The organism is Haloarcula litorea (assembly GCF_029338195.1).
GTDB lineage: Archaea > Halobacteriota > Halobacteria > Halobacteriales > Haloarculaceae > Haloarcula > Haloarcula litorea.
Genome location: NZ_CP119780.1, coordinates 172,083 through 229,753 on the forward strand (window position 1 = coordinate 172,083; position 57,671 = coordinate 229,753).

Sequence of the window (57,671 nt, forward strand, 5' to 3'; positions counted from 1 at the left end):
ATCTCGCTCGACCCAGTCTCGTCACGTCGAGAACCGACCGTCTGTTCGGTGACGTGCCCGGCGTGGCCGAGATCCGCTGTAGCGAAGTCTTCCGGGTCTTTCACCAGGGACGCGCCGGTGGCCGCACAGACCTGTCTGAGGTCAAGCCGAGAGACGTTCCGGATTCCGACGATTCCGAGGTCGGCAAGCATCGCCTGATATTCGGGTGTGATTCCGAGTCTGGTCACGACGACGTCGGCACCGGTCGACCGAATCTCGGAGATGATCTCCGCACGGTTGTCGCCGAACAGGTCCCGGAAGGCGTCGACGTCGGCGGCCGATTCCGGGGTGGCGACGTACCGGTCTCCGATCTCCGGGTCCCGAAGACCGCCCCGCTCGTACCCACCGATCGCGAGAACGGTTGCCTCCTCGACCGATCGTGGCATCCGGAAGTCTACCACCGAGTTCGCATCGAGGACCGCGCCCTTCACGAGTCGCGAGTCGTCGATAGCGCCGTCGCTCGTCTGTCGCACTGCTAATGTTCGCTCGTCGGGTGCACCGACCGTCCGAACGGCATCTACGGCGAATCGAGCCCACGTGTCCGCTTTGCCACCGATGTCGTTACCGGTGATACTGGTACGAGCACAGGCGTGTAGTCCGTCCCCAGAATATTCGGAGACCGATCGACGCAGGTCGTCGACAGCCTCGCGTGCACAGGTGCGTGCCTTGTCGTATCCACGCGTGACCGTTCGCGGATGGAGTCCCTTGTCCAGGAGCGCCTGTGCTTCCCTCAGGAGCGCGTTCGCAAAGACGAGCGTCGTCGTCACCCCGTCGGGGATGTCCTCTCCGTCGATGTCCGTCTCTCCCGGGCGACGGGGTCCCGCGATGTCGCGGGCTATCTCGGCGATGGGATGCTCCAGCGGCAGCAGCTCGAGGATCGTGGCACCGTCGCTGGTCACCTCGTAATCAGGGGCGTCGGACACCACGGACGTATCGTCCCCGGTACTGACTAGGAGTTTGTCCCTCGGCGTCGGTCCGAGCGTCGACTGGACCGTTCCTGTGATGTGCCGGATCCCCGCGATATTCGCTTCGGGGAACGATATCTCGTCTCGTTCGTCTTCGGGCTCCTGCAGATCTCCGACTGTCATATACACGACAACCGATCGCTCTCGGTAAAGAAACTTTCCCCCTCGAGGGTGGGTTTTATGTTCTCCGGCCCGGTGAAACCCAGTATGGCCACGAGTTCGGCGAACCGTACCAACGGGTCACTCCTCGAGAGTATGAAACAGGTGACCAGTGCGCGTCGAGTCCTGCTGTTGTACTTCGTGTGTATCACGATCTACGTCTACACGCCGATCATCTCGCTGATCGTCTTCTCGTTCAACAGTGGGGGACTCACGTTCCCCTTCACCGACATCACGACCGACTGGTACACACAACTGTTCTCGAACACCGCCATCATCGAGTCGATCATCCGGTCGCTGATGCTCGCATCCGTCGTAACCGTCATCACCACCGTCCTCGGAACTGCTGCGGCACTCGCCTATCGGTACGACTTCCGTGGGAGGCAGTTGGTCCTGTATCTGCTCATTCTGGGCATTATCACACCCGGCATCACCTACGGGGTCGGTGCGATGCTCCTCCAGGTGGAACTACTCGGGTTCGAGAAGGGGCTCTGGCTCGCAGTGCCCGTTCACGTCGTCTGGACGCTCCCGTTTGCGGTCATCGTTCTGCTTGCTGGCTTTCCCCCGACGTTAGCGGAGAACGAACAGGCTGCCTCTGTCCTCGGTGCCGGACGGTGGACGACTATCCGCGAGGTGATTCTTCCACAGATCGCGCCGACCATTCTCGGGGCCGCCGTGTTCGCCTTCACACTGTCGTACAACGAGGGGACCCGGAGTATCCTCCTACTGGGCTCCGACACGACGATGCCGCTTCAGGTGTTCTCCATCGCTGGCTCGCAACGTCCGACGCCGATGCTGTTCGCCCTCGGGAGCGTGACGACACTCGTCTCGACGCTGCTGTTGGCCGTCGGGGGATATCTGGTCCTGAAGGGCTCACAGACGAACTGAACGAGAGGAAAAGAATTAAACGTCGCTTCGTCAAGGATTACCATAATGGGCGCACGAAACGTTCGAATCGATAGCGTACAGAAGTCGTTCGGTAACGAAACAGTCCTGCGTGACATCACGCTCGAGGTCGAGAGCGGGGCCTTCTGCGTGGTGATGGGGCCGAGTGGTTGTGGGAAGACGACGCTCCTGAACTGCGTCGCCGGGCTCGTCGACGTCGAGAGAGGTCAGATTCAGTTCGACGGCCGAGACGTCACCGACCAACCGGTCGCTGAGCGTGACCTCGGCTACGTGTTCCAGGAGTTCGAGGACACGTTGTTCCCGCACAAGACGGTCGCCGAGAACATCGCGTTCGGACTGCGACAGCAGCAGTCGGAGGTCTCCGAGCCCGAAATCGAGGATCGTGTCGACGAGATGCTCGCACTGTTCAACATCGAAGCGACGAGGGGGAACACTCCCGGAGAACTGAGTGGTGGCCAACAACAGCGCGTCGAACTCGCCCGACAACTCGTCTGCGAGCGCGACCTTCTCCTGCTCGACGACCCGCTCGCTGACCTCGACTATAAGCTCCAGAAGCGAATGGAGATCGAGATTCGTCGCCTCCACGAGGACCTCGGTAGCACCTTCCTCTACGTCACACACAACCAGGATCAGGCTCTAAAGCTCGCAGACCGTCTCATCGTGATGAACGAGGGGCAGATCGAACAGATCGGCTCACCCGCGGAGGTGTACAACTCGCCGGAATCGGCATTCGTCGCCCGATTCGTCGGCGACTCGAACGCGCTGGCGGCCTCGGTCCGAAACGCCGACGACAGGTCGGTTACGGTCGATACCGAACTGGGCGAGATCACGGCCGAACCACGGGGACCGGTCACCGAGGAGACAGGGGTAGTCTTGATCCGGCCGAAGCGGATCACGATCGGAGATGAAGCGTATGATCGCGAGAACACGATCGAGATGACCTATCAGGGTTCGACCTACACCGGTGAAGTAGTCGAGCACGCCGTACTTCCCGACAGTCTCACGCGCGAGTTCCTGATCGACGAAACGGATCGGGACTACGGCTCTGATCCGGGCGAACGCGTCCCCGTCGGGTGGGACGCAGCGGACGCACAGTACTTCGAGACGCTCAGTGCGGCGGACTCTGTCACCGTCGAAGACATCATCCAAACGTAATATGCAGTCGAACTCGATCACCGAGACGACGGAGCGTAACGAACGACAACAGGACGACGAGACGATCCTCGAGATCTCCGGGCTCACGAAGGTGTACCCCGACGGGACGCTGGCGGTCGACGACATCGACTTCTCGGTCGCTCGCGGCGACTTCTGTGTCATCATCGGCCCGTCGGGATGCGGGAAGTCCACGACACTCCACTCGATTGTCGGTACCGTCGACCCCACAGAGGGGTCGATCCGGCTGGACGGCGAGGATATCACCGATCTCCCCACCTACCAACGGGATATTAGCCTGGTGTTCCAAGATTTCCAGCTCTTCCCGCACCTCTCCGTTCGGGGAAATATCCGGTACGGACTGGAGCGAACGGACGTGTCCGGATCACAGATGGCGAACCGTGTCGAACAGGTCGCCGACGTCCTGAATCTCACCCCGTTTCTGGATGGAAACCCGGAAGAATTGTCTGCGGGCCAGCAACAGCAGGTCGCTCTCGCGAGGAGCCTCGTGCTAGAACCGAAGCTCCTCTTGCTCGACGAACCGCTCGGCGACCTTGACTACAAGCTCCAGAAGCATATGGAGCGAGAGTTACTCCGGATCCACCACGAGTTCGACACGACGTTCGTCTACGTGACACACGATCAGAACCAGGCGATGCGGCTGGGTGACCAGCTGGTCGTTATGAACGACGGTGTCGTTGAGCACTCGGGAACGACCGAAGATGTCTACGACCGGCCCGCAAACGCCTTCGTGTCGACGTTCGTCGGCGACTCGAACACGTTCTCGGGCGAGATCGTCTCGCTGTCGGACGACGAATCGGTCGCCACTGTCGAGACGGCCTTCGGCACGATCGAATCGACGACCGCGAACCTGAACTCTCCACCGACAGAACTGCTCGGCGAGGAAGTCACTCTCTCGGTCCGTCCACATCACGTGTCACTCGGACAGGATGATGGCAATACGCTCGACTGTCGGGTGAGTGACGTCATCCATCACCCTGCATCCGGAACACAGATCGTAGCTGATGTCCACGGAGAGCAGGGGGAGAAGACGGTGATGGTCAAACTGCTCGACGATATCGCCGATCCGACCGGCGAGATCACGATCTCTTGGGGCAGATCGGACACAGTGCTCCTCGAAGAGATCAGCAATGTCCCTGGAACCGATCTCGAAACGGATATTCTCGGAGAATGAAATTGATACACTACTCCACTACGGTAAAGCAGTGTACCGACCACCGACTGCCCAAGACTGGCCACAAAGGAGGAACGTATGTCAGCCACAACTGAGGACCAGTCCGCAGAGAGTGAGTCCCCAGACTGGTTCCCGTTTGCGGTCTCCGAGGCACACCTGCTGACGGGACCGACGGTCCTCTGGTTCGCGGTGTTTCTCGGCGTTCCGCTCGTCGTCGTGTTCGTCTACAGCTTCCTGACGTACGAATCCTACTCCGTCGTGATGGAGTTCACGCTCAGCAACTGGTTGGGGAGTGCGTTCTCCGGCACCGTCGCGAGCGTCTTCATCCGGACACTCACAATCGGGATCGTCGTCACGGTCACGTGCTTGCTGGCGGGCTATCCGGTCGCGTACTTCCTGCGCTTCTACACGTCAGAGAACGGCGGCATTCTGCTGTTGCTCTTCCTTGTCATTCCGTTTTGGACGTCAGCACTCATCCGCACGCTCGCGTGGTTCCCCATCCTCGGGCGGACCGGGTTCGTCAACTTCCTGTTGGTGGCATCCGGAATCACGAGCGAGCCAGTGTCGTGGCTGCTGTTCTCCCCCTTCTCGCAGCTCGTCGCGTACCTGCAGAACTACGTCGTCTTTATGACGGCTCCGATCTATATATCTCTCTCACAGATCGACGAAGACCTACTTGGTGCGTCCGAGACACTCCGCGGTGGACCGCTCGCGACCTTTCGGAACGTCGTCTGGCCGCTGAGCAAGCCCGGCGTGGCGATCGGATCTATCTTCGTCTTCGTGCTCTCGATCGGGAACTTCCTCATTCCACAGTTCCTCTCCGGTGGACAGGCCACTGTCACGACACTCATCTACTTACGTATCAACAACGGACTCAACTATCCGGTGGCGTCCGCACTCTCGATCCTGCTGCTCGTCGTTATCTTCATTCCGGTGATGGTCCTCCTCAAGCGAGTCGACATCGCCGACATCGCCCGTTAGACCGACAACGATTGCCCCGTTCTGTCTCTCCGGCTCTCGTGATTCCCTATCTGTGACCCCAATATTGAATACCCGACCGCGGCAAACGGTAGACGTGTATGAAGTTTCCACGAAGTGAGTCGCTAGAACGGTTACGCTCGACTGTCGACAGCGGGGAACCGATTATTGGTGCCGGAGCGGGAACCGGTATCTCGGCGAAGTTCGCAGAGCGTGGTGGCGTCGACTTGTTGATCATCTACAACTCCGGACGGTACCGGATGAACGGTCGCGGATCCCTCGCCGGAATCCTCCCGTACGGTGACGCGAACGAGATCGTCGTCGAGATGGGCAACGAGGTAATTCCGGTCGTCGAGGACACCCCTGTACTGGCTGGCGTCAACGGAACTGATCCCTTCCGTGAGATGGAGGTGTTTATCGAGGACCTCCGTCGGCGAGGGTTCTCCGGCGTCCAGAACTTCCCGACGGTCGGGCTGATCGATGAAGACAGTAGCTTCCGACAGAACCTCGAAGAGACCGGGATGGGCTACGATAAGGAGATCGAGATGATCCGTGAGGCCAGCGATCAAGGGATGCTGACGTGTCCGTACGTGTTCGATGAGGACCAGGCCCGTGCGATGGCCGAGGCCGGCGCGGACGTCGTCGTCTCGCATATGGGGCTGACAACTTCGGGTGACATCGGCGCCGAGACGGCGCTAGATCTGGACACCGCCGCCGAACGGGTCCAGGCGCACCACGACGCCGCCAAGGCGGTCAACGACGACGTGATGGTGATCTGCCACGGGGGGCCGATCGCGTGGCCGGACGACGCCGAGTACGTGCTCAACAACACAGAGGGGATCGTCGGCTTCTTCGGTGCTTCGAGTATCGAACGCCTGCCGACGGAGGAGGCCATCGAGGGGCAGGCCCGCGAGTTCAAGGAGATAGATTTCCGATGAGCGCGACTCCGATCGGATGTGATCACTGATGAGCGTCGTCATCGTCGGCACTCTCGACACCAAGGGTGAGGAGATCGGTTTCGCGAGGGACGTGATCGAGGCCCAGGGAATCGATGTCCACTTGATCGATACCGGCGTGATGGACGACCCGGAAATCACGCCCGATACCACCGCTGCCGCTGTCGCCAGGGCTGCAGGCAGAGATCTCGGATCGCTGCGAGACGCGGGCGACAGGGGCGAGGCCATCGAGGCTATGGGTGAGGGCGCGGCCGAGATCGCGACACGTCTCCACGAGGAGGACGAACTGGATGGAATCCTCGGTCTCGGCGGGTCTGGGAACACGTCGATCGCGACTGCGGCGATGCGTGCTCTCCCTGTCGGTGTGCCGAAGTTTATGGTTTCGACCGTCGCCTCCGGTGACACCGAACCGTACGTCGAGTCGAGCGACATCGCGATGATGTACTCCGTGGCCGATATCGAGGGACTCAATCAACTGTCGCGGACGGTCATCTCGAACGCGGCGCTCGCGGTGGTTGGGATGGTCTCTAACGACCCCGACATCGAGGTCGAAGACAGGCCCACTATCGCCATCACGATGTTCGGTGTCACGACTCCGTGTGTACAGACCGCCCGTGAGTGGCTCGAAGACCGCGGCTACGAGACCATCGTCTTCCACGCCACCGGAACGGGCGGGCGTGCGATGGAGAACCTGATCGAGGAGGGCGTCATCGACGGCGTCCTCGACGTGACGACGACGGAGTGGGCCGATGAACTCGTCGGCGGGGCCCTCTCCGCGGGCCCACACAGGCTTGAGGCCGCCGCAGAACGAGGGATTCCTCAGGTGGTTTCGACCGGCGCCCTCGATATGGTCAATTTCGGTCCCAGGGAGACGGTCCCGACAGAGTTCGACGGACGGACGTTCCACATCCACAACCCGCAAGTGACGTTGATGCGGACCACGCCCGAAGAGAACGCCGAGCTCGGACGGATCATCGCGGAGAAGCTCAACGCATCGACCGGATCAACTGCGCTCGCACTACCACTCAACGGAGTCTCGATGCTCGACACCGAGGGTGAGGAATTCCACGACCCCGACACCGACGCCGCTCTGTTCGAGGCGCTCCGTGAGCATCTCGACGAAGACATCGAACTACTCGAAATCGAGGCGAACATCAACGATGAGACGTTCGCACTCACACTCGCCGAGAAGATAGACGCCTATATGCAAGCTGAACAGTCTGCTTGACCGTGTCGGTGGTGGAATGACGAAGACGAGGTCGGCGTTGTCACGCACTCTTGTCATTCGCCCGCTCTCGCCCGTCGCTCGAGATAATCACGTTCGTACAGCACATCTCGGTTACGATTTTGACTTGGTCAGATCATCGTCACGGTCTAGTTCAGCGAGTCTGAGAAGCGAGGAAGTCGCAGCAAGAACGGTCTCTGCAGTACGAGTAACATTCTCATCCCGACCGAACTCTCGGGCAAGGGCTCGCCAACCATCGAGGGTCTGGAACAAAATCGGCCCCGAACACGAGCTGGGTATCAACGTCGGCGTGCTGGGAATCGTTTCGGTGCCTACGACGACCGACAGGGCAGAAACAGCACCTCGCGACGCTGGAAGAACCGCGTTCCCGGGTCTTCTGAAAACGAGGAGTACAGCATCGATTAGATATAGCGATATGTGGTTTATGACTATTCGTCTTTCACGATGGGTCTGAACCGTTGAGTACACAGACTCGTGCAGTCAGAGTGTCCACAAGACCTATACGTTTTCGTATTGTTCCGCCCAGTATGCCGAAATCCGGCGGCTCAGATCCACATCGCGAACGAGAGACGCCCTCCTGGACGCTGCTGGACCGCTCGGAGCTCGAAGACGCCTACTGGGAGACTGTCGCGCCGGCGATGCGGGCCCACGGGATGGATCCGGGGTCGGATCGACCGTCCCACGAGTGGCTCTCGAACAACGGCTTCCGTGGCCTCGTCTACGCGTTACGCGAGTATCACGACCGGACGTTCGCGGAGTTCTGGAGCGACGACCTCGGCCTCGAACCAGCGGGATACGACTGGGAGATCGACCACCAGCCGACCGTCGATGCACTCGAACGCTATCTCGACCGACAGCGACAGCGCCTCTCCTGGAGTGACCGGACGGTCCGTACCCACCGGTACCGACTCGCCCGGTACGTTCGAGCGTACGCGGACGTGAACGATACCAGCGACGTACTGACCCCGGTCGGGCGGGCCTCTGACGTCCCGCCTGCCGAAGCAGTGGACGCTTGTTGGGACACCTTCGACGCGCTCGATCACAGCGTGGACCGACGGACACTCCGCCGGATCTACAAGTCGACCTCGGCGTGGTACGACACGCTCGTCAGCCGGCGCGAGGCCGCGCTCAATCCGACGGACGGGCTCGATTACGACTGGTCCGGCGGAGGCTCGCGCACCGAGAACCCACCGCTGGACCCCGAACACGTCCGTGCGCTGTACGACGCTGCGACTGGAACGCGAGAGCGACTCCTCGTCGTTGCCCTGTGTGCCTGGGGTCTCCGATCCGGCGAGGTAGCCGCGCTCCATCGGTCACAGCTCCGCCTCGACGCAGCACAACCTCGAATCGAGTTCGACGAGCGAAAGAACGGGCCGGGGTCCGTAGCTGTCGTCTACGGTGCGGAGGCGGCCCAGGACAGGATCACGGAGCTCGCCGACACCGGCGACTGGAACGGCTATCTGTTCCCCTCGGCCCGCGCCGAGAGCGGCCATCGGACTCGGGGGACGATCCTCGACTGGTTCGACGACCTCGCCGATCGTGCCGCGCTCCCGAACGAGATCGGCGGTCAGTCTCCCGTTCCACAGATGGGCCGTCGGTTCTGGTACGACCGCTATTCGAGTACGGTCGAGCAGTTGGTCGACCACCAGGTACGGGAAGTGGCTGAAGAGCAAGGGAGCGCGTCGGCGGACGTCGTCTGGAACGACTACCTCTCCGAGGAGCGTCGGCGCGAGCTCCGGCGACAGTTTATGCGGGAAAAACTCGCCGACGCGTTCGCCGTCGAACGAGGACAGCCCCCGTCGTGAGCGGATCGTATCGCGTCGTTCGACCGTGTCGACGGTCAGTGCCACTCTCTGACGCAGCTGGACGCTCCCGCCTCGCGGAACAACTGTACCGTGTGGGTGGACTGATCTCCTCTGGTGGCCAGCCGGATCTAACAGCCACAACGTATCGGTGGCTTGTGTAGTTGGGGTGTATAGTCAAGAAGTATAGCTGAAAAGTATAGTTGAGTAAAATAGCTATTTTGTATAGTTGTGCGAGCCAGCTGCATCATCTAGCCGGATCGTCTGACTGAGCTTTATATCGAAGCGTCACATCGCAGCAGATATGTTGGCCTACACGACGTACTCGGAGGCGGGCGGCGTCGGCAAGTCGACGCTCGCGGCGAACCTCGCGGTCGCGGACGCGCGAGCGGGACGCGACGTCCTGGTTATCGATCTGGACCCACAGGAGGCGTCACTGTCGTACCTGCTCGACGTCGACGACGACAGGGACGACAGCTCCGCCGATTCGCTGGTTCGACACCTCGTCGAACGGCCGCGTGGTGAGTTCGAAGACCTGATCGAGACCAGCGAGGGCGTCGACGTCATCCCGGCACACAACAGCCTGGAGATGCTCGCGAAACACCTCCAGCGGCGCGAGGAGGAAGCCAACGACTTCGGGGAGAACTGGAACCGGAACGTCCAGCTCCTCCGGGTCCTTCGGGAGAACGACGTCCAAGAGGAGTACGACACGCTGATCATCGATCCGCCGGCCACGGCCGACGTTAAACTGTATAACGCGATACATTCGACGCGCTCGTTGGTGGTGCCGTTCGAGCCCAGCGGGAAGGGGTTCAAGAGCGTCCAGGGACTGGAGGACCTCGTTCCGGGACTCGAGGAGAACCTGGCCATCAACGTCGGCGTGCTGGCGATCGTCCCGAACAACTTCTCCCGGACGAACGACCAGCAAGATATGCTGGACGAGATCCGACGCAAGGGGTACGACGTCCCGGTCGTGCTCCACGAGCGCGGGTCACTGTTCGAGGGGTGTTGGCGACAGCAGTGTTCGGCGTTCGAGTACGTCGAGACACACCGTCAGCGGGAGCGCGACTACGAGCTGGAGACGCTCGAGAAACTCGAACGGCTCGCGGCCGACCTGCGCGCGACGGCGGAGGCTCCAGCATGAAGTCGGGTGCCGGGGACGACCCCTTCGCGGACGAGCCACCGGAGGCCGAGGACACGTCGGGAGACGCTGCGAGCGACACCGACGTGGCAGACGAGGCGTCGGCCGGTATCGAGGGAGGAGCGGCGGCGAACGTCTCCGAACTCCCCTACAAGTACCGCCGGGAGAGCGTCAAGGAGGGCCGGAGCCAACAGCCGATGTTCATCCAGTCCGAGACCGAGGACCGGATCGACGAGGCCGTCGCCGACGTCGAGTCGCAGTTCGAGGAGCGGGTGTACAAGACCGACGTCGTCGAGGCGCTCATCGTCGCGGGCGCGGAGGGGATCGAGCCGGAGGCCGTGCTTCGTCGGTGGGGGTACGGGATGAAGAACAGTTGAGCGACGACCCGGACGTGTCGGGGGCGGAGTCACTCGTCCGTCTCAGGCGACGACCCTGGTCGGCCGGGTGATCGGTGCAGCCGTCCTGCTGTACGGGGTGTCGATTGCACTGGGTGGACTCGGCTTGTTGGCGGCCTCCGCTGGCGCTCGGTGAGGGGGTGTCCGTCGACCGACGGGAGTCGCCGGATGGAGAACTCACCGGACGATGGACTCGAACACTGCCGCCTCGATTTTCCGGAGATGATCGCCGACGGTGGACGGGGACAGACCGACCGCCTCGGCGACGTCTGCGTGTGTCGCCTCGCGCGGTGCTCGGTAGTACCCGACTTCGACGGCCGCGGCCAGCACCTCCCGCTGGCGGTTCGTCAGTGACCGCGTGAAGCGTCGTGCCTCCGGGTCGTACTCCCCGGTCTCGACGATCTCGACCGAGAGGGCGTCTATGCCCGCTGCCTCGTCGAATATCTCCCCGAGCGCCGACTCCTCGCCCAGAACGGTGACGCGTTGGGCTCCGTCGGCACCGAAGGGGATCGGCGTCTCCACGACGATGTCGGCCTGGCGCTGCCACTCCAGCAGCCGTCTGACCTCGTCGGTCGGCTCGAACTGACTCACTGCCATCCATCGCTCGTCGCCCGAGACCACGTACCCGTCGACGGCGGGCGACGAAGACATTATGCCCTCGTAGCGCTCCCGATCGCCGCGCCCCTCGGCGAGTGTCAGAACCGTCTCGTCGTCGAGAAACTCCACGTGGTGGATCGCCTCTCGCTGTATCGACGGCTCCTCGGCGAGTCGCTCTCCCAACGGGTGAAACCCGTTTCCCCCAGTTGGGGACAGACGCATCGTCACGTACCGCATACCGAACCCACTCGGTCACCGAAGTTAAAAGATCGCGGATAACCCCCACCAGATCGTTCCCTCCTGCGGGCGATTGTTCGCATATGGAACGACGACGATCGCCGGAGGCGATGCCGTCGGAGCAGACGCGAGTGACCCGGCCTGCCGACGACGGATCGGACCGGGAGATCGCTATCGTCGGCGGCGGCATCTGCGGGCTCACCACGGCACTCGCGCTCGAACAGCGCGGTCTCTCGCCGACGGTGTACGAGGCCGCTTCCGAGTACCGACCGGTCGGTGCCGGCATCCTGCTCCAGACCAACGCGATGCTCGTCTTCGACCGTCTCGGGATCGCCGACGCCGTCTGTGACGCCGGGAGGCAACTGGAAGGCGGTGGACTCCGATCGCCGGACGGCCCGTATCTGACCCGGTTCGACCTGAACGAGGTGGAGCGTCCGGAGTTCGGGTACGGGTTCGTCGCCGTTCACCGTGCCGACCTCCAACGGATTCTCCTCGACGAGTTGGACACCACCGTTCGAACCGGGATGGACTGCACGGCCGTCGTCGGGACCGACCCGCCAGTGGTCCGCTTCGACGACGGGACCGAAATTAGGCCCGACCTGCTCCTCGGGGCCGACGGCATCCACTCGACGGTCCGCGACGCCGTCGCTCCCGGCGTCGACCCCCGCCCGCTCGGCGGTGTCGCCTACCGCGCACTCGTCACGCTGGACGTGCCCCAACCGTACCGGACGCAGGGGTTCGAGATCTGGGGTGACGGCACCTACACCGGCGGCGCACCCGTCGACGAGCGCCGGTTCTATTGGTTCGCGACCGCACCCGGACCGCTCACTGGCGACCACGCCGGCCCCGAAGCGGTCGAGTCGGCGCTCCGGGAGCGCCTCACCGGCTACCCCGAACCGATCCCGGCAGTTCTGGACGGGCTCGACCCAACCGACCTCGTTCTGACAGCGCTCGAGGATCTGCCCTCGCTCGATACGTGGTCACGAGGCCGTGTCGTCCTCGCCGGCGACGCCGCTCACGCTATGCTGCCCTTCGCGGGCCAGGGCGCTGCACAGGCGATCGAGGACGGAGCGTTGCTCGCCGACGCCCTGGCCACGTCCGACGGTTACGAGCGTGCTTTCGACGCCTACGAGTCCGAGCGCAAGCCTCGCGCGGACCGCGTACGCGCCGAATCTCGTGGCCTCGGTCGGTTCGGCACGATACAGTCCACGCTCGGCTGTCGGCTCCGGAACCTCGCAATCGGCGCGATTCCAGATGCGGTAGTCCGCCGGGTTCGACGCCGGCAGGCGGCCGGCACTTCGCTCCCCGAGTGAGTAGCGGCCCTCGATCCGATACACCGTCGGCTCACCACCGGAACCGCGCTCGTCACGGGCGCGATGCCACTCCCTACGTTCCTCGCCGTCGGGGGCGGCACACCGCTGCGCCGCCGAGAGGAGACCGTGGCCGCTCTCGGTGATGGGGTCCAACCCGCGATGACGACACGTCTCACAGATCAGGTCAACGCGTACAGCTGTTCCACTATGGGACTGACCCCAGTTCACGCCACCAGTCAGAGCGGTAGAGAACGACAGTACCGACTGCCGCTACGACGACCGTCAGGACAGTCGCGAGCGGCCCCGTCGGGTCAGGCACAAATAGAGGGCCCAGGACGCGCCCCGCGAAGATCCCGAGTAGTAGACAGAGGCCGGTACGGACTGCGGAACGGACCATACCGGACGACGATACCACTTCCATATATGCCTTCTGTCGGACCAGCCGAACGGTTTATTGGGACACGCTTCTGTCGGTAGGTGTGGTGGCGATCCGACGGATGTTGTTTCGTGAGCCAGACGGACGGCGGAAGGGTCTCGTCTTCTCACTCTTCTCGCTCGGTTGCCTCCTCGGGTGGGTGTATTTCGGTATTGTACTCGACGGCCCCCACGTTATGCTGTTTTTGGGTATCGCGTTCGCGTTTTCCGGGATCGCGGAATCCCTCCCCCCGAACCGGCAGCGGTCAGCAGGAGTCCTGCGACTACTCGGCTTCGGTATCCTCGCCGTCTTGATCGTTCTCCTCATATTGGTTCCAGAACTAGTATTGGGGTGAGCGACCGGAGTCGGATTCGACGGATACCCACACCTCTCGACTGGCGTATTCACCCAGCCCCCGCTGGAAAGCCGTTCTCTCGTGACGACCTGGTGGCTATCGACACCGACAGCGAGCACCGCTAGATCGGCCGAAACCGGAGCTCGGACTCCGACGGTCGCTGACGGAATCGTGTACGTGGCTACTGTGCCGGGGGTCGCGAGGGGCGATTGCTCGCGCTCGATGCCGAGGACGGAGAAACGTAGTGGCACGTCGAGACGTGGTCTCTGAAGCGCGGGACGCGGCCGTGTCATTACCTCTCTGTCAAGTAGTGTCGACACTACCGCCTGCGTCGGCTACACCCCCGTGACCGCGCTGTTCGGCTAGCCAGCCGCCCACGCGCCCAGCAAGCGCGCCGCAGACAGCTACGACGAGTAGAATAACGCCCCCGACAGTAAGTGTCACCACGACACCAACTGCTTGGAACCACGGTGGATTCGGGATGGTCGGGAGTGCCCAAACTAACCCTTTTAACGCCCAGACTGCCGGAAATCCGCCAATAAGCGCGGCTCGCAGTCCAGTTGCAGTGCCGTTCCCGCCGCGTCGCTTGATCAGGGAGTCAGCGATTGCACTCCCGACGACGACCGTTCCGAGTGAGATACTCTCCGGTGATCGCCACGCTGCGAGTGCGGTACCTGGGAGCGCGAGTAGCCCGCCGACGAGGGCGTCCTTCCACTGTGTCTTTCCGGACTGAGAGAGGGGACCAGTTTCGGACATCGTCTCCACGCGACGGTTCGGGACAGACGGGTGTAAAACGGATGCCGTTATTTGGCCGATAGAAACGACGAGAGTTTGAAACGGATTCTGGGCGCTGTGGTTCGGTTTCGACCACGAGAGACTCACCAGGGTCAATTACTTACATCAACAGCGGTATGTTCACGTATGGCCTCGGAGGAAGATGACGAATCGGAGGACGACAGAATCAATAAACCACTGGACCGGGTAGTGGACTTCCTCGCGACATACCTTCCGTAACTCTCTGTTTTCGGCCCCATACCCGCAGCAATCATCAGCGTGTTCACCCGAGAGAATTTCGGGATATGTCGCTCACTTTCTCATATCGGATGATCTCGCTCTATGCGTACCTCGATTACGCTCTGTTCCGCTAGCCGGATGTGAGCTGACTCGACACCACCTCTTGAACAGTACTCGTGAATTCATTCCGCGATTCCGATATATGACCCAACTCAGGTCGACCGATAGCGGCCTCTCTGGTAGGAGGACGACTCCGTTGTCGGTCGAGACAGGCGTGTATCGGTCAGGACAGCGAAGCCGTTTGTCAGATCAGGACTTGACTGTCGGTGAGGAACTGCTGCTTAGCTCTGTCGGCCTCCGGGCCCTCCGGAACGAGGCCAGGTGTCGATGGCTGCTCGTCGAATCGGTCTGGGTTCGGAGCGACGGAATCCAGGACCTCCCCGAACGTCGATCCTCGTCTCCCCGTGATATGTACGAATCCTCCGTACTGCCGCTGTTCGAACGGGGTCGTATCCGGGTCGGGGACGGCTCCTCGAATACAATCGACGTGCTCGCGGAGGTATTCCGCGGCTTTGTGTTGTGAGTACTGGCAGTCGGCGTGGAGCTGTTCTCGACTGTGCTCGGTGAGGTCGGCGTCGACGTGCTTGGAGGATTCGTATCTCACCGCGTCGGAGCTGAACTCACCGGTGAGAAAGCTGAGGTTCACAGTGAAACACTTCGGGTATCGCAGGATCAACAAAAAGAAGATTTGCTCGTCGACCGTGTAGCGTTCCTGTAAGCGATAGTAACACTCTAGGTAGTACGCCGCGAGTGCCCCAATCCAGTCGTCACGCTCGCCATCGAGATACGCGGTTGCAACATCGTAGTAGTTCTCGCCGGCGACCTGTTGCAGGCGGTGCTCGAAACTCTGTCTCATCTCGTCCAGTTCGTCCTGGTAGACTTCCGTCAACGGCACGTCTGGATCGTCGAGCAACTCGCTCTTTCGGTCGCCGGCGGCTGCAATTCGCATCATATTTTGATGGAAGGACCGTTCTGCCTCTACGTCCGGGAGCGGAATTCGAACTGCCTGTCGGCGCAGAACCTCCGAGCCGGATTCTAACCGATCGCTCCGATCATTCACGAGACGACGATAGATGCTCTACACAATTAACCGTTCGAAGTCAAACGTCGGGGCGGCTCTGGAGAGGGGAGCCGTCCTCGCGAAGGTTGAAACACCCTTTTGTTCCTCGTACAGACCGACTGAGCAGCAGGTACACAGAGAGAGCAGGCAAGCGGAGGCAGCGTCTGACCGTAGCCTTGGACTCCAGCAGCGCACTCGCATCGACTGCCGAGCACGTCTCCGTAATCGGGGGGAACGGTCACACTCTCGTAGCCGTTAGTTCACCCGCGGAAGTCCCCCGACGAGTCCCAGTGGACGTGACCGGGCGAGTGCCGATCGCCTCGGTCAGTCTCCCGACGTTATACAATCGTCGGACGGGCTATCACGCGGTCCGGGTGCTCCGTCGCTCTCTCCGGTTATCCGGGCTCGAGCCGGACGTTCGATATCCACGTTTTATTAGTCACTCTGGCGGAATCGGGAACTATGCCGAGTGACCGCGTCACGGTATCACTTGACGAGGAGTCCAGGGAAGCGCTGGAGAGTCTGAGCGAACAGACCGACGGCAGTCGGAGCGAGGTGATCCGGGAGGCGATCGCGTTCTACGCGGCGAACTTCGAGTCGGCACGAGCGAGCGACAGCGATCACCTGCAGACCTACTACGAGATGCTCTCGACGGGCGAACACGTCCTCCTGGACGTCGACCTGTTGCACGCGTTCCTGGACCAGGTCGCGGAGCCGGAGGATCGGGACGACGAGTTCCTCGAGACGATCGACCGGGTCGCGGAGTATCACGCACAGGAGTACGCCGAGCGGTTCGATTCGCTCGAAGACGTCCTGGACTGGCTCTCGGTGTGTGGGTTCCTGACCGTCCGTGGAGCCGACGAGGGCAGCTATCACGTCGTCTTCCCCTCGGAGTCGTTGCGGTGGTTCATGACCCGGTTCATCCGGGGAAGCGTCGCGGACCTGGACTTCGACGTCGAGATCGAGGAGAGCGTCTCGAAGGTCCTCTTTACCGAGACGGAGCGGTGACCGTTCGTATCTCTGTGCATCCGCTCGGCCGATTCGTGCACGCGATCACACTGATTGTGAACTGTCTGCACACGGTTCTCAACAACCCTTTTTACCGGTTCTCTGCACCCTGTCACTGGGTGTCAACGACATCATTAATGACTCTCGTTCAACGACTCAAAGCCGTCGGGCCGGGCGCGATGGTTGCAGCCGCCTTCATCGGCCCCGGGACGGTCACGACCGCGAGCGTAACGGGCGCGGAGTTCGGCTACGCGCTCCTCTGGACGATCGCCTTCTCGATCGTCGCGACGATCGTCCTGCAGGAGATGAGCGCACGACTCGGCCTCGTCTCCGGCGAGGGGCTCGGCGAGGCGCTCCGTGAGCGGTTCGACAACCGAGCGGTCGAGTACGTGAGCACCTTCCTGGTCGTCGGCGCGATCGGGATCGGGACCGCCGCCTACGAGGCCGGGAACATCCTCGGCGGGGCCGCCGGGCTCGCGACCATCACCGGCGTGAGTTCGACGATCTGGGGCGTCGTGATGGGGCTCGTCGCGGGCGTCCTGCTGTACACCGGCCGGTACAAGCTGATCGAGCGGGCACTCGTCGGCCTCGTCGCCGTGATGGCCCTCTCGTTCGTCGCGTCGGCGGCGCTCATCGGGCCGGACTTCGGCGCGATCGCGCTGGGGTTCGTCCCGGGCGTCCCCTCGGGTTCGCTGTATCTCATCACGGGGCTGATCGGGACGACCATCGTCGGATACAATCTGTTCCTGCACGCGAGCAACGTCCAGGAGCGGTGGGGCGGCCCCGAGGACATCGGCCGCTCTCGGACCGACACCGTCATCTCGATCGCCGTCGGTGGGATCATCACGATCACGATCATGGTCACCGCGGCAGCCGCCTTCGAACCCGGGACGCAGATCAGCGACGTCGGTCGGATGGCCGAACAGCTCCGGCCGATCGCGGGGCCCTACGCGGAGCTGTTCTTCAGCATCGGGCTGTTCGCCGCCGGCTTCACGAGCGCGACCACGGCCCCGCTGGCGGGCGCGTGGGCCACGACGGGCGCGCTGGGCTGGGACTCCGACCTGCAGAGCACCCGCTTTCGCGCCGTCTGGGGCACGATCCTGAGCGTCGGCGTCCTCTCCGTGCTCCTGGGGGGTAGCCCCGTCGAGATCATCGTCTTCGCCCAGGTCGTCAACGGCATCCTGCTCCCGATCGTGGCGATCTTCCTGATCTACGCGATGAACCAGGACGCGCTCCTCGGCGAGTACACGAACGGGCGGGTCGCGAACGCACTCGGCGCGATCGTGACGATCGTCGTCGTGTGGCTCGGCGTCCGGACGCTGCTCAGCGTGGCCGGGGTGTTGTAGATGGCAGGCCGGAGAATCGGCGTCGACGTCGGCGGGACCTTCACCGACGTGACGTTGGCGCTCGACGGCGACCTCGTGACCGCGAAGGTCCCGACCACCGAGGAACAGAGCGAGGGCGTGATGGCCGGCATCGAGAAGGCCTGCGAGGAGGCGGGCGTCGACCCCGAGACGCTGACCGAGTTCGCCCACGCGATGACGGTCTCGGTCAACGCGCTCCTCGAGGAGGACGGTGCGAAGACCGCACTGGTCACGACCGAGGGGTTCCGGGACGTCCTGGAGATCGGTCGGCAGGACCGGCCGTCGCTGTACGACCTCGACGCCGAGAAGCCGACGCCGCTGATCCCCAGACGCCGCCGGTTCGAGGTCGCCGAGCGGACGACCCCCGACGGGGTCGAGCGGTCCGTCAACGAGGACGAGGTCAGGGCGGTCGCAGAACGAATCCGCGAGCGCGACGTGGAGGCCGTCGCCGTCTCGCTGTTGCACGCCTACGCGCACACCGACAACGAGGAACGGGTCGCGTCGGTGCTGCGGGAGGAGCTCGCGGTCCCGGTCTCGGCCTCCCACGAGGTGCTCGCCGAGTTCCGCGAGTACGAGCGGACGTCGACGACCGCCGTCGACGCGTACGTCCGCCCGGCGATCGACCGGTACGTGAGCCGGCTGACGGAGCGCGCGCGGGACCGCGGCGTCCCACAGCCGCGGATCATGCAGGCCAACGGGGGTACCACCGACGCCGACACGGTCAGAGAGAACGCCGTCTCGACCGTCCTCTCGGGACCCGCCGCGGGCGTCGTCGGCGCGAGCGCGATGGCCGGCGGCGAGGACGACGACCAGTCGGGGCTCGTCACCTTCGACATGGGCGGGACCTCGAGCGACGTGAGCCTCGTCCGCGACGGCGAGGCCGAGCGGACCACCGAGGGCGTCATCAACGACCGGCCGATCAAGACGCCGATGGTCGACATCGAGACCGTCGGCGCGGGCGGCGGGTCGATCGCCTGGGTCGACGCCGGCGGCGCGCTCCGGATCGGACCGCGGTCCGCCGGGGCCGACCCCGGGCCGGCCTGCTACGGCAACGGCGGGACGGAACCGACGGTGACGGACGCGAACCTCGTCCTCGGGTACATCGGCGCGAGTACCAGCCTCGGCGGCGAGATGTCGCTGGACGCGGAGGCCGCGTACGACGTCCTGTCGGACCTCGCCGACGAGGCGGGGATGGACGGGCCCCTGGCGGCGGCCCGCGGCGTCTACCGGGTCGCGAACGCGAACATGACGCGAGCGATCCGCTCGGTGACCGTCGAGCGGGGCCACGACCCCCGGAAGTTCGGGCTCGTCGCGTTCGGCGGTGCCGGGCCGATGCACGCGATCGCCATCGCCGACAGCCTCGACATCGACCGGGTGGTGATCCCGCGAGCCTCCGGCGTCCTCTCGGCGTACGGGCTGCTCGCGGCCGACGAGAAGCGCGACGCGGTCCGGACCCACCAGCGCTCGCTCGCGGAGGTCGACCCCGAGGCGGTCGACGCGGTGTACGAGGAGCTGACGGAGGAACTGCTGGCCGAGGTCAGCGACCGGGAGCGCGCCAGCGTGGCGTGCTCGGCTGACCTCAGGTACGCCGGGCAGAGCTTCGAGCTCGCCGTGGACGTCGACCGGCCCTTCGACGCCGAGGCGGCGGGCGAGCGGTTCGGACGGGCCCACGAGTCCGCCTACGGCTACCGGACTGACGAACCGGTCGAGCTGGTCAACTGTCGCGTGACCGCGACCGTCGCACGGACCACGCCGTCGATCGAGTACGCCGGCGGCGGCGATCCGCGGAAGGAGACCCGCGAGGCGGCCTTCGGCGACGGAACCCACGAGACGCCGGTGTACGGCCGCGAGCGACTCCCTCCCGGCGAAATGGTCGACGGACCCGCCATCGTCGAGGGCGACGAGAGCACCGTCGTCGTGCCGCCCGCCTGGGACGTCCGGGTACGCGACGACGGCGCGCTGATCGCGGAGGTGCGAGACGAATGAGTGACGAACCCGAACCCACGACCGAGGGACAGAACGGCGGCTCCGGCGGCGTGTCCGAGACGGGCGGGGAGATCGACCCCGTGACGCTGGAGATCCTCCGGAACAAACTGGAGAGCGTCGCCACGGAGATGGGCCACGTCCTCATCCGCGGCGCGTACTCGCCGAACATCAAGGAGCGACAGGACTGCTCGACCGCGCTCTTCGACGCGGCCGGACGGATGGTCGCACAGGCCGAACACATCCCGGTCCACCTCGGGGCGATGCCCGACGCGGTCGACATCGTCCTCGAGAAGGACCCCCAGCCCGGCGACGTGTTCGTCGTCAACGACCCGTTCGAAGGGGGGACCCACCTCCCCGACATCACGCTGGTCTCGACGATCGCACCCGACGACGAGGTGATCGGGTTCGCGGTGTCGCGAGCGCACCACGCCGACGTCGGCGGCAGCGCACCCGGGAGTATGCCGCCGGGAGCCCAGGAGATCTACGAGGAGGGGCTCCGGCTGCCGGCGGTCCGGCTCGTCGAGGAGGGTGAGCAAAACGACGCGGTCCACGAGCTGATCCGCTCGAACGTCAGGACGCCCGACGAGCGCGAGGCCGATCTCAGGGCCCAGCGCGCCGCGAACGACAGGGCGGAGGAACGCGTCGGCGAGTTGCTCGACGAACACGGGCCGACGCTGCTCGACGCGTTCGACGCCGTCATCGACTACTCTCGCGAGCGGGTCGAGACCGAACTCGACGACCTCCCGGACGGGACGTACCGAGCGAGCGACGTCCTCGAAGGTGACGGGGTGACGGACCACGACATCCCGATCCGAGCGACCGTCACGATCGACGGACCGTCCGTCGACGTCGACTTCGACGGGACGGCCGACCAGGTGGCCGGCAACCTGAACGCGCCGCTCTCGGTGGCAAAGAGCGCGGTGTACTTCGTCGTCCGCGCGATCACCGACCCGGAGATCCCGCCGAACCACGGCTGCTACGAGCCGGTCTCGGTGTCGGCCCCGGAGGGATCGGTGCTCAACCCCGAGCCCCCGGCGGCGGTCGTCGGCGGCAACGTCGAGACGAGCCAGCGGGTCACGGACGTCACGCTGGCGGCGCTGGCCCGGGCGGTCCCGGAGGAGGTCCCAGCCGGCAGTCAGGGGACGATGAACAACCTCATCATCGGCGACCGGAGCGGCGAGTTCACCTACTACGAGACGATCGGCGGCGGGTTCGGCGCTCGCCCCGAGAAAGACGGGATGGACGGCGTCCAGGTCGGGATGACCAACACGCTCAACACGCCCGTGGAGGCGATGGAGACCGAGTACCCGCTCCGCCTGGAACGGTACGCGCTCCGGCCCGGCAGCGGCGGCGACGGCCGGTACCGGGGCGGACTAGGTCTCGAACGGACCGTGACCGTCGAGACCGACGCGACCGTGTCGCTGCTGACGGAGCGCCGGCGGACGGCCCCCGCCGGGGTCGACGGCGGCGAGGACGGCGCGACCGGCGTGAACCTCGTCGACGGCGAGGAGGTGCCCGCGAAGGCGTCGATCGACGTCGAGGCGGGCACGACCGTCTCGATACTGACGCCCGGCGGTGGCGGCCACGGCGACCCGGACGAGCGCTCCCGGGCCGCGAGCGACGCCGACCGTCGCGACGGGAAGGTCGACGACTCGTGACCCGCGTCGGTCTGGTCGTCCCCTCGTCGAACACGACCGTCGAGCCGGAGTTCCGCGACGCGCTCCCCGCCGAGTGGACGGCACACACGGCCCGGATGCCGCTTGAAGACGTGACCGCGGACGCACTCGACGAGATGGCCGACGACGCCGAGCGGGCGGCCTCGCTGCTCTCGCACGCGTCGGTCGACGGCGTCGCGTACGCTTGTACGACCGGGAGCCTCCTGCACGGCCCCGGATTCGACGCGGCGTTGGAGGCACAACTCTCCGAAGCCGTCGGAGGTCCGGCGGTGGCGACCGCACGCTCGGTCGTCCGCGCGCTGTCCGCACTCGACGCCGATCGCGTCGCCGTCGCGACGCCGTACACCTCGGAACTGAACGAACGGGAGCGCGAGTACCTCGCCGACAACGGCTTCGAGGTGGTCGCGCTCGACGGGCGCGAACTCGTCGCGAACACCGCCATCGGCGAACTGACCCCCGCGGCTGCGAAACGGCAGGCCCGGTCGGTACTTCAGGCGGCACCGAACGCGGAGGCGCTGTTCGTCTCCTGTACGAACTATCGGTCTCTCTCGGCACTGTCGTCGATCGAAGCGGAGTTCGGCGTCCCGGTAGTGTCGAGCAACGCGGCGACGCTCTGGGACCTGTGTGATCGACTCGGTGCCCAGCCGGCTCTGGAGCTCCGACTCGCGGCCGAGACGTCCACAGGGCAGCACTGAGCGGTCGAGATCGCACCCGTCTCAGGTATCGGACCGTCCAGTCAGCTCTCCCGTCCTGCTCGGCGATATCCCTCGTAGAGAGCCGGCAGTCCCAGCGGGAGTGCCAGGACGCCGAATCCGAGAAGGGCGTACTCGCTGCCCCGTTTTCGCTGGAGCGCGAGCGCCGTTGCGACGACGCCCAGAAGCGCGATCGCGTAGGCTGCGTTGCTCCAGATGACGTCGTAGGTCGAACAGTACAGCCAGCAGACGAACGTGTAGGCCGGGGCGTTCCAGGTCGGCGGCCGAAGCTTCGGCCAGAAGAACCGACAGTACGTGGTCCAAGCCAGCATCGCGACCGTCGGAAGCCCCACCGACCACACCGCTGGTCCACGATCTGAGTCACCGTATCGCCGGTATCCCGCGAGGAACAGGGCCGGAAAACAGAAGACCCACAGCCAGATCCCGAGCGTGTAGGTGACCGGCCAGTGTTCGATCCGCGGTTGCGTCAGTGGGAGTCGCAGCGACGGGGGGAGCGTCGCCCACGGGAACGACGGGTCGGGAACGGGATCCGTGAACAGGGCGACGAGACAGAGGACCGTCCCGAGTACCAGTCCGTATCGGCCGGCCGTCGCGTATTGTTCTAGCCAGTCCGGAAGCGACGGTGCGTTTTCTCGGGTGGTCGGCATAGGTGGGTTCGGGTCAGGGGTCCCCTTCGAGCGTCTCTTTCCGCTGTTCGTACTCCTCGTCCGTGAGATCGCCACGGGCGTAGGCGAGCCGGAGTTCATCGAGGGCCCGATCGGTCCCGCCATCGGCGGTGGCCACCGCGCGATAGACGAGGTAGCCTACGCCGGCGATGGCGGCGAGGAACAGCAACTGCAGCAGTGAACCCGGCTGCGACCAGCCAGTCGCCCGTTCGGGAACCCATGTGACGCTGTGTCGCCGCGCGGAGAAACCACCAGCCAGCGATCCAGACGAGCAGGTACGGCGCGAACCACGCCCCAAGCCAGCGCGACGCGAGGAGATCGACGAGCCCGATCGAAACGAGGGTGTAGCTGACGGCGTGGTTCATGATCTGTGCGATCCCGCGGACGTCCGATCGCTTCGTCTGGTACGTGACGACCAGCAGATTCAGCGGCTGCAGCGAGTCCCCGTCGGTCGGTATCGCGCCGTCGAAGTCCAGTAGCCACGGCATCGCGAAGTGAACGAGCCCCAGAACAACGGTGAACGTGCCGCAGATGCGGAACCCAGCTGCGAGAACGAGGTCGGGGGCCATCGGTGGGCGGCTGTTCAACCGGAGGGGTATTGGAACTGGGGATTCTACCGACGTGCTACTTGGAACGGGTCAGGGCCGGCGTTGGACGCTGTGTATCGCGGTTACTGTCGGCATCCCGGACGGACTGTGAGTCGGTGACTTGCCGGACTCCGGCTGTCGATCGGCTTTCTGCACCCAGTCGTGGATCGCTTTTCGGCTGCGGTAGACACCCGGCGAATCGAGTGATTCGGCGGTATTCGACGGCGACAGAGCAGGGCGAGAGCACGTCTCCCCTTCGTTCACGATCCAAAGCGAGGGGGAGCCACGCTGGCACCGGCTCGCCCTCGAAGGGGTCCCCGGCGACTGTGTCACGCGTTCCCGGCAGTTGGGAGGCTAGTAGTATAGCTCCGGTGTGCTGACGTGTCGACAGACGTAGTGGCATCGTTTCTGGGGGTGCCAGACGGACGCTGTGGTATGAGTCACTTGCTCCCGCAGAAGTCACCGGTCGATCGACCGGACCCGGGGTCGCGAGTCGTCGAACTCGGTCACGACGACGCCGGCGAGGTGTTCTCGGTCCTCGGATCGAGTCTCGCCCGAACCGTGCTCGCGGAGCTCCATCGGAGCCCCGCGACGCAGTCCGAACTCGCGGAGCGGACCGACGCGTCGATCCAGAACGTGGGCTACCACCTCGACCGCCTCGATGAGGCTGGTCTCGTGACGGTCGTCGACCAGTGGTACTCACGGAACGGTGCGGAGATGGACGTGTTCGCGCCGACCGACGATCCGTTGATCGTCGTCGCCAGCGGTGACGGACAGGACGGCACCGTCGAGGAGTTACAGGCCGTCCCGAGATAGACATCGGGACGAGCAGCGACACCCGTACCGCGGTTGTCGATATAGCTTCTCAGTCGTGGCGGTCGGTCTGGAGCGGGGCAGGTCTCCCGGAGCACACTCTCACTGGGTCGGAAGGGGCCGTTAGCCGAAGTCGCTCACCGGCGGCAGGGCTCAATCACTCGAGACCGACAGTTGCGGTCGGTCGAGCGAACTCTCGTCGTCGTCTGCCAGTATCGACACGGTGAGACCGTCGGCCGTCATCTCGAGGGCGAGCGACTCGAAGCTCGCCTCGAAGACCGTCCGATGGTGGCCATCAGCGTTGTATCGCATCTCCGTCTCGACGAGTCCCGCCTCCTGAAGCGCGTTCAACCGTCGATAGACCGTCGTCCGAGACGCTCCGCACTCGTCTGCGATCTCACGAGCTGGCTTTGCCTCCGCCCGGACGGCCTCCAGGATTCGCTGTGCGTACTCGGCGTTGAGGCACTCGATGATCTCCGTCGACGGGCGGTCGTCCGTTTCCCCAGCGGCGTCCCCGGTCCCTGTTGCGTGTGCGAGTGACATCGTTTCGCTCTGGGAGACACTGTAACACCACACCGACCCAAGCCTGCTGTCAACTGACGTTGCTCCGCTCGAGACGGTGCGGCTAGTAGTATTGCTCTGAGAGGGGTTCACACGGCAGGTCGACTCACTGATCGAGCACGGTCTCACTGTTTCCCCTACTGAAACACGCATCCGGGGCTTAGGTGGGACGGTGAGAGTTCTGAACGTATGAGCACCCGTCGGTCGACTGGACGTATCTGTCTCCGCTCGTTCGGTTCAAGAGCGCCCCCCTCCCGATCAACCGACCACCGACCGGTTCGCTACTGTTCTCGGGACCCGCCCGTCGGAGGAGGGGCGTGATCCGATGACCCGTGACGAGCGGGACGGGAGAGCGGGCGACGCGACAGGCAGCGATGCGCGAGAACCAGCGACCACGACGAGGCCCGAGCAGCGAGAGGCGGACCAGAACTGGCTCCTCGGACCCGGCGTGGACCGGGAGCACCGGGACAGACAGATCCTCGTGGTCGGCGATACCACCGTCGGACGGACCCTCACGCTCCTGCTCCAGCGTGCGGGCTACGATCCGCTGCTCGTGCGCGACGCCGGGCGATCAGCCGAGTCCCGCACGACATTCCTCTGTCCGCCGGCGTGCCGAGCCTTGCGTTCCCTCGGTCTCACCCCCACCCTGACCGACGAGGGTGTACCGATCCGGCGTGTGTCGGTCCGGCGAGACACACCCGGAAGCCGGCAGGAGACGACGCTGTCGGCACCGGCCGAATCGGGCGCTGCTCGACCCGTCGCGATCGAGACACGGGACCTCGGGGACGCCCTCGCGGAACAGCTGCCGAACCGACAGCGGTGTACCGACCGCGCTCTCGCCGCTGTCTCCACCGGAGACGACGGACTCGCGATCGAATTCGAGGACGGCATCCGCGAGTGGTTCGACGTACTGGTCGACACGAGCGGTGACGGCCTGGCCCGTCAGTTCGCGGCCGACCGGTCACCGGAGCAGGAACCGCTGGTCCAGTACGAGACGTCGGTGGCGGCCGAGACGCTGCCGTCGAACCAGCTCCGGGAGACCTGGCGGCCGTCCGCGCTCGTCCAGGTGGTCCCCACGTCGGAGGACTCGACGGCCATTCTCCGTCTCACGGCCCCACGTGCCACGCTCCCGTCCAGCGACGAAGACGAGGCGATCCGCACGTTCGTCGAAGAGACGACCGCGGAACTCGCGACCGGTCCCGTCTCCGTAGACGACTTCGAGCGGGCGACGACCGTTCGACAGGTTCGGCAGCCGGACGAACACGCTCACAGCGCGTGGTGGGGAACCGGTCTGATATCGGTCTGTGGGCCGGCCTGCCCGACCGCACCCGCAAGCGAGTTCACCACGTGGTTCGGTATCGAGAGTGCACTCGCTCTCGTCTCGGAACTGACGGGGGCGGATCGGCCGGCCTCGGACGTGATCGAGACGTACTCGACGCGCCGGCTACGTCGCTTCAGGTCGCTTCGTCAGACACTCCGCGAAGTGCGACGGGACCACGAGTATCCGGTTCCGGACTCGGCACCGGAACCGCTCGACACTATCGGTGAGTTCCGACAGTTGACACTGAGTCGATTTCTCGACGAACGGTTGCGGTCCCTCCAACGGGACGGGTTCGGATAGACCTGCGAGTACCGGGGGTGTCAGTCGTCAGCGTCGAACAGAACCCCGAACGTCTTCCGCTCGGCGAGTCGGAGGTGTTTGTTGAAGGTCGGCTGTGTGATGTCGAGTCGGGTCGCGACCTCGCTCCCGTCGTTCTCCCGGGGCCACTCGAAGTAGCCCGCTGAGAGTGCGGTCCGTACCACCTCCAGCTGTCGGTCGGTCAGTTCCGATCTGACTCGTTCGCTGAGCTCCGACGGCGTCCGGTTCCGTCGCTGGTGCTGGCGCTGGGCGGTGAGTTCGAGCGACGGGGCGACCTCCTGCAGTCGCTCGACGAACGACCGCACGTCGGCGTGTCTCGGTACCTCGACCAGTATCGTCGTCTCCTCCGGGTCTGCGACGGCCTCTCGGAGCACGCCACCGTACTCGGCGATCGGTGCGCCGAACCAGTCGGTCGCGTGGGCCTCGACCAGTGTCGAGGACGAGTCGCTGGTGATGAGGTCCACGGATCCGGGCAGCCGTCGCTCGGCGATCTCCATCACGTCCTCTTCCTCCTCCCCCGTGAAACCGAAGTAGAGGCTCGTCGGGCCGTCCTGCTTGGCGGCCGTCCGTTCGAGCCGAACTCGACAGTCGGCCGCGGCGGCCGCGCGTGCGAACGACAGCGCGTCGCCCGGCCCGCGGAACTCCAGTTCGACCGTCTCGTCCGACTCGAGGGCCCGCCGCCGCTCGATCGCCGCCAGGGCGTTGGCGATCGTGGCCCCGAGTTGTGACAGGACGTCCCGTTCACGCTCGTCGAAGGCGTTCGGTGACTCGGAGCCGATGGTCAACACCCCGCGCGTGATCCCGTCGTACGTCAGCGGGACCGCACAGAGCGACTGGTGGCCCGCCGAGAGGCCCGCTCGCCGCCAGTCGTCGGCCGGTCCCTCACCGACGAGCGAGTTCTCGACGGCCAGTCTGTCGGTCCGCCAAGCGTCGATCGCGGGATGTGGATCCGCCGTCCCGCTCGCCGTCGTCAGGTCCATCGACTCGACGTATCCCTCCGGCGCACCCACGATCGCGCGGGCCGCCAGCCGGTCGGAGCCGGCGTCGATGCCGCCGATCCACGCGAGGGCGTACGGTCCCGTGTCGGCGAGTCGTTCACAGACCGCCCGCTCCACCTCGGCTGCGCTCGATGCCTCGGTGATGGCGGCCTCGACCTGTTGTGTCAGCCGAGCGATCCGGTCGAGCCGCTCCGCACGCTCGGTCTGTGTGCGCAGCTGCTCTTCCTGCGCGGCGAGGCGTCGCTGTCCCTCCAGGTGATTGAGTGCGGCCTCCAGCGTCGCGGCGAGGATATGTGCAGCCTGAACTGTCCCAGAGGTCAGCGACCCATCAGGGGTACCGACCAGAAGTGTGCCGTGATTCCCGAGCGAGAGCGCCCGCCACGCCGCGAGCTCGGCCAGCCCTGCCGGTAGTTCGGTCTCGGCACGGTCGCCGAGGAAACCTGTCGGGTCGTCGCCACCGTCGGAGGCGACGACGGTCCCGGCCGCGAACCCCTCCCAGAGCGCTCCGTCACCCGGTTCGATCGGCTCTGCCGCCGCCTCCGACGGCAACTCCCCGGCCAGCGCCTCGGGCCGGAGGACGCCCCCCTCGTCGTCGTAGAGGAACGCCCCGACCGCGGGGAGGTCGAGTGTCTCGGCGGCCGCTTTCACGGCCATCCGCGTCGCCTCCGTGGGAGTGTCCGCAGTGGCGAGATCCTCCGTCGCGTCGTCGAAGGATGCGATACGCCGCTCCCGTCGTTTGCGTTCGGTGACGTCCCGGCTGACGATCACGACCCGCGTCTGTCCGCCCTCCCACGCGGTCGGATAGTAGTCCGACTGAACCCAGCGAGTCTCGCCGTCAGTTCGCCGGATCCGGTACTCGTGTGAGTAGCTGTCAGATGTCGTTCCTGCCTCGACATCGCCGACGATGCCCTCCACGAACGCCCGATAACCGTCTGCATCGTCGGGATGGAGCGTGTCGAAAAAACCGTTCTCGTGCGCGCTGCTGATCTCGTCCAGCGATCGTCCCCAGATGTCCTCGTACCCGGAGCTGACGTAGTCGGGTGCCTGTGACCCCGACGTGATCGCCTCGGCGCGCGTGATGAAGATCGCCTCGTCGATCCGATCGAGGACCTCGCTCAGTCGCCGCTCGGTGCGGCGTCGTTCCGTGACGTCGCGGTTGAGAGCGACGCACCGCAGTTCACCGCCGAGTTCGATCGTCGTCCCCTTCACGTCCAGCCAGCGAGTTTCGCCGTCACTGGTCTCGACGGCCCACTCCGTCTGCTCCGGCCCGTCCGACTCGACGACCGCCTGGACCAGCTCCCGCGCCCGGTCCATCGTGTAGCCGCGCTCACCCGGACTGTAGCCGCTGATACCCATCTCGAGGATCTGGTCCCGGTCGTAGCCCAGCAGTTCACAGAACGTGTCGTTGACGTCGACGAGTTCTGCGGTCTCTGGATCGTGAACCGTGATCGAATCAGTCACCCCGTCGAAGATCTGTTCGTACTCGCGCTCGCGTCGCTTGCGTTCCGTGATGTCTCTCGAGATCGCGAGGAACCGTTCCTCCCCGCCGATGAGTGCGCGTGTCGGATTCACTTCGAGCCAGACGCGCCTCCCGTCTCTCGTCTCGATCGCCTGCTCGTACGGACTGATCTCCTCCCCGTCGATCACGCGCTCGATGATCTTCGGAACCCGATCCGGTGGCAGGTCCGCGTCGTCGTCCTCGACGAGCAGTCCCTCGGCACCCATCTCCAGTATCCGTTCCCGGTCGTACCCCGTCAGTTCACACATCGTCGAGTTGATATCGATCAACTCGCCGGTCTCGGGGTCGTGGACGGCGATGATGTCGTTGACGCCGTCGAATATCTCCTCGTACTCGCGCTCGCGACGCTTCCGCTCCGTGATGTCGTGCAGGAGTGCGACCACACGCTGCTCGCCGGCGATCTCGCCCAGCTCGTGTCTGGCCCGGACCCAGACCGTCTCGCCGTCTGCCGCCTCCAGGGGCCACTCGAACTCCTGTCCGCCTTCGGTGACGGATTCTCGGATCATATCCCTGGCATCGTCGGCACTGACCCCCTCGTCAGTCGCCTGGAACTCCGACAGCGGTCGTTCGACGAACGCCTCGCGGTCGTAGCCGAGCAGCTCGGCCACCTGCCTGTTCGCGTTCACCACGTCACCGGTCTCCGGATCGTGGATCACGATCCCGTCCCCGGCCATCTCGAATATCTGCTCGTACTCCCGCTCCCGCCGTCTCCGCTCGGTGATGTCCTCGACGCGACCGACGACGCGGTCGACGACGCCGTCCTCGTTCTCGATCGGGAACCGAGTGACTGTCACCCACCTCGTCTCCCCGTCCCGTTGGATGCGATACTGTCCCTCGTAGGCGGCCTGTGGGTCGCCCGCCGCTACCTCGTCGATCAGCCGCTCGATGTCCGCCTCGTACCGCGCGCGGTCGTCCGGATGAGCCGCCTCGACGAACGACGTCGGCCGCTCGTAGAGTTCCTCGACGGGTCGTCCGTAGATGTCCTCGTACGCGGGATTGATGTAGAGCATCTCCGAGAAGTCGGCGGTCGCGAGGTAGACGATCTCGTCGATGTGTTCCGCGATGAGGCGGAAGCGACGTTCGCTCTCACGGAGTTCTCGGTCCTGTTCGACCCTGTCGAGCGCCGTCGTCGCGTGTCGCGCGAGGATCCGTGCGGCGTCCAGTGTGACGTCGTCGATCCGACCGGCACCCGGCGCGGCGGCGGCGACGACACCGTGGCCCCCGAGCGGGACGATCACGACCTCCCCCTTCGGCTCGCCATCGGACACCGTCTCGGGGTCGACGACACGCATCTCCCGCTCGAGATACGCGTCGTAGGCTGGCGTTCCCGGTTCGATCACGCCGGGCTCGGATTCACCGTCCGAGAGCCCGAGCAGACCGCCGCCCGTCGCGACCGGCGTCAGCTCGCCCTTATCGTCCGGGTCGCCCCAGCACGTCGGTGCCGTGAGATCGAGCACCTCGGAGGCGGCGTCGGCGACGGCCTCGAAGACCGCCGTCGCGGTGTCGGCGTTCTGTACCTCTGCGGTCGACTCGTGGAGGTGACGGACCATTCGCTCGCGGCGCTTGCGCTCCGTGATGTCCGTATACCAGACGTACGCATCGGAGTCCCGCTCCGCGTCCCGATCGGCGTCGAAGTGGATGACTCTGAAGAGGAACTCTCGGGTGCCGGTCGCCGTGACGCGTGGTGCGACCGCTTCGACGCGGTCGCCGCCGGCCGCTCGCTTCCGGAACTCCTCGAAGTCCGTGCGTTCCGACTCCGGAACGACGGCCTCGGCGACGGTCGATCCCACGATCTCCTCGGAAGTGAACCCGAACACGTCCTCGAAAGCGGGGTTGATCTCCCGTATCACCGGCTCACCGCCCTCGAACTGGACTCGTACGACCGGATCGGGGTTGTTCTCGAACAGCACCGACCGCCGGTCGCGTTCCCGTTCGAGCTGTCTCTCGTACTCGGTCCGTTCGGTCACGTCGCGCGAGAGGGCCAGGACACGGTCCTCGCCGGCGATCGTGGCCGGTGCCAGATTCGCCTCCAGCAGTCGTCGCTCGCCGGCCGCCGTTTCGACCGACCACTCGACAGTCTCCGTCTCGCCCGTCGCCGCGACCCGTCGCTGAATCTCGTAGACATCCTCACCTCCGAGCCCGTCCCCGACCGCCCCAAGCCCGCCGAGATCCATCTCGAACAGGGTCTCACGGCTGTACCCCGTCAGCTCGGTCATCGTCTCGTTGACGTCGACCATCTCCTCGGCCCAGGGATCGTGGACGGAGATGACGTCGTTGACGTTGTCGAACACCTGCTCGTACCGTCGTTCCTGCCGCCGACGCTCCGTGACGTCGACCGACGTCGAGAGCACGAGCTCACGGCCGCCGACGTGGACCGTTCGCAGGCTCGCCTCCGTCCACCGGATCCGACCGTCGGCCGTCTCCAGTGGCCACTCGAGTTCGATCGCTCCGTCCTGCTCGGTGACACTCGCGACGGCCCGTGTGATCCGCTCGTGGTCGTACCCCGGGAGCTCGGCGGTGAACTCGCCGACCTGCATCGACTGTAGCTCCGCTCGATCGTAGCCGAGCAGCTCACAGAGCGCGTCGTTGGCGTGCAACATCTCACCCGATTCGGGGTCGTGGAGGGTGGCGACGCCCGCGACGTTGTCGTAGATCTCGCGGACGCTCGTCAGCGCGTGTTCGCGCTCGACGACCCTCCGCAGGCGTTCGGCCACGAGCGACGGGTCCGTCTCGACGAGTTCCCGCGGAAGCCACTCCGTCGCACCCGCGGACAGGACGTCGCCGACCAGATCGTCGTCGCTACCAGCACTCAGAACGACGACGGGAGTGTTCGGTCGTTCCGCCCTCCACCGCCGAACGATGTCGGCGGAATCGTGGCTCCCTCCAGTGTCGTCGATCACCAGACAGTCGGTCTCCGATGCGGGGTCCCACTGGTTTTCCCGCGACGGCCCCCTATCGATCGATAGATCGGTGTCACGCTCCAAGTACGACCAGCCCTCGCAAGATGTCTCTCCCCCGATCAGTGAGAAAGAGAGCGTGCGTGAACTTCCCCCAAACATAGATACTATGTGCGGTTCAAGGCCTGTAAATCGTTTGTAGACCGGCCGCTGAGGGTCGTCAATCTATCGGATTCTCTGTGCGTTGAGCACAGTCGGTAGGGCGGTACGGCCCCGATTGGTCTCAGTTATCGCGTCGGAGTGGGGCTACGGTAGCCGGTGACTCAGCGAGCACGCGATCTATCGTCCCACGGCTAATCGTCGGCCTCGCCGTGGGCTTGTTCCGTGCTGTCTACGCTGACCGTCTCCCACTCGTCGTCGGAGTGGGCACCCTCGCGGGCCTTCGCGCTCGCCGCGACCCTGACGAACTCGGCCTTGCTGCGAGCGGCCTCGATGTCGTGACCGCCACAGTAGGACAGCCCCGAGCGGATCCCGGCACAGAACTCCGCGACGACGTCGGCGACCGGTCCCTTGTACGGCGTGAGCCCCTCGACGCCCTCGTCGGCCGTGACGTTCTCGCCCTTGTCCGAGCGCTCCTCGGCGGCCGCCGTCGTCGCCATCCCGCGGGAGCGCTTGTACCTGACGCCGTCGACCTCGACGACCTCGCCCGGGGCCTCGGCGGTGCCGGCGAAGAGGCTCCCCAGCATCACCGTGTCCGCGCCCGCCATCAGCGCCTTGACGGCGTCGCCGGAGGTCTGGATGCCCCCGTCGGCACAGATCGTCACGTCGAGGTCGGCCGCCGCCTCGGCGCAGTCGTCGACGGCCGTCAGCTGCGGGACGCCGGCGCCCGCGACCTTCCGCGTCGTGCAGTGCGAGCCCGGCCCGATGCCGACCTTCACGCAGTCGGCCCCGGCGGTGGCCAGGTCCTCGACGCCCGCCGGCGTCGCGACGTTGCCGGCGACGAGGTCGAGGTCGGGGTGGGCGTCCCGGATGTCCGCGACGGCGTCGAGCGTCCGCTCCATATGACCGTGGGCGACGTCGACGACGACGGCGTCGGCACCGGCCGCCACCAGCGCCGCCGTCCGGCCGAGGTGGTCCTCGTCGATGCCGACCGCCGCGGCCACGGGGACGCCGGCCTCGGCGACGCGCGAGACCTCCGCGGCCTGTTCCTCGACGGTGAGGAACCGGTGGATCGTCCCGATGCCGCCGGCCTCCCCGAGGGCGATCGCCAGCTCGGCCTCGGTGACGGTGTCCATCGCCGCCGATACCATCGGAGTGTCGAGCGCGACGCCGGGCGTGAACTGCGTCGCGAGGGCCACGTCGCTCCGGCTGTCGACCGGCGAGCGCTGTGGCACCAGCAGGACGTCACCGTAGCTCAGTCCCGTACGGAGATTGTCCATTCCGAACAGTAACAGGCCCGTCGGACTGATAAGTATCACGCTCGCCGCGCCGGGAGCGGTCCCGACCGATCGGCGGTCGGGAACCCTTCGGCCCGGCTCGGACGCCGTGGCCTCAGAACACGTCGACCCGGCCCGCGAGGAGGTCCGCTCGGAGCGTCCCGATCGCGTCGAACTCGGCGGCGACCGCGTCCGCGACTGCGTCGGCGTCTGCGACGGTCGTCTGCACGTCGACGGCCCACGGCTCGGCGACCGGCTCGCCGATCCGGGAGAGGAGCTGGACGCCGCCGTGGCTCGCGCCCAGCGTCTCGGCCAGTCGGCGGGCGATCCGGAGCGCGAGGAGGTTGTACAGTTTGCCGACGTGCGTGATCGGGTTCTTGCCGGCCGTGGCCTCCAGGCTCATCGGTCGGCCCGGCGTGATGAGCCCGTTCGCGCGGTTCCCCCGACCAACCGCGCCGTCGTCGCCCGACTCCGCCGACAGGCCCGTGGTCGTGAGATACACCGAGCCGGTCTCGGGGTCGTCCGCCGCGTTGACGCGAACCGACACGGACCCCTCAATCCGCCCCGCCGCGTGCCGCTTTGCCAGTGCCTCGATCTCACCGACGACCGCCCGATACGCCGCCAGGTCCTCGACGTGCTCGTCGACGACGGCGGCAGCGACAGTCAGCGAGACGTGCTCGCCTCGACGGAGCGCCATCAGCTTCACGTCCTTGCCGACCGCGTCGAGCTCCGAGTGCAACCGCGGCGCGAGTGTCCGCACGTACCGTTCGGTCGGCGTCCCGGGCGCGTGCCCGACGCCGAAGCTGGTGTCGTTCGCGAGCGGGGCCGCGCCACGCCGGAACAGCGCCCCGAGGTCGGCCGACGTCTCCCCGATCCGCGTCTCGACGTCGACGTGCTCGGACGAGAGCGACGGGACGGTCCCGAGGAGGTAGTCCCGCGCGGCCTCGCTCGCGATCGCGTCGACCGGGACGCGCTCGCCGTCGACGGCGGTCGTGGCCCGACCGCCGACGAGAACGTAGATCGGCCGCGTGACCGTGCCGCCGCCGAAGGCGGGTTCCGACTGGCCGGCCCCGAGGTGGACCTTGTCGGTGTTGTGGTGGAGCACCTCGCCGAACTCGTCGCGATAGTACGCCGAGAGGCGGCGCGAGACCGCCTCCGCGACCCCGTCACACAGCGAATCCGGGTGACCGACTCCCTTGCGCTCGACGAACTCCATCGCTCGCGTCTCGACCGGATCCGCCTCGACCGGTTCCACCGAGAGTCGGTCGTCCATACGAGTTCGTGTCCCTATGACAACAAAAGCGTCCGGGGGCGCTCGCCGGGACAGCGCGGACGGAGCCCGGGCGTAACTACTACACACCGCCGACCGAAGCGAGTGTATGAGTGTCAAGACGGCGGGGAGAACCGCGTGAGTGCCGCTGTTCCGTACCCGCAGCGCCCACTCACCCACGTCTACGACGCGGCGTACAGCGGCGTCCCGAACTGGGACATCGGCCGCCCACAGCGGGCGTTCGTGTGGCTCGCGGACGCCGGACTGGTTCGCGGCCCCGTCCTCGACGTCGGCTGTGGAACCGGCGAGCTGTCCCTGTTCGTGGCTCGACAGGGCCACGACGTCCTCGGGATCGATCTCTCGTCGCTGGCTATCTCACAGGCACGACAGAAGGCCCGCTGGCGACAGATACCCGCCCAGTTCCTCGTCCTCGACGCACTCGACCTGCCGGCGCTGGCGGCCCGCGGGTTCTCGTTTCGCACCGTCCTGGACTGCGCGATGTTCCACATCCTCGGGGCGAGCGAACGGGACCGCTTCATCGCCGGCCTCGACACCGTCGTCGAGCCCGGGGGCCTCGTCTGCCTGCTGGGCGACGCCCGCCGACAGCCCGACGCGATCTACGGGATCACGCCGGCGGAGGTGCGGCGTCGCTTCGGCGACGGCTGGACGGTCCTGTTCGCCTACGAGACCGTGTTCGAGCGCCGCTGGAGCACGAACCCGGCCTACTTCGTCGGCCTGCGCCGCTCGTGAGACGCGGAGCCACAGCGCCACGGGACGGAGGGAGACGACTGGATCACTCGAGAACGTCGGTCGCGAACGCCGTCATCGCGGCCCCGGGGTCGGCCGCATCGAAGCCAAGCAGGAGGTGGTCGACGCCGTACTCGTCGAGCCGCCGAACGTAGTCGGCGACCCACTCGCTGCCCGCGTGGTACCCCTGATGGATCGGCTCGGGGTCGGCGGTCGGGTCGTCGGCGAGCGACAGACGGAGCGCCATCACGAACGGTTTGTGCCCGTCCGTCTCCTCCCGCCACGTCTCGACGTAGGACTGGAGCGTCTCTTCGGGGAGGTGGTAGAACAGCCAGCCGTCGCCGTGCTCGGCGATCCAGTCGACCGACTGGCGGGCGTTCCCGGTCGGCAACAGCGGCAGCGTCTCCGTGGTCGGCTTCGGGAGGACGTCCAGGTCGCCGTCGAGTTCGCCCCACTCCCCCTCGATCGACGGGTACTCCTCGCGCCACAGCGTCCGCAACGCCGCGATCCGCTCGCGGACCAACTGCCCGCGTTCGTCCCTGGCGACGTCGAACGCGGGGTACTCCGGGTCCCGATCGCCCGAGGCGACCCCCACCACGAGTCGGCCGCCGGAGAGCCTGTCGACAGTCGCGGCCGACTTGGCGACGTGGATCGGGTGTCGGAGCGGCAGGACGACGCTCGCCGTCCCGAGCGCGATCCGCTCGGTGTGTGCGGCCACGTGTGAGAGGAGCGGCCACGTGTCGAACGCCCCGCCGGCGTCGCCGAACCGCGGCCAGTACGTCGGGACGTCACGCGCCCAGAGCCCGTCGAAGCCCAGCGACTCCGCCCGTTCGGCGAGGCGGAGCTCGCGGTCGACGGCGGGCGTGGACTCCCGCTCGCCGGTCAGCGGGAAGCCGACCCCGTACGTGAGTCCCTCGTCGCCGAAGAGTCGCCTGTAGCCGACGTTCTCGTGGCTGCCTGTGGTCATCGTCCCCCGTAGTCGTGCGATCCACTTCACCCCTGTGTCGCGCGTGACCGGTACCGAGACGCGGCCCCGGTCTGCCTCGCACGGCCGCTCGGAGCGACGGGGGCCTTCCGAGACGTTTCTACACCAGTTCTCATCCAGACACGATCGTATTAGTACCTGATCGCGTATATTTATCCCGCTCCCGAGTGGTCAGTTCGTCTCGACTGTCCCGAACCGACCGAAGGGCCGTCGGTGGCCGTCTCGGGCGCGTTTCCCGACGCTCCCGTCCCGGCTGTTCGAACCGACGTCACGGTCGGGTAGCTCCGGAACAGGGTTCCGTACGGTCACGGCAGCATCAGCCGCTCTATCGCACTGGTAGTCGGTCTCGGGGGACAGTACCGACCGAGCAGATCCAGAATCGAGGACCTCACCGCTCGGTCGCGTCACTCCCATTTATAACAGATAGCTTATAATATACTTTTCCGATACTTTCTGTCGCATCGACCGGCTCGCCTCTCCACTGGGTTCGGCGGTCACTCGTGTTCCAAGTCGTAGAGCCGTCGGAACACGGCGGTCGGGAACCGCGGCTCGACGCGGCTCGGGACCCGCCCGATGCCGGGCGTCGGTTCCCCCTTCACGCGGTCGAGGATGCCGTCCTCGGCGGCCTCGTAGATGAACCGCTTGACCGTGCCACGGGAGAGGTCCGTCGAGAGGGATGCCGTGACGGCGTCGGTCGCCGCCTCGACGGACGACCGTTCCGCCGGGTCGAGGTCGACCAGCGCCCGGAGGACCGCCAGCCGGTTCGCCGGGAGCGAGAGGACACGGTCCAGTGCGACGGCGTCCTTCGAGAGCCGGTCGACCGCCGCTTCGGTGTCGCTGCGGTCGAGCGTTCCCCGATGGCGATCCGCCCGGTCGGCGGCGACGAACAGGGCCGCGAGCGCGTCGTGGGCGTTCCCCTCGGCCCACTCGACGATCGGTTCGGCGGCCGCGTGCCCGAGCGTCGCCTCCCGGAGGCCGAGCGACGCACGGCGCGTCAGCAGGTCCGCGAGCTGCTGTCGGCGGTAGGGGGACAGCCGCTTCGTCGCCCCCGCGACGTCGCCGAAGGCCGTCTCCGACGGCGGACTCCGGCCGACCCCGACCAGGGCGACGGTCGCCGGTAGCCCGTCTACCCACTCGACGACAGTCTCGGCGGCCGCCCCGTGGCCGTCCAGGTGATCGATGGCGACGACGACGGGCGACGCGTCCCTCCCGCGTCGCTCGTGGAGCCGGTCGCGGAGCGTCGCCGTCCCGACGCCCCGCTCCGGGACCGACTCCTCGACGACCGAGTCGAGTATCGTCCGGTAGAAGGCGAACTCGCTGTCGACCCGGCGGCTGTCGAGGTAGACGAACGCCGGGGAGCTCGACGGCCTGACCCGCGTCGAGGTGTGGACGACCGGTCGCGTCGTCTCCGGGAGGGCCGACAGCTTCCTGAAAAGCGCCGTCACGATCGCCGACTTCCCGGACCCGGGCGGGCCCGAGAGGTACAGCGGCGGCGGCGTCTCGTCCTCGAAGACCGGGTCGAAGTGCGTCAACAGCCGCTCGATGGCCGGCCCGCGGTCGACCGGGTCCTCGATGTGGGCCGCGGGCGACAGGGCGGTGTAGTCCCGGACGAGCGACTCGCCGTCGACCTGTGGCCGCCGCCGGCGGATTCGTTCCTCGATGTCCATACCTTACTCGGTCGCCCAGTCCAGGGAGCGCTCGACGGCGTCGTCCCAGCGGCTGTACATCTCGTCGGCTTCCTCCCCGTCCATCTCCGCGGAGAACTCCCGGTCGACCTGCCAGTTGTCGCGGAGTTCGTCGACGGTGTCCCAGTAGCCGACGGCCAGCCCGGCCGCGTAGGCCGAGCCGAGCGCCGTCGTCTCGTCGACCTCGGGGCGGGCGATGTCCGTCTGGATGATGTCCGACTGGAGCTGACAGAGGAAGTTGTTCTTGACCGCCCCGCCGTCGACGCGGAGCTGCCCCATCTCGATGCCGGCGTCGGCCTCCATCGCCTCGGCGACGTCGCGGGTCTGGTAGGCGATCGACTCCAGGGTCGCCCGGACGATGTGTTCTTTCTCCGTCCCGCGGGTCATCCCGACGATCGTCCCGCGTGCGCGGCCGTCCCAGTGTGGCGCGCCCAGGCCGGTGAACGCCGGCACCATGTACACGCCGTCCGTCGAGTCGACCGAGCGCGCGAGTTCCGCCGTCTGTGCCGCGTTGTTGATGAGGTCGACGTCCTCCAGCCACTCGATCGCCGCCCCCGTGATGAAGATGGAGCCCTCCAGCGCGTACTGGACGGGCTCGCCGGACATCTGGAAGCCGACGGTCGTCAGGAGGCCGTGGTCGGAGGCGACGGCCTCCTCGCCGGTGTTCATCAGGAAGAACGACCCCGTGCCGTAGGTGTTCTTCGCGTCGCCCGCGTCGAAGCAGGTCTGCCCGAACAGCGCCGCCTGCTGGTCGCCCAGCGCACCGGCGACGGGGATCTCCGCGCCGAGGAAGCCGTCGGGGTCGGTGTGGCCGTACAGTTCCTCGTCCGAGGAGGGCCGGACCTCCGGCAGCATCGAGTGGGGAACGCCGAACTCGTCGAGGAGTTCGTCGTCCCACGCCATCTCGCGGATGTCGTACAGCATCGTCCGGGAGGCGTTGGTGACGTCCGTGACGTGGTTGCCCGTGAGGTTGTAGATGAGCCACGCGTCGATGGTCCCCATCCGGAGTTCCCCTGCCTCTGCGCGGTCGCGCAGGTCCTCCCCGCGGGCAGACTGCATCTTCAGCGGCTCGGCGTTGTCGAGGATCCACTCGGTCTTGGTGGCCGAGAAGTAGGCGTCGGCTTCGAGCCCGGTCTTCTCGCGGATCTCCTCGACCTTGTCCTGGGCTTCGAGTTCCTCGACGCGGTCGGTGGTCCGGCGGTCCTGCCAGACCAGGGCGTTGTGGACCGGCTTGCCCGTCTCGGCGTCCCAGACGACGGTGGTCTCGCGCTGGTTCGTGATCCCCAGCGCCTCCAGTTGCGTCGCGTCCAGGTCGGCGTCGTCCAGCCCCCGCTTGACGACCTCCTGGGTGTTCTCCCAGATCTCGATTGGGTCGTGCTCGACCCAGCCCGGCTCCGGGTAGATCTGCTCGTGTTTCTCGTAGGCGTTGGCGACCACCTGTCCGCCGTGGTCGAACACCATGAATCGCGTGCCTGTCGTGCCCTGGTCGATCGCGCCGATGTACGTGTCAGTCATAGGTAACTAGTTCCGGTCGACCGCGTCTGTTGTGCCGATATCCACTGTATCTACAGGACCGCAAATAAAGATATCGTCGCCGGCAGTGGCGCGCCGCCGCTCCGACGCTAGCGCCCGACGATGACGCGGTCGATGGCGGCGTCACAGGCCGGACAGCGAGGCTCCGGGTCGTCGGCTGTCCCGCCGGGGACGACGCCGGGGATGGACTCGTGACAGGCCGGACAGACGACGCTGTCGTGGCCCGGGTAGGGACAGACGCGGGGGTCGTCTTCGGTCACAGTCGAACGTTCGGCCACGGTCGGTTTAGCCGTTTCGGGGAAGGGGAGATTTAAGCGCCAGCGGCCGGTCGGTCCCCGTATGGACGTGAGCGACATCGTCGACGACGCCACCGCGCGCGACTGGGAGACGGTCGACCCCGAAGGGACGGAGCCGGTCAGGTTCGCCGTCATCGGCCTGGGGTGGTTCACGAAGGGGCGGGCGCTGCCGGCACTGGCCGAGAGCGACCGCTGTGAGCCGTCGGTGCTTGTCAGCAGCTCCGAGGAGAAGGCCCAGCGGCTGGCCGCCGAGACCGACGGCGCGGAGCACGGCATCACCTACGACCAGTTCCACGACGGGAGGGCGGCCGACGCCTACGACGCCGTCTACATCGTCACGCCGAACGCGCTCCACCTAGAGTACGTCGAGACGGCCGCCGATCTGGGCAAGGACGTCCTCTGCGAGAAACCGATGGAGCGCGACAGCGACCGGGCCGCAGAACTCCGAGACACCGCCCGGGCGGGGGGCGTCGACCTGATGATCGCCTACCGGATGCACACCGAGCCGGCGGTCCGCCGGGCGCGTGCGCTGATCGAGGACGGCTACGTCGGCGAGCCGATGGCCGTCACGGGAGACATGTCCCAGCGCCTGCTGGACCGCATCGACCCCGATCCGGACCAGTGGCGGCTGGACGAGGAGCTGGCCGGCGGCGGCGCGCTGTTCGACATCGGTATCTACCCGCTGAACACGGCCCGGTTCCTGCTCGACGCCGACCCCGTCGCCGTGACCGGCAACGTCTCCAGCACCCACGACGCCTTCGACGAGGTCGACGAGACCGTCGCCTTCTCCGTGGAGTTCCCCGACGAGGTGTACGCCCAGTGTTACGCCAGCCACAACGCCCGCCAGTCCTCGGGGATCACCGTCACCGGGACGGAGGGCCAGGTCCGCGTCGAACCCGCCTTCTTCCAGGACCAAGGGCGGGAACTCCACGTCTCGCGGGGCGACGGCCGCGCGAGCATCGAGATCGAGACGGTCGACCAGATGCGCGAGGAGTTCGACTACTTCGCCGACCGGGTGCGCGGCGACGCCGACATCCTGCCCGACGGCGACCACGGCCTCGTCGATATGCGGGCGATGGAGGCGGTCTACGAGGCCGCCGAGACGGACCGTTGGGTCGACGTCGAATAGCGACGGAAGGCGGAGCCGGGAGCGTCAGGCGTTCGTGAAGCCGTCGTGGAAGCCGACGAGTTTCGCCTTCGAGAAGTGCTCGACGGCGTACTTGATCCCCTCCTTGCCGACGCCGGAGTCCTTGAAGCCGCCGTAGGGCATGTGGTCGGCCCGGAAGCCGCTGACCGTGTTGATGTTGACGCCGCCGGCCTCGATCTCGTCGGCGGCCCGCTTGGCGCGGTCGATGTCCTGCGTGAACAGGCCGGCCTCCAGCCCGTACTCGGTGTTGTTGGCCTCCGCGATTGCCTCGTCGAAGTCCGCGACGGAGATCACGGGCACCAGCGGCCCGAACGTCTCCTCCTTGGCGGCGGGCATGTCCGGCGTCACGCCCGAGAGGACCGTCGGCTCGAAGGTGCGCGGCCCGAGGTCGCCGCCGTAGCTCCCGCCACACTCGACGGTCGCGCCCTGCTCGACCGTCGCCTCGAAGATGTCGACGACGTCCTCGAACTGACTGTCGTCGACCATCGACGCGATGTCCGTACCGTCTTCGAACGGATCCCCGACGGTCAGATCCTCCGCGGCGTCGACCAGTGCGTCGACGAGTTCGTCCTCGACGGTCTCCTGGACCAGGACCCGCTCGACGCTGTTGCAGACCTGGCCGGCGTTGGAGCAGGCCCCGCCGACGACCTGCTCGGCGGCCTGTTCGATGTCCGTGTCGCCCCAGACGATCGTCGGGTCGTTGCCGCCCAGTTCCAGCGTGATCTCCTTCATCCCGCTGTTCTCGGCGAGGTACTTCCCGACGCCGGTCGACCCGGTGAACGAGATCGCCTCGACGGCGTCGTGGTCCAGGACAGTGTCACCGACCGTCGACCCGGAGCCGGTGACGACGTTGAACAGGCCCGCGGGCACGTCGGCGTCGACCGCGTCCGCGGCGTCGTCGAGACACTCGAACAGCGCGACGGAGGTCAGCGGCGTGTTCGTCGCGGGCTTGCCGACGACGGCGTTGCCCGCCGCGATGGCCGGGCCGACCTTGTGGACCATCAGGTTCAGCGGGAAGTTGAACGGCGTGATGGCCGCGACGACGCCCAGCGGCTCGCGCTGGGTGAAACAGTGGTCCTTGGCGAAGCCCTTCTGGGCGTCCATCGGGACGTACTCGCCGAACATCCGCTTGGCCTGCTCGGCCGAGAGGTCCAGCGTCTGGACCGCACGGTCGACCTCGCCGCGGGCCTCGGCGATTGGCTTGCCCTGCTCGCTGGTGAGGATGGTCGCGATCTCGTCCGCGCGGTCCTCGACCTGCCGGGCGGTCTCCGAGAGCAGTTCGTAGCGCTCGTAGGCCGACAGCTCCGAGGCCTCGAAGGCCTCGTCTGCGGCGTCGATGGCCTCGACGACCTGTTCCTCGCTGGCCATCGGGACCGAGCCGACCAGATCCCCGTCGTAGGGGTGTACGACGTCCGTGCGCTCGTCGGCGTCGACCCACTCGCCGCCGATGAGCATCTGCTTGTCGAGCCGTGTGGCTGTTTCCTGACTCATACCGAGACGGTCGGACAAGAACAGCATAAGCGTTACGCAGCGGTCGGACGGCGGGCGGGCGAGTTTCAGCGCTGATAGCCGGTGCGGTAGAGTTAATGTGGGGACTTGTCTGCCCGGACGTATGTCAGCCTCAGCGAGCGGCAGTGACGACGACGCCCCCGGTTCGATCCGGCGCGTCGTCGAGTGGATCGGGCGGGTCGCACGGACGCTCACGCCGGCCGTCGTCCGTCGCCGGTACGCCGCGAAGTTCGCCATCTCGATGGCCGTCGTGGTGCTGGTCGTCGCCGCCATCGGCGGTGCCAGCTACGTCCAGATCCAGTCGAACCTGCGGGAGGACACCCGGTCGGAGCTCCAGTCCCGGGCTGCGATGCAGGCGACGGCCGTCGGTAACTGGGTCGAAGAGCTACAGGTCCAGACGCGGTTCATCTCGGCGGCCGAGGAACTGCGGGGCACGGAGCCGACGACCGTGAACGCCTATCTCGGCACCGCGCGGAACCTCGGGACCCTCGACATCGTCGCCGTCCACGTCGTCGACCGTGAGCGCGGCCGGGTCGTCGGGAGCACCACCGTCGACCTCCGGGGCCGATCGGTGTCGAGTCTGGACCGGCCGTGGGAGCGGCCGCTCCGAGCGGTCGCGGCGTACGACAGCGTCGCGTCGGTCGTGGCCGCCGGCGAGCGGAGCTACCGGCGGGACAACGAGACGGTCCTCGCGTTCGCCAGCCCGGTGGCCGACACCGACCGGGCGGTGGTCGTCGTCGGGTCCATCCAGAGCGAGGTCGACACGTTCGGCGGCGAGGGCGTCGACGCGCGGACGACCGTCGTCACCGCCGACGGGTCGACGGTCCTCGGAACGGGGGCGACGGTCGGCTCGGGGTCGCTGACCGACCCGGCGGCGTTCGACTCGGCCGTCGAGAACGGGACCGTGGGCGCGGTCGAGACGAGCCGGGCCGTCCGGGCGTACGCGCCCGTCTCGCAGACGGACTGGGTCGTCGCCGTCGGCGTCCCGACGCGCGAGGCCTACGCCATCGGGCGGTCGGTCGGGACGAACGTGCTGGCGATCGTCGCCGGGAGCGTCCTCGCCCTCGGGTTCGTCGCCACCGCGCTGGGCTGGCAGACGGTCGTCCCGCTGACCCGTCTGCGCCGCCGTGCCGAGACGATGCAGGAGGGGGACCTCGACGTGGACCTCTCGACGGACCGGATCGACGAGATCGGGCGGCTCTACGGGAGTTTCGACGAGATGCGGACCTCGCTGCGGTCCCAGTTCGACGAGACGGAGTCGGCGCTGTCGGAGGCCGAGGCCGCCCGCGCGGACGCCGAACAGGCCCGGACCGAGGCCGAAGCGGCGCGCGAGCGCGCCGAGGCGCTCTCGGAGCGACTCCGCGAGCGGGCCCAGCAGTTCGGCGAGACGATGCAGGCCTGTGCCGACGGGCAGCTCCACCGCCGCCTCGACGAGCGTGCCGACAACGACGCGATGGTCGAGATCGCGACGGCGTTCAACGAGATGATGGACGAGATCGAGGGGACCGTCGCCGAGGTCCGCTCGTTCGCCGACGAGGTGGCCGACAGGAGCGTCACCGTCGCCGACAGGGCGGACGCCGTCGATCGACAGGCCGCTCGTGTCGACGAGCGTGTGCGGGACATCTCGGACGGTGCCGGCGAGCAGACCGAGCGGCTGGAGCGGATGGCCGACGAGATGGCGACCCTCTCGGCCAACGTCGAGGAGGTCGCCGCGAGCACCACCGAGGTCGCCGAGACGGCCCAGCGGTCGGTCGAGCGCGGGCGCGACGGCCAGGCGTCCGCGGCGGCGGCCATCGAAGAGATGGACGAACTGGAGGCGCGGGCGACCGAGGCGGTCGAGCAGATGGACGCCCTCGGCGACGAGGTCGAGGCCATCGGCGACGTGGCCGATCTCATCGCCGACATCGCCGACCAGACGAGTATGCTGGCACTGAACGCGAACATCGAGGCGGCCAACGCCGGCGGCGACGGGGCGGGGTTCGCCGTGGTCGCCGACGAGGTCAAGGGGCTGGCGGCGGAGACCCGCGAGGCGACCGACGACATCGGCGACCGGATCGAGGCCGTCCAGGCCCAGACCGACAGCACGGCCGAGGCGATGACCGAGATGCGCGCCGCGGTCGCCGCGGCCAGCGACGCGGTCGGCGAGGCCCGGACCGCGCTCGACGACATCGTCACCGAGGTCGAGGCGACCGACGACGTGGCGCGGGAGATCGACCGCGCGACGGGCGAACAGGCCGAGACGACACAGCAGGTCGCCGGCGACATCGACGAGGTCGCGGACATCAGCCGGACCGTCACCGACCGGGCGGCGTCGGCCGCCGAGAGCGTGGCCGACCAGGGCGAGACGGTCGGCGAGGTCGCCGACGACGCGGAGACGCTCCAGCGCCGGGCGACGGCGCTGTCGGCCCGGCTCGACGACTTCGAGGTCGCGCCCGAGCGGGGTGACGCGGAGGGGGCCGACGGCGGACCGGGCGGCGACGGACCGCTCGCCGACCCGTCGGAGGACGGTGACGACGGCGGCGGCCGAGTCGGTCGCGGGGAGTGAACCGGCCGCGGCCCCATCCAAAATTATAACTAACCGGTCGCCGTTCGATGGGGTATGCATCTCTCGGGGACAGTCGTTCCCATGGCGACGCCGACCGACGGGTCCGACCGCTCGGTGGACGCGGAAGCGCTGCGCGCGTTCACCCGGACCCTCGTGGAGGGCGGCGTCCACGGGCTCTTTCCCGGGAGCTCCATCGGGGAGTTCCCCAGCCTGACGACGACACAGAACAGACAGATTGTCCAGACGGTGGCCGACGCCGCCGGCGACGACGCGACGGTACTCGCGGGCTGTTGTGACACGAACGTCGACGACATCCTGGCGAACGTGGAGGCGGCGGCCGACGCCGGTGCCGACGCCGGCGTCGTCGTCTCGCCGTACTACCTCGGGACCACCCAGGACGGGCTGGATCGGTTCTTCCGAGCCGTCGCGGACGACTCGCCGCTGCCGCTACTGCTCTACAACATCCCACAGCTGACGGGCAACGAACTCGGCGTCGACCTGGTCACGTCGCTGTCGGACCACGACCGCATCGTCGGGCTGAAGGACACGTCCGGGAACCTCACCTACCACCACCGCGTCGTCGAGGCCACGCCCGCGGAGTTCGCGGTCTTCCAGGGGGCGACCGAGCTGGCGACGGCGTCGCTGGACGCGGGCGCGGACGGACTCATCGCCGGCCCCGCCAACGTCTTCCCGGAGGCGCTGGCCGAACTCTACGAGGCCCACCAGCGGGGTGAGTTCGGCGCGGTCCGACGGCTTATGCAGACCGTGGTCCTGCCGGTCGTCAGCGCGACGAGCGACCTGCCGACCGCCGCGGCGGTGAAACACCTCGTCGCCGTCGGCGGGCTCGACATCGGCGACCCGCTACCGCCGCTCCCGCACCTGACCGACGACGAGCGGGCGGCCCTGACGGCCTGTTATCGCGACGTGGCGGCCACACTGGACGAGCAGGTCGTCGAGCAGTAACGCGCGCCTCGGAACTGTTCGGTCCCACTCTCCCGCCCGGAGCTTTCGGAAACGAGCCGCCAGCGGCCGCGCCAGCGCCGTCGCTGGCGGGCGAGACACGCGAGAACGGAGTGTGGTGCGGACCACGACGTCGGATCGCGACGGTCCCTCTCAGGCGTTGTTGACCTCGGAGTCGATCTCCTCCTGGGCGTCGTTGAGTGCCTGCTCGGGGGACTTCTCCTGGACCAGCGCCGCGTTGCAGTTCGAGTAGACGATCTCGGAGAACGTCGAGTACTGCGGCGTCGCCGGCCGGGCGCTCGTCTGGTCGACGATGGTCGCGAACGTCTCCAGGTGCGGTGCCTGCTCGAAGTACTCGTCGGCGTACAGCTCCTGCCGGACCGGGAGCCGGCTGTGCTCCAGGGCCATCGTCTCCTGGGCTTCCATCGACGCCATGTAGCTGGCGAACTCCTGGGCCGCGTCGGGGCTCTCGGCGTTGGCGTTGATGAACAGGTTCCAGCCGCCGAGACAGGAGTTCTCCGCGTCGGGGTGCCCCTCGGCCTTCGGCATCGGCGCGACGTCGAACTTGTCCTGGACCGCGGAGCCGTCCTCGTTCATCAGCGCGACGGCGTAGGGCCAGTTGCGCATAAAGATGGTGTTGCCCTGCTGGAACGTCTGCCGGTTCTGGTCCGTCGAGGACGCCGGGATGGACTCCGGCGTGACCTCGTACTCGTGGATGAGGTCGACGGCGTGCTGGAGCGCGGCGATGCCGTTGTCGGTGTTGACGACGAGGTTGCCGTTGCCGTCACGGACGCTCCCGCCCATCCCCCAGAGCCAGTTGAGCCACATGATGGTCAGGCCCTCGTTGGCACCGCCCTGCCAGATGTAGCCGTTGAGGTCGGAGTCGTGCTGGTCTTTGATGTCCTGTGCCATATTCACGAGCTCCATATACGTCGTCGGCGGCTCGCTGTAGCCGTACTCCTCCAGCAGGTCGGTCCGGTAGTACAGGGCGTTGGCGTCCGTGTGGATCGGCATCCCGTATATGGTCCCGTCGACCGTCACGGAGTCGATTGGCGTCTGAAGCATGTTCTCCGTGTGGCCCTCCGGGTCGCTCACCTCGGCCGCCCAGCCGTTCTGGGCGAACTCGGCGGGCCAGATGACGTCCATGTTGCCCACGTCGAACGACGACGCGCCGGAGACGAACTGATTGACGTAATACTGCCGGGTGGACGACGCGTTCGAGGGAGTCTGCTGTGACTCGACGGTGATGCTGCCGTGGCTCTCCTCGAACATCGGGACGAGGCTCTTGGCGTCGTTGCTGAAGTAGCCCGGGTAGACGTAGTTCAGCGTCTGGGAGCCGCCGCTACCGTCACTGCCGTCACTCCCATCACCGCCACCCCCGTCGCCGCTACCGCCGTCGCCACCGTCGCCACCGCCGCCGTCGCCGCCATCGCCGCCGGATCCGCCGTCGCCGCCGCATCCAGCTAGTAGCGCGATGCCGCCGCCGGCCATCGTCGTGATAAACTGCCGTCTGCGCTTGCCTGATCGCTCGTCTGACATACGTACACACGTATAGCACCTCCCCTATTAATTGTTATTGTCCAGAATTTTATATTTCAGGGGCGACGGCGGGAGTCAGCCGCCGTCCGCGAGGGTCCGGACCTCAGCCCAGAGGTCGTCCTCGACCTCGACGGCCGTCGCGGTCCGGTCCCGCTCGACCGAGCGCTGGCCCGGCAGCCGGACCTCGTCGACGTGTGCTGCCGTCGGACCGTCGGTCAGTCCCCGGAGGAACGCGCTCGCTCGCTCCGAGAAGTCGGCAGCGCCCAGGGCGTCGGGGTCCAGCGCGAGGAACAGATCCCCCTTCGTGCAGGGGTCCTCGGTGTGGTACGTCCCGGTGACGTCCGCGCCCATCGCCGCGCCGACCAGGCCGCCGGCCAGGACCTCGACGGCGATCGCCAGGCCCGAGCCCTTCGCCCCGCCGAACGGGAGGATGGTCCCCTCCAGGGCGGCCTCGGGGTCGGTCGTCGGCTGGCCGTCGGCGTCGAGCGCGACGCCCTCGGGCAGTTCCTCGCCGGTCTCCTTGCGGTGGAGCACGTCGCCGCGGGCGATGGCCGACGTCGACATATCGAGGTTGAACGGCGGATCGGTCGGCAGGCCCACGGCGATGGGGTTGGTGCCAAGTACCGGATCGACGCCGCCGTATGGCGGCATCGCCGGCTCGGTGTTGGTGATCCCGACGCCGACGTAGCCCTCGCGGCGGAGCTGGTCCGTGTAGTAGCCCAGCATCCCGAGGTGGTTGCTGTCGTGGACGCCGACCGCGCCGACGCCGAACTCGTCGGCCCGGTCCATCGCCTCGCCCGCGGCGGCGCTCGCGACCACGGGACCGAGCCGGGAGCCACCGCTGATGGTCGCCGCGCCGCCGCGCTCGTCGACCACCTCGATGTCGCCCTCCGGATCGACGTTGCCGTGCTCGATCCCGCGGACGAACCGCGGGAGTCGCAAGAGCCCGTGGGAGTGCTTGCCGCGAGCGTCGGCGCTGACCAGTACCTCGGCCGTCTGAGTCGCGTCCGCGTCCGTGATCCCGTGGGCGCGGAAGGCGTCGGCGGCGACCGCGACGGCCCGCTCTCGGTCAACCTCCATTATGTCGAGGGACCGATGCGGTGGATGGCGAACTGGCTCTCGCCCAGCGCCTCGCTCATCGTCATCTTGCCGTTGACCACGTCCTCGATCTCGTCCCAGAGCTGGTCGGTCGCCCAGTCGAAGTCCTCGTCGCCGACCAAGGCCTCGCTGACGTCGACGTCGGTCTCCTCGGGCACCCGCTCGGCGCTGTTGGGGTTGCCGGTGATCTTGATCGTCGGCATCACCGCGTTCGAGAGGGTGTGGCCCTGCCCCGTCGAGATGACCATGAAGTGCGCGCCGCCGGCACCGATGCCGGTGACGGACTCCGCGCCGTGGCCGGGCGTGTCCATGATGTACATCCCCGACCCGTCGGGGATCTTCGCGCCGTAGTCGACGATGTCCTGGATCGGGCCGTCGCCGGACTTCACCAGCGCGCCCAGCGACTTCTCCTCGATGGTCGTCAGGCCGCCGTCCATGTTGTCCGGCGTCGGCTGGGCACCACGGACGTCGTAGCCCGTGGCCTGCAGGCGCTCGTCCCAGTGCTCGACGCGGTCGAGGATCTCCTGGCGCACTTCGTCGTTGACCGCGCGCTCGGAGAGCTCGTTCTCGCCGCCGAAGAACTCCGGCGTCTCGGCGAAACAGCCACGACCGCCGTGGTCGTCGATGAGCCGCCAGACCGCGCCCGCGGTCGCCTTGTGCTGGCACAGCCCCGAGGTGGTGTCGGAGGTGGCGCAGTTGATGCCGAAGGTGAGCTTCGACATGTCCGCCGGGACGCGGCGCTGTGCGCTGGCCTCGATGGCCATCTCCTGAGCGGCGTCGACCGTCGCGTCCAGCGCGTTCATCACGCCCTTCTCCTCGTGGATGTTGATCGAGGCGCTGGGTCGACCCGTCTCGGCGACGTCGGCGGCCAGTTCGTCGCCGTCGACGATCTCGCCCGCGTGGGCGACCACGACCGCGCCGTAGGTGTTGGGGTGGGTCGCGTAGCCAAGCAGCGTCCGATAGGTCTGGAACACGTCGGGCTTGGTCTGACACCGCCCCAGCGGGTGCGTGATGGGGATGGCGTCCTCGACGATGTCGGCGGCCCGCTCGACCGTGTCGTTGGCGTAGGGGGCCGTCGAGACGATGACCGTGTGGTTTCGGATGCCGACGCTGCCGTCCTCCCGCTCGTAGCCTAGGAACTCGCTCATTGTCACTCGCTGATGGTGGCGGCCTCGCTCTCGTCGGCGAGGTCACCGCGGCCGTAGTTCGATTCGACGTTGTGGACGTGGACCCACGTGCCCGCGGGGATGTCCTCCGTCGCGTTCCCGATGCTCTTGCCGTACTTGACGATGGTGTCGCCGTCGGCTATCTCCTCGATCGCGATCTTGTGGCCGAACTCGACGTCGTCGACGACCTCGACTGTGCGTTCCTCGTCACCGACGCCGACCGTGACGGTCTCGCCGGCCTCGAGTTCGCGGAGCGCGGTCGCGACGTTGTCCGATGGTTCGACGACCTGTAGATACCTGTCGGGCATACACTCCGAACAGTGGCGCGCCGGGTTATAATGCTTTCTCATACCACACCCCGGCGCGACCGGTCACAGCAGCAGGGTCACGCCGGCCAGCGCGAGGAGGCTGACGGTCACGAGGTGTGCGAGGACGACCAGAATCGGTCGGAGGCCGGTCGCCCGGAGCCGCCTGGGGTTCAGTTCGAACCCGAGGCCGACGAACGCGAGGGTGAACAGCCAGTCGCCGACGCGGGCGACCGCGGCCTGCGTCCCCGGCCCGACCAGCCCCGCGTTGACGATGCCGGCGACGAGCAGGAAGCCGACGAGGAACTTCGGGAACCGGTACCAGACAACCGACGGACTGGCGCGCTCGCCGTCCGTGGCGTAGAACACCGCGTACCCGACCGCGAGCACGCCGATGAACGTGTTCCGGACGAGCTTGGTGACGGTCGCCCACTGGCCGGCCGTCTCGGAGACTGCGAAGCCGACGGCCGCCGCCGGACCGGTCGAGAACAGGCTCAGCCCGGCCCAGACGCCGAACACCCGATCCGGGAGCCCGAGTACCGCCCCCAGTGCCGGAAAGGCCACCAGCGTGACCGCGTCGAACAGCAGGACGGTCCCCGCCGCGTAGCTGATGTCGGCCTCGTCGCCGTCGACGCTCCCGGCGACCGCGAGGACCGCCGAGACGCCACAGACGCTCGCGCCGGCCGCCAGCAGCGACCGTGTCCGCCCCTCGATCCCGGCCTGCCGGCCGACCAGTTCGACGAACAGGACGCCGACGACGACGACGGCCGCCGCCAGCGCGACGACGGTGGGGCCGGTCGTCGCGAGCTGGGCGAGCGTGAGCTGTGCGCCCAGCAGGACGATGCCGGTCTCCAGCAGGAGCTTGTACCTGTCGAGCCCCGGCTCGGCCCACGCGGGCGTCCCGACGGTAGCGGCGAGGAGTGCACCGCTCGCGATGGCGACCACCAGCGGGCTCAGCGGCGTCGCACCGCCGACCGAGCGCGCGACGACGGCCAGCCCCAGCAGGACGACGAGCCCGGGCACCGGGCGGACGACCGGCCGCATCAGGGGGCCAGCGCGACGGCGGCGACGATGGCGACGCCGAGGGCGGTTGCCTTCCACCCGCGGTCGGCCGTGGCGACCCGGCGGCGGCAGCGAGCGGCGAGGCTGCCGGCTTCGCGGCTCGAACCGTTTGGCTGCATACACAGAGACGACCGGGCACACCTACATAAAGGTACGGCGTCCGTCACCGGCAGCCCCCGGGTTTTATAACCGCGCGCGTCCGTCGGATGCGTACGTATGGCAAACACAGCCGAGACATCGTCCGGCCCAGCCGAGCAGGCCGCCGGACGGCAGAACAGGCTCGAGCGGTACCGCGACCTCCGGTTCACCGAGGAGGAGTTGGCGGTCATCCTGCTGACGCCGGTCGTCTCGTTCCTGCTCGCGGTGTCGTTCTACCCGATCTTCGACACGGTCGTCGGGAGCCTCTACACCGGGTACGTCCTCGACATCGAGCCACGACAGTTCGTCGGCCTCGAGAACTACGCAAAGCTCTGGAACAGCGGCGACTTCTGGAACGCGATGAAGGTGTCGCTGATCTACACCTTCGTCAGCGTCCCGATCGAGCTCGTCCTCGGCCTGGGCCTGGCGCTCCTGCTCAACCGCCAGTTCCGAGGCAAGTACTTCGCGCAGGCGGCGATCCTCTTCCCGTGGGCCATCCCGACGGTCATCAACGCCCGGATCTGGGCCTGGATGTTCAACGGTCAGTACGGCGTCGTCAACGACCTGCTGGTGCGGATCGGGATCATCGAGAGCCCGTTCCCGTTCCTCGCGAAGCCCGACGCGGCGCTGGGGGCGATGCTTTTCATCACCATCTGGAAGACGAGCTCGTTCATGGCGCTCATCCTGCTGGCCGGCCTCCAGTCCATCCCGGACCACCTCTACGAGGCCGCCCGGATGGACGGGGCCTCCCGCATCCGTCAGTTCTGGGACGTGACGCTGCCGCTCCTCAAACCCACTCTGCTGGTGGCACTCATCTTCCGGACGCTGCCGGCGTTCCAGGCGTTCGGGCTCCCCTTCGGGCTGACCGGCGGGGGACCAGCGGGCGCGACGACCACGCTCGTGCTGTACGACCACCAGATCACGTTCAACCGCCTCTCGTTCGGCCAGGGGTCGGCGGCGGCGACGGTGATCACGCTGATCGCGCTCGGGATCGCGATGGTGTACGTCGGGACGCTCTACGAACCGGAGGTGCGCTGAGATGGCGACCCGCGACCGCGGCTTCGAGATCGAGACGTTCCAGTGGGTCGGCAAGAAGGTCGGCTTCTACGGGAGCATCTTCATCATCGCGCTCGTCTCCGTGTTCCCGATCCTCTGGATGCTGATCACGTCGCTGAAACAGCCCGCGAACGTCGTCACGTTCCCGGTCAACTACCTGCCCCAGGACCCGACGCTCCAGAACTACCGCGCGGCGCTCGAACAGGCCCCGTTCTTCCGGTACCTGCTCAACAGCGCCATCGTCGCGACGGGGACCGCGGTCCTCGACGTGTTCCTAGGGGCGCTTGCTGGCTACGCGCTCTCCCGGCTGCGCTTCCGGTTCAAGCTCCCCGTCCTCCTGCTCATCCTCGGGACGGCGATGCTGCCGTTCATCGCGCGGCTGATCCCGCTGTTCTCGCTGGCCCGCTCGTGGGGCCTGCTGAACAACTACCTCGGGCTCATCATCCCCTACGCCGCGTTCCAGCTGCCGTTCGCGGTCTGGATCTTCCAGGCGTACTTCAAGGAGCTGCCCGACTCGCTGGAGGAGGCCGGCCTGATGGACGGGCTCTCGCGGGTCGGCGTCCTGTTCCGCATCATCCTGCCGGTCTCCGCGCCGGCGATGGCGACGGCGGCCATCATCGTGTTCATCTACGCGTGGAACGAGTTCCTGTTCGCGCTGACGTTCATGACCGAGGACAGCATGCGGACCATCACCGTCGGCATCGCGCTGTACCAGGGCGAGTTCCAGTACCCCTGGGGGACCATCTCCGCGGCCGTCTTCATGTCCGTGGTCCCGCTGATCCTGTTCATGCTGTTCTTCCAGCGGAAGGTCGTCGAGGGCCTGACCGCGACCGGGAAGGCCTGAGAACTGTCGCCGCCGGCTTTCGTTGCTGTCTTCGCTTCGCTGTTCGACGGTGCCGGCGAGCGTCCGTCACCCAGAAAGTCCCCGAAGACGCTCCACGTCTGCTGATCCTCGCGGAATCGAAGATTCCGCTCAGTCCGGCTCCGTGGATTGGCCGGACAGGAGAGAGGTTCTGGCTGTCGGCAGTCGCCGCATCCGTGCTAAAAACCGCGCTTCCTGCAGTGCCTACTCGTTGACGACGTTGTAGGGCTCGCCGCCCTCCAGCGCCGTCCGGACGATGTCGACGACGGTGTTCCGGCGCTGCTCGTTGGCCTCCTCGCTGTACCACGCGACGTGGGGCGTGGTCAGGACCTTCGGGTGGTCCCGCAGCGGGTCGTCCGCGGCGGGCGGCTCGTCGGGGAAGACGTCCAGGCCCGCACCGGCGATCTCGCCCGCGTCGAGAGCGTCGGCCAGCGCGTCGGTGTCGACGATGGGGCCGCGGGCGACGTTGACGAAGTAGGCGTCCTCGCGCATCCGGGCGAACGCCTCGGCGTCGAACAGCTCCCGCGTCTCGGGGGTCAGTGGCGAGTGGACGGTGACGAAGTCCGCCTGTTCGAGCAAGTCCTCGAACTCGACGAGCGTGGCGGGATCGTCGGCCACGTCCTCGGCGGAGAGGAACGGGTCGCTGGCGATCACGTCGGCCCCGAGCGCGGCGGCGCGTTCGCCGACCGCCCGGCCGATCGCGCCGTAGCCGACGACGCCGACGGTCCGGGTCGAGAGCCGGTGGATGGGCGTCGCGACGCCGCGGTCCCACTCGCCGGCGGCGACGGAGTCGTCGTAGGTCGGGAGGCCCCGGGCCAGCGCGAGCCACATCGTCAGGGCGTGGACGGACACCTCCTCCAGACAGTAGTCGGGGACGTTGGTGACGGGGATGCCCCGTTCGCTCGCGGCGTCGACGGCGATGTTGTCGACGCCGATCCCGTACCGGGAGATGACGCGACAGTCCTCCAGCGCTGCGACGGCGTCGGCGTCGAGGTCGTAGCGGAGGTTGATGACCGCGTCGGCCTCGGCGAGTGTCTCGTGAGGGTCGTCGACGGTCTCGCCGACGTCGCCGGTGAGTTCGACGACGTCGGCGAGGTCCGCGAGCCCCTCGCGTTCGATGGACAGGTCTGCGAAGTCGTGGTCGGTGACGACGACGGTGTACTCTGACATAGTGTGGAAGTGAGGTGGGTCGGGGGCCGCTCAGACGATCAGGTCGTAGCCGTCGACGAGGTACTCCTCGCAGAGGTCGCGGTCCAGTTCGACGCCCAGCCCCGGCCCCTCGGGGAGGTCGATGTAGCCGTCCTCCAGGATGGGGCCGGACCCGTCGACGCGGTCGACCATCTCGTTCCACCACGGGACGTCCCGGGAGTGCCACTCCATACAGAGGAAGTTCGGGATCGCCGCCGAGACGTGCGCGCCGGCGACCGTGCCAAGCGGCGAGGAGATGTTGTGCGAGGCGATGGGGACGCCGTAGAGGTCACAGACGGTCGCGATGTCGACGTACTCGCCGAGGCCGCCGCACTTGTTGACGTCGGGGGCGGCGATGTCCATCATCCCCTCGCGGGCGGCGTCGTTGAACTGCGAGACGGTGACGAGGTTCTCGCCGGTCAGGACCGGCATATCCAGCGCCTCGGTGACCCGCTTCTGGGACTCGGTCTTCTCCGGCGGTACGGGGTCTTCCAGCCACGCGAGGTCGAACCGCTCGAGCTTCTTGCCCAGGCGGATGGCCGTCTCCGTCGTGAAGTTCCAGTGGAGGTCCATCCCGAGGTCGACGTCGTAGCCGATCTCGTCGCGGACGGCCTCGACGAGGCTGACCTTGTGCTCTAAGGCCTCGTTGTCCATCCGGCGGTTGGCCTCGTCGTACTCGGCGTGGGTCGGCACGTCGAGGTCGAACTTCAGGGCCTCGAACCCCTCGTCGACGACCTCGCGGGCCGCGCGGGCGTACCCCTCGGGCGTGTACACGTCCTTGGGGTCGTGGTCGCGGGCCTCGCCCAGCGACTCCCCGCCGTGGGTGTCGCAGTAGATCTTGATCTCGTCGCGGTACTTCCCGCCCAGCAGCTCGTAGACGGGCACGTCGAACAGCTTGCCCTTGATGTCGTAGCAGGCCGTCTCGATGGCGGTGAAGGCGGCCTGGCCGATGCGGCCGGTGCCCGTGTAGCGCTGTTCGAGGAGTTCGCGGATGCGGCTGGTGTCGAGGGGGTTCTCGCCCTCGAGGTCCACGTCCATCCGGTCGGCCATGTCAAGCGCCGCCTCGGCGCGGAACGTCTCGCCGAGGCCGTAGACGCCGGCGTCGGTCTCGACCTTGACGATGCCCCAGGTGAAGTTGCCCGCGATCGCCATCGTCTCGATGCCGGTGATCTCCACGTCGCGCTCGGGCGGTCGGTGGTCCTCGTCCATCCCCATGTCGCGCCAGGGCACGCCGCCGCCCTGCGGGATGCGGTAGTCGGGTTGGTCGTCGCCTGTCATCGCCTGGACTGTCGCGGAACCCGACAGTAAAGGTTGTGGTGGGCGATCCGCCGCTCCGGGTCACTCCACGTCGGACTCGGCGACGAGCCGGCGATCGGGGAACCCCGGGTCGGTCACCTCGACGGTGGCCGTCCCCCGCGTGTCGGCGGCCGACCGACCCACCGCGAGGTCGAAGCGGCCCGGCTCGACGGTCAGTCGGCCGTCGGCGTCGTGGCACCCGAGCGCGGCCGCCGGCAGGTCGAACCGGACCGTCCGGCGCTCGCCGGCCCCGAGGTCGAGCCGCCGGAAACCGACCAGTTCGCGTTCGGGCCGGACGACGCTCGACACCGGGTCGCGGGCGTACAGCTGGACCACTTCGCTCCCGGGTCGGTCGGCGACGTTCTCGACGGGCACCGAGACCGTCGTCCGACCGTCGCCGGCCATCTCCCCGGTCGCCACCGACACCTCGCCGTAGGCGAACGCAGCGTAGCTCTCGCCGTGGCCGAACGGGAACAGCGGGCCGCCGTCGTGGAAGACGTAGCCCCCGCGGGAGAGCGGCGGCTGCCGGTAGTCGACCGGCAGGTGGCCCGCCGTCCGGGGGAGCGAGACCGGCAGTCGCCCGCCGGGGTCGGCACCCAGCAACACGTCCGCGACGGCCTCGCCGCCGGCCTGCCCGGGGAGCCACGCGGCGACCGTCGCGGCCGCCGTCTCGGTCAGGTCGGGGACCGCGAACGGCCGGCCGCCGACGAGGACCGCCACGACGGGCGTACCGGTCGCTGCGACCCGCTCGACGAGGGTGGCTTGCCGTCCCGGGAGGCCGAGCGTCGCCCGGTCCAGCGCCTCGCCCGCGGTGCCCGAGGAGTCCCGCTCGACGTCGATGCCGGAGCGCCCACCGACGACGGCGACCGCGACCTCGGCGTCCGCGGCGAGGGCGGCGGCGCGTTCGATCCCTCGCTCGTCGTCGGGGCTCGGACGGACGCCACAGCCGCGTGCGTGACCGGCCACGTCGACGCGCTCCCGGAGCGCCGCCAGCGGCGTCGTCACGTCGGGGCCGGCGTCCGCGCCCTCCGCGCCGGCGTAGGAGTAGTTGCCAAGCAGCGCCCGCGGCGCGTCTGCGTTCGGACCGACGACGGCGACGGATTCGTCGCCCGACAGCGGGAGCACTCCGTCGTTCGCGAGCAGGACCTGAGACCGCCGAGCGGCCCGGCGAGCGAGCGCGTGGACCGCGTCCCTCCCGAAGGCCTCGGCCGCGGCGTCGGGGTCGGGCGCTGGGTCGTCGAACAGCCCGGCCGCGACCTTCTGTCGGAGGTGCCGGCCGACGGCGCGGTCGACGAGCGACTCGGGCAGTTCGCCGCGTTCGACGGCGGTGACGAGCCGGTCGCCGAAGCACTCGGTCTCGGGCAGTTCCACGTCGACGCCGGCCGACAGCGCCGCCACGCCGGCCGCTCGCCGGTCGGGCACGACGCCGTGTTCCTC

The 57,671-nt window shown here is 67.1% G+C and carries 49 protein-coding genes and 1 pseudogene (2 of these 50 cut by a window edge); 24 read left to right on the forward strand and 26 right to left on the reverse strand.

Going from position 1 to position 57,671, the window contains the following annotated elements; all coding sequences use genetic code 11:
* On the reverse strand, positions 1-1,127 hold the 5' portion of the coding sequence (locus P0592_RS18590) for a TCP-1/cpn60 chaperonin family protein (protein ID WP_276273983.1). It extends 607 nt beyond the left edge of the window; only the first 1,127 of its 1,734 coding nucleotides appear in the window; its start codon is at positions 1,125-1,127; its stop codon lies off the left edge, out of view.
* A gap of 84 nt (positions 1,128-1,211) precedes the next feature.
* Between P0592_RS18590 and P0592_RS18595 the strand changes: the two genes are divergently transcribed.
* The 9 genes from P0592_RS18595 (at position 1,212) to P0592_RS18635 (ending at position 10,916) form a co-directional block, all read left to right on the forward strand.
* On the forward strand, positions 1,212-2,051 hold the full coding sequence (locus P0592_RS18595; protein WP_276273984.1) for an ABC transporter permease: 840 nt from the start codon (positions 1,212-1,214) through the stop codon (positions 2,049-2,051).
* Between the two features lie 45 nt (positions 2,052-2,096).
* Positions 2,097-3,224, forward strand: a complete 1,128-nt coding sequence (locus P0592_RS18600) for an ABC transporter ATP-binding protein (RefSeq protein ID WP_276273985.1) — start codon at positions 2,097-2,099, stop codon at positions 3,222-3,224.
* Between the two features lies 1 nt (position 3,225).
* Entirely contained in the window at positions 3,226-4,416 is a 1,191-nt protein-coding gene (locus P0592_RS18605; protein WP_276273986.1) for an ABC transporter ATP-binding protein, read from the forward strand.
* Positions 4,417-4,494: 78 nt separating this feature from the next.
* Positions 4,495-5,397, forward strand: coding sequence for an ABC transporter permease (locus P0592_RS18610; RefSeq protein WP_276273987.1), 903 nt, complete (start codon positions 4,495-4,497; stop codon positions 5,395-5,397).
* A gap of 98 nt (positions 5,398-5,495) precedes the next feature.
* Complete coding sequence (locus tag P0592_RS18615) at positions 5,496-6,332, forward strand: phosphoenolpyruvate hydrolase family protein (RefSeq protein ID WP_276273988.1); 837 nt, start codon at positions 5,496-5,498, stop codon at positions 6,330-6,332.
* 28 nt (positions 6,333-6,360) lie between these two features.
* Complete coding sequence (locus P0592_RS18620) at positions 6,361-7,578, forward strand: Tm-1-like ATP-binding domain-containing protein (protein ID WP_276273989.1); 1,218 nt, start codon at positions 6,361-6,363, stop codon at positions 7,576-7,578.
* 545 nt (positions 7,579-8,123) lie between these two features.
* The gene (locus P0592_RS18625) at positions 8,124-9,401 is read left to right on the forward strand and encodes a tyrosine-type recombinase/integrase (RefSeq protein ID WP_276273990.1); all 1,278 of its coding nucleotides are present in this window, start codon (positions 8,124-8,126) and stop codon (positions 9,399-9,401) included.
* Between the two features lie 301 nt (positions 9,402-9,702).
* On the forward strand, positions 9,703-10,542 hold the full coding sequence (locus tag P0592_RS18630; RefSeq protein WP_276273991.1) for a ParA family protein: 840 nt from the start codon (positions 9,703-9,705) through the stop codon (positions 10,540-10,542).
* The gene (locus tag P0592_RS18635) at positions 10,539-10,916 is read left to right on the forward strand and encodes a DUF7970 domain-containing protein (RefSeq protein WP_276273992.1); all 378 of its coding nucleotides are present in this window, start codon (positions 10,539-10,541) and stop codon (positions 10,914-10,916) included. Before P0592_RS18630 ends, P0592_RS18635 begins: the two co-directional genes overlap by 4 nt.
* A gap of 195 nt (positions 10,917-11,111) precedes the next feature.
* Here P0592_RS18635 and P0592_RS18640 read toward each other — a convergent pair whose 3' ends face one another.
* A complete protein-coding gene (locus P0592_RS18640) occupies positions 11,112-11,714 on the reverse strand; it encodes a helix-turn-helix domain-containing protein (RefSeq protein ID WP_336406679.1) in 603 nt (200 codons plus the stop codon).
* 137 nt (positions 11,715-11,851) lie between these two features.
* Between P0592_RS18640 and P0592_RS18645 the strand changes: the two genes are divergently transcribed.
* Both P0592_RS18645 and P0592_RS18650 read left to right on the forward strand, forming a co-directional pair.
* The gene (locus tag P0592_RS18645; RefSeq protein WP_276273994.1) at positions 11,852-13,081 is read left to right on the forward strand and encodes an FAD-dependent monooxygenase; all 1,230 of its coding nucleotides are present in this window, start codon (positions 11,852-11,854) and stop codon (positions 13,079-13,081) included.
* A 479-nt stretch (positions 13,082-13,560) separates the two neighbouring features.
* Positions 13,561-13,851 (forward strand): DUF8011 family protein, encoded by a 291-nt coding sequence (locus P0592_RS18650; protein ID WP_276273995.1) that lies wholly within the window; start codon positions 13,561-13,563, stop codon positions 13,849-13,851.
* A 303-nt stretch (positions 13,852-14,154) separates the two neighbouring features.
* Here the strand turns inward: P0592_RS18650 and P0592_RS18655 are convergent, their stop codons facing one another.
* Both P0592_RS18655 and P0592_RS18660 read right to left on the reverse strand, forming a co-directional pair.
* Positions 14,155-14,607 carry a DUF5518 domain-containing protein gene (locus tag P0592_RS18655; protein WP_276273996.1) on the reverse strand — a complete coding sequence of 151 codons (453 nt, stop codon included), beginning with the start codon at positions 14,605-14,607 and terminating at the stop codon, positions 14,155-14,157.
* Between the two features lie 562 nt (positions 14,608-15,169).
* The gene (locus tag P0592_RS18660; RefSeq protein ID WP_336406680.1) at positions 15,170-15,985 is read right to left on the reverse strand and encodes a hypothetical protein; all 816 of its coding nucleotides are present in this window, start codon (positions 15,983-15,985) and stop codon (positions 15,170-15,172) included.
* Positions 15,986-16,447: 462 nt separating this feature from the next.
* Here P0592_RS18660 and P0592_RS18665 point away from each other — a divergent pair, with 462 nt between their 5' ends.
* From P0592_RS18665 to P0592_RS18685, 5 genes are all read left to right on the forward strand, one after another.
* Complete coding sequence (locus P0592_RS18665; protein ID WP_276273998.1) at positions 16,448-16,993, forward strand: ribbon-helix-helix protein, CopG family; 546 nt, start codon at positions 16,448-16,450, stop codon at positions 16,991-16,993.
* 137 nt (positions 16,994-17,130) lie between these two features.
* Positions 17,131-18,339: an Nramp family divalent metal transporter gene (locus tag P0592_RS18670; RefSeq protein ID WP_276273999.1), complete on the forward strand. Its 1,209-nt coding sequence runs from the start codon at positions 17,131-17,133 to the stop codon at positions 18,337-18,339.
* Entirely contained in the window at positions 18,340-20,343 is a 2,004-nt protein-coding gene (locus P0592_RS18675; protein ID WP_276274000.1) for a hydantoinase/oxoprolinase family protein, read from the forward strand.
* Positions 20,340-22,001: a hydantoinase B/oxoprolinase family protein gene (locus tag P0592_RS18680; RefSeq protein WP_276274001.1), complete on the forward strand. Its 1,662-nt coding sequence runs from the start codon at positions 20,340-20,342 to the stop codon at positions 21,999-22,001. The genes P0592_RS18675 and P0592_RS18680 overlap by 4 nt, the downstream gene beginning before the upstream one ends.
* Positions 21,998-22,714, forward strand: coding sequence for a maleate cis-trans isomerase family protein (locus P0592_RS18685; RefSeq protein ID WP_276274002.1), 717 nt, complete (start codon positions 21,998-22,000; stop codon positions 22,712-22,714). The genes P0592_RS18680 and P0592_RS18685 overlap by 4 nt, the downstream gene beginning before the upstream one ends.
* Before the next feature lie 41 nt (positions 22,715-22,755).
* Here the strand turns inward: P0592_RS18685 and P0592_RS18690 are convergent, their stop codons facing one another.
* The 4 genes and pseudogenes from P0592_RS18690 to P0592_RS18700 all read right to left on the reverse strand — a co-directional run.
* Positions 22,756-23,379 (reverse strand): hypothetical protein, encoded by a 624-nt coding sequence (locus P0592_RS18690; RefSeq protein WP_276274003.1) that lies wholly within the window; start codon positions 23,377-23,379, stop codon positions 22,756-22,758.
* Positions 23,380-23,392: 13 nt separating this feature from the next.
* Positions 23,393-23,515, reverse strand: coding sequence for an SHOCT domain-containing protein (locus P0592_RS18695; RefSeq protein WP_419181143.1), 123 nt, complete (start codon positions 23,513-23,515; stop codon positions 23,393-23,395).
* Positions 23,475-23,966, reverse strand: coding sequence for a hypothetical protein (locus tag P0592_RS20270; protein WP_419181144.1), 492 nt, complete (start codon positions 23,964-23,966; stop codon positions 23,475-23,477). The genes P0592_RS18695 and P0592_RS20270 overlap by 41 nt, the downstream gene beginning before the upstream one ends.
* Before the next feature lie 132 nt (positions 23,967-24,098).
* Positions 24,099-24,215 (reverse strand): annotated as a pseudogene (locus P0592_RS18700) (IS6 family transposase); the annotation flags it as partial.
* A gap of 204 nt (positions 24,216-24,419) precedes the next feature.
* Here P0592_RS18700 and P0592_RS18705 point away from each other — a divergent pair.
* Positions 24,420-24,800 (forward strand): ArsR/SmtB family transcription factor, encoded by a 381-nt coding sequence (locus P0592_RS18705; RefSeq protein ID WP_276274004.1) that lies wholly within the window; start codon positions 24,420-24,422, stop codon positions 24,798-24,800.
* Positions 24,801-24,950: 150 nt separating this feature from the next.
* On the opposite strand, the gene P0592_RS18710 is transcribed toward P0592_RS18705, so the two are convergent.
* Complete coding sequence (locus tag P0592_RS18710; protein WP_276274005.1) at positions 24,951-25,340, reverse strand: ArsR/SmtB family transcription factor; 390 nt, start codon at positions 25,338-25,340, stop codon at positions 24,951-24,953.
* A 343-nt stretch (positions 25,341-25,683) separates the two neighbouring features.
* Here P0592_RS18710 and P0592_RS18715 point away from each other — a divergent pair, with 343 nt between their 5' ends.
* Entirely contained in the window at positions 25,684-26,979 is a 1,296-nt protein-coding gene (locus P0592_RS18715) for an FAD-dependent monooxygenase (RefSeq protein ID WP_276274006.1), read from the forward strand.
* Between the two features lie 20 nt (positions 26,980-26,999).
* Here P0592_RS18715 and P0592_RS18720 read toward each other — a convergent pair whose 3' ends face one another.
* The 3 genes from P0592_RS18720 to P0592_RS18730 all read right to left on the reverse strand — a co-directional run bounded on the left by P0592_RS18720 (position 27,000) and on the right by P0592_RS18730 (position 35,120).
* A complete protein-coding gene (locus P0592_RS18720) occupies positions 27,000-32,414 on the reverse strand; it encodes a PAS domain S-box protein (RefSeq protein ID WP_276274007.1) in 5,415 nt (1,804 codons plus the stop codon).
* 350 nt (positions 32,415-32,764) lie between these two features.
* On the reverse strand, positions 32,765-33,850 hold the full coding sequence (locus P0592_RS18725; RefSeq protein ID WP_276274008.1) for a guanosine monophosphate reductase: 1,086 nt from the start codon (positions 33,848-33,850) through the stop codon (positions 32,765-32,767).
* A 112-nt stretch (positions 33,851-33,962) separates the two neighbouring features.
* On the reverse strand, positions 33,963-35,120 hold the full coding sequence (locus P0592_RS18730; protein WP_276274009.1) for a methionine adenosyltransferase: 1,158 nt from the start codon (positions 35,118-35,120) through the stop codon (positions 33,963-33,965).
* Between the two features lie 135 nt (positions 35,121-35,255).
* On the opposite strand from P0592_RS18730, the gene P0592_RS18735 reads away from it, so the two are divergent.
* A complete protein-coding gene (locus P0592_RS18735; RefSeq protein ID WP_276274010.1) occupies positions 35,256-35,867 on the forward strand; it encodes a class I SAM-dependent methyltransferase in 612 nt (203 codons plus the stop codon).
* 43 nt (positions 35,868-35,910) lie between these two features.
* Here the strand turns inward: P0592_RS18735 and P0592_RS18740 are convergent, their stop codons facing one another.
* The 4 genes from P0592_RS18740 to P0592_RS18755 form a co-directional block, all read right to left on the reverse strand.
* Positions 35,911-36,831 (reverse strand): LLM class oxidoreductase, encoded by a 921-nt coding sequence (locus P0592_RS18740; protein WP_276274011.1) that lies wholly within the window; start codon positions 36,829-36,831, stop codon positions 35,911-35,913.
* Between the two features lie 512 nt (positions 36,832-37,343).
* On the reverse strand, positions 37,344-38,516 hold the full coding sequence (locus tag P0592_RS18745) for a Cdc6/Cdc18 family protein (protein WP_276274012.1): 1,173 nt from the start codon (positions 38,514-38,516) through the stop codon (positions 37,344-37,346).
* 3 nt (positions 38,517-38,519) lie between these two features.
* Positions 38,520-40,049: a glycerol kinase GlpK gene (gene glpK / locus P0592_RS18750; RefSeq protein ID WP_276274013.1), complete on the reverse strand. Its 1,530-nt coding sequence runs from the start codon at positions 40,047-40,049 to the stop codon at positions 38,520-38,522.
* Positions 40,050-40,156: 107 nt separating this feature from the next.
* Positions 40,157-40,327, reverse strand: a complete 171-nt coding sequence (locus tag P0592_RS18755) for a hypothetical protein (RefSeq protein ID WP_276274014.1) — start codon at positions 40,325-40,327, stop codon at positions 40,157-40,159.
* Between the two features lie 79 nt (positions 40,328-40,406).
* Here P0592_RS18755 and gfo6 point away from each other — a divergent pair, with 79 nt between their 5' ends.
* Complete coding sequence (gene gfo6 / locus P0592_RS18760; RefSeq protein WP_276274015.1) at positions 40,407-41,492, forward strand: D-xylose 1-dehydrogenase Gfo6; 1,086 nt, start codon at positions 40,407-40,409, stop codon at positions 41,490-41,492.
* 24 nt (positions 41,493-41,516) lie between these two features.
* Here the strand turns inward: gfo6 and P0592_RS18765 are convergent, their stop codons facing one another.
* The gene (locus P0592_RS18765) at positions 41,517-43,001 is read right to left on the reverse strand and encodes an aldehyde dehydrogenase family protein (RefSeq protein ID WP_276274016.1); all 1,485 of its coding nucleotides are present in this window, start codon (positions 42,999-43,001) and stop codon (positions 41,517-41,519) included.
* 121 nt (positions 43,002-43,122) lie between these two features.
* On the opposite strand from P0592_RS18765, the gene P0592_RS18770 reads away from it, so the two are divergent.
* Both P0592_RS18770 and P0592_RS18775 read left to right on the forward strand, forming a co-directional pair.
* On the forward strand, positions 43,123-45,564 hold the full coding sequence (locus tag P0592_RS18770; protein WP_276274017.1) for a methyl-accepting chemotaxis protein: 2,442 nt from the start codon (positions 43,123-43,125) through the stop codon (positions 45,562-45,564).
* A 54-nt stretch (positions 45,565-45,618) separates the two neighbouring features.
* Positions 45,619-46,527 carry a dihydrodipicolinate synthase family protein gene (locus tag P0592_RS18775; RefSeq protein ID WP_419181145.1) on the forward strand — a complete coding sequence of 303 codons (909 nt, stop codon included), beginning with the start codon at positions 45,619-45,621 and terminating at the stop codon, positions 46,525-46,527.
* A 150-nt stretch (positions 46,528-46,677) separates the two neighbouring features.
* On the opposite strand, the gene P0592_RS18780 is transcribed toward P0592_RS18775, so the two are convergent.
* From P0592_RS18780 to P0592_RS18805, 6 genes are all read right to left on the reverse strand, one after another.
* Positions 46,678-48,063, reverse strand: a complete 1,386-nt coding sequence (locus tag P0592_RS18780) for an ABC transporter substrate-binding protein (RefSeq protein ID WP_276274019.1) — start codon at positions 48,061-48,063, stop codon at positions 46,678-46,680.
* A gap of 75 nt (positions 48,064-48,138) precedes the next feature.
* Positions 48,139-49,143: an Ldh family oxidoreductase gene (locus P0592_RS18785; protein WP_276274020.1), complete on the reverse strand. Its 1,005-nt coding sequence runs from the start codon at positions 49,141-49,143 to the stop codon at positions 48,139-48,141.
* The gene (locus P0592_RS18790; protein ID WP_276274021.1) at positions 49,143-50,309 is read right to left on the reverse strand and encodes a UxaA family hydrolase; all 1,167 of its coding nucleotides are present in this window, start codon (positions 50,307-50,309) and stop codon (positions 49,143-49,145) included. Before P0592_RS18790 ends, P0592_RS18785 begins: the two co-directional genes overlap by 1 nt.
* 2 nt (positions 50,310-50,311) lie before the next feature.
* The gene (locus P0592_RS18795; protein WP_276274022.1) at positions 50,312-50,635 is read right to left on the reverse strand and encodes a UxaA family hydrolase; all 324 of its coding nucleotides are present in this window, start codon (positions 50,633-50,635) and stop codon (positions 50,312-50,314) included.
* 63 nt (positions 50,636-50,698) lie between these two features.
* Positions 50,699-51,676, reverse strand: a complete 978-nt coding sequence (locus tag P0592_RS18800) for a YeiH family protein (RefSeq protein WP_276274023.1) — start codon at positions 51,674-51,676, stop codon at positions 50,699-50,701.
* Positions 51,676-51,813, reverse strand: coding sequence for a hypothetical protein (locus P0592_RS18805; RefSeq protein ID WP_276274024.1), 138 nt, complete (start codon positions 51,811-51,813; stop codon positions 51,676-51,678). Before P0592_RS18805 ends, P0592_RS18800 begins: the two co-directional genes overlap by 1 nt.
* A 97-nt stretch (positions 51,814-51,910) precedes the next feature.
* On the opposite strand from P0592_RS18805, the gene P0592_RS18810 reads away from it, so the two are divergent.
* Together P0592_RS18810 and P0592_RS18815 are read left to right on the forward strand one after the other, a co-directional pair.
* The gene (locus tag P0592_RS18810) at positions 51,911-52,870 is read left to right on the forward strand and encodes a carbohydrate ABC transporter permease (RefSeq protein ID WP_276274025.1); all 960 of its coding nucleotides are present in this window, start codon (positions 51,911-51,913) and stop codon (positions 52,868-52,870) included.
* A 1-nt stretch (position 52,871) separates the two neighbouring features.
* Entirely contained in the window at positions 52,872-53,732 is an 861-nt protein-coding gene (locus P0592_RS18815) for a carbohydrate ABC transporter permease (protein ID WP_276274026.1), read from the forward strand.
* A 222-nt stretch (positions 53,733-53,954) separates the two neighbouring features.
* Here the strand turns inward: P0592_RS18815 and P0592_RS18820 are convergent, their stop codons facing one another.
* The 3 genes in view from P0592_RS18820 to P0592_RS18830 are tightly spaced (at most 60 nt apart) and all read right to left on the reverse strand, a layout consistent with a single transcriptional unit that may run on beyond the window.
* Positions 53,955-54,920, reverse strand: a complete 966-nt coding sequence (locus tag P0592_RS18820; protein WP_276274027.1) for a C-terminal binding protein — start codon at positions 54,918-54,920, stop codon at positions 53,955-53,957.
* Between the two features lie 30 nt (positions 54,921-54,950).
* Positions 54,951-56,216, reverse strand: a complete 1,266-nt coding sequence (locus P0592_RS18825) for a mandelate racemase/muconate lactonizing enzyme family protein (RefSeq protein WP_276274028.1) — start codon at positions 56,214-56,216, stop codon at positions 54,951-54,953.
* Positions 56,217-56,276: 60 nt separating this feature from the next.
* On the reverse strand, positions 56,277-57,671 hold the 3' portion of the coding sequence (locus P0592_RS18830; RefSeq protein WP_276274029.1) for a glycoside hydrolase family 3 N-terminal domain-containing protein. 819 nt of this gene lie beyond the right edge of the window; the window shows 1,395 of its 2,214 coding nt (coding positions 820-2,214); its start codon lies beyond the right edge, outside the window — the gene reads right to left on this strand; its stop codon occupies positions 56,277-56,279.

Excerpts from the sequence above, each read along its gene's own strand:
- P0592_RS18725 (WP_276274008.1), bottom strand. The coding sequence starts at position 33,850 with ATGGACAATCTCCGTACGGGACTGAGCTACGGTGACGTCCTGCTGGTG.
- P0592_RS18645 (WP_276273994.1), top strand. The coding sequence starts at position 11,852 with ATGGAACGACGACGATCGCCGGAGGCGATGCCGTCGGAGCAGACGCGA.
- P0592_RS18600 (WP_276273985.1), top strand. The coding sequence starts at position 2,097 with ATGGGCGCACGAAACGTTCGAATCGATAGCGTACAGAAGTCGTTCGGT.
- P0592_RS18620 (WP_276273989.1), top strand. The coding sequence starts at position 6,361 with ATGAGCGTCGTCATCGTCGGCACTCTCGACACCAAGGGTGAGGAGATC.
- P0592_RS18715 (WP_276274006.1), top strand. The coding sequence starts at position 25,684 with ATGACCCGTGACGAGCGGGACGGGAGAGCGGGCGACGCGACAGGCAGC.
- P0592_RS18680 (WP_276274001.1), top strand. The coding sequence starts at position 20,340 with ATGAGTGACGAACCCGAACCCACGACCGAGGGACAGAACGGCGGCTCC.
- P0592_RS18800 (WP_276274023.1), bottom strand. The coding sequence starts at position 51,676 with ATGCGGCCGGTCGTCCGCCCGGTGCCCGGGCTCGTCGTCCTGCTGGGG.
- P0592_RS18740 (WP_276274011.1), bottom strand. The coding sequence starts at position 36,831 with ATGACCACAGGCAGCCACGAGAACGTCGGCTACAGGCGACTCTTCGGC.
- P0592_RS18690 (WP_276274003.1), bottom strand. The coding sequence starts at position 23,379 with ATGCCGACCACCCGAGAAAACGCACCGTCGCTTCCGGACTGGCTAGAA.
- P0592_RS18625 (WP_276273990.1), top strand. The coding sequence starts at position 8,124 with ATGCCGAAATCCGGCGGCTCAGATCCACATCGCGAACGAGAGACGCCC.
- P0592_RS18615 (WP_276273988.1), top strand. The coding sequence starts at position 5,496 with ATGAAGTTTCCACGAAGTGAGTCGCTAGAACGGTTACGCTCGACTGTC.
- P0592_RS18630 (WP_276273991.1), top strand. The coding sequence starts at position 9,703 with ATGTTGGCCTACACGACGTACTCGGAGGCGGGCGGCGTCGGCAAGTCG.
- P0592_RS18785 (WP_276274020.1), bottom strand. The coding sequence starts at position 49,143 with ATGGAGGTTGACCGAGAGCGGGCCGTCGCGGTCGCCGCCGACGCCTTC.
- P0592_RS20270 (WP_419181144.1), bottom strand. The coding sequence starts at position 23,966 with ATGGCCCCCGACCTCGTTCTCGCAGCTGGGTTCCGCATCTGCGGCACG.
- P0592_RS18595 (WP_276273984.1), top strand. The coding sequence starts at position 1,212 with ATGGCCACGAGTTCGGCGAACCGTACCAACGGGTCACTCCTCGAGAGT.
- P0592_RS18655 (WP_276273996.1), bottom strand. The coding sequence starts at position 14,607 with ATGTCCGAAACTGGTCCCCTCTCTCAGTCCGGAAAGACACAGTGGAAG.
- P0592_RS18605 (WP_276273986.1), top strand. The coding sequence starts at position 3,226 with ATGCAGTCGAACTCGATCACCGAGACGACGGAGCGTAACGAACGACAA.
- P0592_RS18825 (WP_276274028.1), bottom strand. The coding sequence starts at position 56,216 with ATGACAGGCGACGACCAACCCGACTACCGCATCCCGCAGGGCGGCGGC.
- P0592_RS18610 (WP_276273987.1), top strand. The coding sequence starts at position 4,495 with ATGTCAGCCACAACTGAGGACCAGTCCGCAGAGAGTGAGTCCCCAGAC.
- glpK (WP_276274013.1), bottom strand. The coding sequence starts at position 40,049 with ATGACTGACACGTACATCGGCGCGATCGACCAGGGCACGACAGGCACG.
- P0592_RS18675 (WP_276274000.1), top strand. The coding sequence starts at position 18,340 with ATGGCAGGCCGGAGAATCGGCGTCGACGTCGGCGGGACCTTCACCGAC.
- P0592_RS18710 (WP_276274005.1), bottom strand. The coding sequence starts at position 25,340 with ATGTCACTCGCACACGCAACAGGGACCGGGGACGCCGCTGGGGAAACG.
- P0592_RS18705 (WP_276274004.1), top strand. The coding sequence starts at position 24,420 with ATGAGTCACTTGCTCCCGCAGAAGTCACCGGTCGATCGACCGGACCCG.
- P0592_RS18745 (WP_276274012.1), bottom strand. The coding sequence starts at position 38,516 with ATGGACATCGAGGAACGAATCCGCCGGCGGCGGCCACAGGTCGACGGC.
- P0592_RS18820 (WP_276274027.1), bottom strand. The coding sequence starts at position 54,920 with ATGTCAGAGTACACCGTCGTCGTCACCGACCACGACTTCGCAGACCTG.
- P0592_RS18810 (WP_276274025.1), top strand. The coding sequence starts at position 51,911 with ATGGCAAACACAGCCGAGACATCGTCCGGCCCAGCCGAGCAGGCCGCC.
- P0592_RS18795 (WP_276274022.1), bottom strand. The coding sequence starts at position 50,635 with ATGCCCGACAGGTATCTACAGGTCGTCGAACCATCGGACAACGTCGCG.
- P0592_RS18770 (WP_276274017.1), top strand. The coding sequence starts at position 43,123 with ATGTCAGCCTCAGCGAGCGGCAGTGACGACGACGCCCCCGGTTCGATC.
- P0592_RS18635 (WP_276273992.1), top strand. The coding sequence starts at position 10,539 with ATGAAGTCGGGTGCCGGGGACGACCCCTTCGCGGACGAGCCACCGGAG.
- P0592_RS18775 (WP_419181145.1), top strand. The coding sequence starts at position 45,619 with ATGCATCTCTCGGGGACAGTCGTTCCCATGGCGACGCCGACCGACGGG.
- P0592_RS18805 (WP_276274024.1), bottom strand. The coding sequence starts at position 51,813 with ATGCAGCCAAACGGTTCGAGCCGCGAAGCCGGCAGCCTCGCCGCTCGC.
- P0592_RS18815 (WP_276274026.1), top strand. The coding sequence starts at position 52,872 with ATGGCGACCCGCGACCGCGGCTTCGAGATCGAGACGTTCCAGTGGGTC.
- P0592_RS18665 (WP_276273998.1), top strand. The coding sequence starts at position 16,448 with ATGCCGAGTGACCGCGTCACGGTATCACTTGACGAGGAGTCCAGGGAA.
- P0592_RS18765 (WP_276274016.1), bottom strand. The coding sequence starts at position 43,001 with ATGAGTCAGGAAACAGCCACACGGCTCGACAAGCAGATGCTCATCGGC.
- P0592_RS18730 (WP_276274009.1), bottom strand. The coding sequence starts at position 35,120 with ATGGACGACCGACTCTCGGTGGAACCGGTCGAGGCGGATCCGGTCGAG.
- P0592_RS18670 (WP_276273999.1), top strand. The coding sequence starts at position 17,131 with ATGACTCTCGTTCAACGACTCAAAGCCGTCGGGCCGGGCGCGATGGTT.
- P0592_RS18790 (WP_276274021.1), bottom strand. The coding sequence starts at position 50,309 with ATGAGCGAGTTCCTAGGCTACGAGCGGGAGGACGGCAGCGTCGGCATC.
- P0592_RS18780 (WP_276274019.1), bottom strand. The coding sequence starts at position 48,063 with ATGTCAGACGAGCGATCAGGCAAGCGCAGACGGCAGTTTATCACGACG.
- gfo6 (WP_276274015.1), top strand. The coding sequence starts at position 40,407 with ATGGACGTGAGCGACATCGTCGACGACGCCACCGCGCGCGACTGGGAG.